59 protein-coding genes (1 of these 59 running past the window's edge) are annotated in these 57,671 nt (G+C 50.3%); 14 read left to right on the top strand and 45 right to left on the bottom strand.

Translation table 11 applies throughout. The features are described from left to right. Positions 1–198, bottom strand: the 5' end (the start) of a protein-coding gene (locus B4923_RS14500; RefSeq protein ID WP_109055076.1) for a phosphotransferase. 861 nt of this gene lie to the left of the window's left edge; 198 of the gene's 1,059 nt are visible here — the first part of the coding sequence; the start codon lies at positions 196–198; its stop codon lies beyond the left edge, outside the window. Between the two features lie 274 nt (positions 199–472). Here B4923_RS14500 and B4923_RS14495 point away from each other — a divergent pair, with 274 nt between their 5' ends. Beyond that, complete coding sequence (locus B4923_RS14495) at positions 473–1,219, top strand: GntR family transcriptional regulator (protein WP_109055075.1); 747 nt, start codon at positions 473–475, stop codon at positions 1,217–1,219. A gap of 18 nt (positions 1,220–1,237) precedes the next feature. Here the strand turns inward: B4923_RS14495 and B4923_RS14490 are convergent, their stop codons facing one another. From B4923_RS14490 to B4923_RS14475, 4 genes are read right to left on the bottom strand one after another with little or no spacing between them, the layout of a single operon-like run. After that, positions 1,238–1,993: an amino acid ABC transporter ATP-binding protein gene (locus B4923_RS14490; protein ID WP_109055074.1), complete on the bottom strand. Its 756-nt coding sequence runs from the start codon at positions 1,991–1,993 to the stop codon at positions 1,238–1,240. Between the two features lie 19 nt (positions 1,994–2,012). Beyond that, positions 2,013–2,696, bottom strand: coding sequence for an ABC transporter permease (locus B4923_RS14485; RefSeq protein WP_109055073.1), 684 nt, complete (start codon positions 2,694–2,696; stop codon positions 2,013–2,015). Between the two features lie 3 nt (positions 2,697–2,699). Then, the gene (locus B4923_RS14480) at positions 2,700–3,410 is read right to left on the bottom strand and encodes an ABC transporter permease (protein ID WP_109055072.1); all 711 of its coding nucleotides are present in this window, start codon (positions 3,408–3,410) and stop codon (positions 2,700–2,702) included. Positions 3,411–3,445: 35 nt separating this feature from the next. After that, on the bottom strand, positions 3,446–4,219 hold the full coding sequence (locus tag B4923_RS14475) for a lysine/arginine/ornithine ABC transporter substrate-binding protein (protein WP_109055071.1): 774 nt from the start codon (positions 4,217–4,219) through the stop codon (positions 3,446–3,448). A 39-nt stretch (positions 4,220–4,258) separates the two neighbouring features. On the opposite strand from B4923_RS14475, the gene B4923_RS21220 reads away from it, so the two are divergent. After that, positions 4,259–4,390, top strand: coding sequence for a hypothetical protein (locus tag B4923_RS21220; RefSeq protein ID WP_281261842.1), 132 nt, complete (start codon positions 4,259–4,261; stop codon positions 4,388–4,390). 124 nt (positions 4,391–4,514) lie between these two features. On the opposite strand, the gene B4923_RS14470 is transcribed toward B4923_RS21220, so the two are convergent. The 5 genes from B4923_RS14470 to hxlA form a co-directional block, all read right to left on the bottom strand. Further along, positions 4,515–5,036: a 5' nucleotidase, NT5C type gene (locus B4923_RS14470; protein WP_109055070.1), complete on the bottom strand. Its 522-nt coding sequence runs from the start codon at positions 5,034–5,036 to the stop codon at positions 4,515–4,517. 23 nt (positions 5,037–5,059) lie between these two features. Next, positions 5,060–6,214 (bottom strand): mannitol-1-phosphate 5-dehydrogenase, encoded by a 1,155-nt coding sequence (locus tag B4923_RS14465; RefSeq protein ID WP_109055069.1) that lies wholly within the window; start codon positions 6,212–6,214, stop codon positions 5,060–5,062. A gap of 59 nt (positions 6,215–6,273) precedes the next feature. Further along, a complete protein-coding gene (locus tag B4923_RS14460) occupies positions 6,274–8,202 on the bottom strand; it encodes a PTS mannitol transporter subunit IICBA (protein ID WP_281261841.1) in 1,929 nt (642 codons plus the stop codon). An 82-nt stretch (positions 8,203–8,284) separates the two neighbouring features. Beyond that, positions 8,285–8,845 carry a 6-phospho-3-hexuloisomerase gene (gene hxlB, locus B4923_RS14455; protein WP_109055155.1) on the bottom strand — a complete coding sequence of 187 codons (561 nt, stop codon included), beginning with the start codon at positions 8,843–8,845 and terminating at the stop codon, positions 8,285–8,287. An 18-nt stretch (positions 8,846–8,863) separates the two neighbouring features. Beyond that, a complete protein-coding gene (gene hxlA, locus B4923_RS14450; protein WP_109055154.1) occupies positions 8,864–9,493 on the bottom strand; it encodes a 3-hexulose-6-phosphate synthase in 630 nt (209 codons plus the stop codon). 284 nt (positions 9,494–9,777) lie between these two features. On the opposite strand from hxlA, the gene B4923_RS14445 reads away from it, so the two are divergent. Together B4923_RS14445 and B4923_RS14440 are read left to right on the top strand one after the other, a co-directional pair. Further along, entirely contained in the window at positions 9,778–10,551 is a 774-nt protein-coding gene (locus tag B4923_RS14445) for a DeoR/GlpR family DNA-binding transcription regulator (protein ID WP_170116066.1), read from the top strand. 769 nt (positions 10,552–11,320) lie between these two features. Next, the gene (locus tag B4923_RS14440; RefSeq protein ID WP_109055067.1) at positions 11,321–12,451 is read left to right on the top strand and encodes an aminotransferase class V-fold PLP-dependent enzyme; all 1,131 of its coding nucleotides are present in this window, start codon (positions 11,321–11,323) and stop codon (positions 12,449–12,451) included. A gap of 508 nt (positions 12,452–12,959) precedes the next feature. Here B4923_RS14440 and B4923_RS14435 read toward each other — a convergent pair. Genes B4923_RS14435 through B4923_RS14420 form a run of 4 tightly spaced genes read right to left on the bottom strand, consistent with a single transcriptional unit; the run spans position 12,960 to position 16,137 of the window. Continuing rightward, the gene (locus tag B4923_RS14435) at positions 12,960–13,709 is read right to left on the bottom strand and encodes an amino acid ABC transporter ATP-binding protein (protein WP_109055066.1); all 750 of its coding nucleotides are present in this window, start codon (positions 13,707–13,709) and stop codon (positions 12,960–12,962) included. Between the two features lie 19 nt (positions 13,710–13,728). Further along, positions 13,729–14,430 (bottom strand): amino acid ABC transporter permease, encoded by a 702-nt coding sequence (locus tag B4923_RS14430; protein ID WP_109055065.1) that lies wholly within the window; start codon positions 14,428–14,430, stop codon positions 13,729–13,731. Continuing rightward, the gene (locus B4923_RS14425) at positions 14,420–15,187 is read right to left on the bottom strand and encodes an amino acid ABC transporter permease (RefSeq protein WP_109055064.1); all 768 of its coding nucleotides are present in this window, start codon (positions 15,185–15,187) and stop codon (positions 14,420–14,422) included. The genes B4923_RS14430 and B4923_RS14425 overlap by 11 nt, the downstream gene beginning before the upstream one ends. 53 nt (positions 15,188–15,240) lie before the next feature. After that, entirely contained in the window at positions 15,241–16,137 is an 897-nt protein-coding gene (locus tag B4923_RS14420; protein WP_211313960.1) for an amino acid ABC transporter substrate-binding protein, read from the bottom strand. A 479-nt stretch (positions 16,138–16,616) separates the two neighbouring features. Here B4923_RS14420 and B4923_RS14415 point away from each other — a divergent pair, with 479 nt between their 5' ends. Both B4923_RS14415 and B4923_RS14410 read left to right on the top strand, forming a co-directional pair. After that, positions 16,617–17,402 (top strand): IclR family transcriptional regulator, encoded by a 786-nt coding sequence (locus B4923_RS14415; RefSeq protein ID WP_109055063.1) that lies wholly within the window; start codon positions 16,617–16,619, stop codon positions 17,400–17,402. A gap of 361 nt (positions 17,403–17,763) precedes the next feature. Beyond that, complete coding sequence (locus tag B4923_RS14410) at positions 17,764–18,396, top strand: hypothetical protein (protein ID WP_109055062.1); 633 nt, start codon at positions 17,764–17,766, stop codon at positions 18,394–18,396. 169 nt (positions 18,397–18,565) lie between these two features. Here the strand turns inward: B4923_RS14410 and B4923_RS14405 are convergent, their stop codons facing one another. Then, positions 18,566–19,549 carry an alpha/beta hydrolase gene (locus tag B4923_RS14405; protein WP_109055061.1) on the bottom strand — a complete coding sequence of 328 codons (984 nt, stop codon included), beginning with the start codon at positions 19,547–19,549 and terminating at the stop codon, positions 18,566–18,568. 332 nt (positions 19,550–19,881) lie between these two features. Next, positions 19,882–20,421 (bottom strand): DUF2058 domain-containing protein, encoded by a 540-nt coding sequence (locus B4923_RS14400; RefSeq protein WP_109055060.1) that lies wholly within the window; start codon positions 20,419–20,421, stop codon positions 19,882–19,884. Positions 20,422–20,610: 189 nt separating this feature from the next. Here B4923_RS14400 and B4923_RS14395 point away from each other — a divergent pair, with 189 nt between their 5' ends. Then, positions 20,611–20,946, top strand: a complete 336-nt coding sequence (locus B4923_RS14395; RefSeq protein ID WP_109055059.1) for a gamma-glutamylcyclotransferase family protein — start codon at positions 20,611–20,613, stop codon at positions 20,944–20,946. 75 nt (positions 20,947–21,021) lie between these two features. On the opposite strand, the gene B4923_RS14390 is transcribed toward B4923_RS14395, so the two are convergent. The 3 genes from B4923_RS14390 to guaB all read right to left on the bottom strand — a co-directional run bounded on the left by B4923_RS14390 (position 21,022) and on the right by guaB (position 25,591). Continuing rightward, entirely contained in the window at positions 21,022–22,050 is a 1,029-nt protein-coding gene (locus B4923_RS14390) for an LLM class flavin-dependent oxidoreductase (RefSeq protein ID WP_109055058.1), read from the bottom strand. A gap of 384 nt (positions 22,051–22,434) precedes the next feature. Beyond that, complete coding sequence (guaA, locus tag B4923_RS14385; RefSeq protein WP_109055057.1) at positions 22,435–24,012, bottom strand: glutamine-hydrolyzing GMP synthase; 1,578 nt, start codon at positions 24,010–24,012, stop codon at positions 22,435–22,437. Positions 24,013–24,124: 112 nt separating this feature from the next. Continuing rightward, positions 24,125–25,591 (bottom strand): IMP dehydrogenase, encoded by a 1,467-nt coding sequence (gene guaB, locus B4923_RS14380; RefSeq protein ID WP_146187261.1) that lies wholly within the window; start codon positions 25,589–25,591, stop codon positions 24,125–24,127. A 171-nt stretch (positions 25,592–25,762) separates the two neighbouring features. Between guaB and xseA the strand changes: the two genes are divergently transcribed. The 3 genes from xseA to B4923_RS14365 all read left to right on the top strand — a co-directional run bounded on the left by xseA (position 25,763) and on the right by B4923_RS14365 (position 28,707). Next, entirely contained in the window at positions 25,763–27,154 is a 1,392-nt protein-coding gene (xseA, locus tag B4923_RS14375) for an exodeoxyribonuclease VII large subunit (protein ID WP_109055055.1), read from the top strand. 168 nt (positions 27,155–27,322) lie between these two features. Then, a complete protein-coding gene (locus tag B4923_RS14370) occupies positions 27,323–28,366 on the top strand; it encodes a M4 family metallopeptidase (protein WP_109055054.1) in 1,044 nt (347 codons plus the stop codon). Next, the gene (locus B4923_RS14365; protein ID WP_109055053.1) at positions 28,363–28,707 is read left to right on the top strand and encodes a protealysin inhibitor emfourin; all 345 of its coding nucleotides are present in this window, start codon (positions 28,363–28,365) and stop codon (positions 28,705–28,707) included. The genes B4923_RS14370 and B4923_RS14365 overlap by 4 nt, the downstream gene beginning before the upstream one ends. Here B4923_RS14365 and B4923_RS14360 read toward each other — a convergent pair. From B4923_RS14360 to ndk, 11 genes are all read right to left on the bottom strand, one after another. Then, the gene (locus B4923_RS14360) at positions 28,702–28,938 is read right to left on the bottom strand and encodes a zinc ribbon domain-containing protein (RefSeq protein ID WP_109055052.1); all 237 of its coding nucleotides are present in this window, start codon (positions 28,936–28,938) and stop codon (positions 28,702–28,704) included. The two genes, B4923_RS14365 and B4923_RS14360, sit on opposite strands and share 6 nt — an antisense overlap. 42 nt (positions 28,939–28,980) lie before the next feature. Then, on the bottom strand, positions 28,981–29,940 hold the full coding sequence (locus B4923_RS14355) for an AEC family transporter (protein ID WP_109055051.1): 960 nt from the start codon (positions 29,938–29,940) through the stop codon (positions 28,981–28,983). Positions 29,941–30,016: 76 nt separating this feature from the next. Then, entirely contained in the window at positions 30,017–31,510 is a 1,494-nt protein-coding gene (gene der / locus B4923_RS14350) for a ribosome biogenesis GTPase Der (protein ID WP_109055050.1), read from the bottom strand. A gap of 147 nt (positions 31,511–31,657) precedes the next feature. Next, positions 31,658–32,839: an outer membrane protein assembly factor BamB gene (gene bamB / locus B4923_RS14345; RefSeq protein ID WP_109055049.1), complete on the bottom strand. Its 1,182-nt coding sequence runs from the start codon at positions 32,837–32,839 to the stop codon at positions 31,658–31,660. A 10-nt stretch (positions 32,840–32,849) separates the two neighbouring features. After that, positions 32,850–33,470, bottom strand: coding sequence for a YfgM family protein (locus B4923_RS14340; protein WP_109055152.1), 621 nt, complete (start codon positions 33,468–33,470; stop codon positions 32,850–32,852). A 13-nt stretch (positions 33,471–33,483) separates the two neighbouring features. Then, the gene (hisS, locus tag B4923_RS14335) at positions 33,484–34,758 is read right to left on the bottom strand and encodes a histidine--tRNA ligase (protein WP_109055048.1); all 1,275 of its coding nucleotides are present in this window, start codon (positions 34,756–34,758) and stop codon (positions 33,484–33,486) included. 139 nt (positions 34,759–34,897) lie between these two features. Beyond that, positions 34,898–36,019 carry a flavodoxin-dependent (E)-4-hydroxy-3-methylbut-2-enyl-diphosphate synthase gene (ispG, locus tag B4923_RS14330; RefSeq protein WP_109055047.1) on the bottom strand — a complete coding sequence of 374 codons (1,122 nt, stop codon included), beginning with the start codon at positions 36,017–36,019 and terminating at the stop codon, positions 34,898–34,900. A gap of 40 nt (positions 36,020–36,059) precedes the next feature. Beyond that, positions 36,060–37,073: a cytoskeleton protein RodZ gene (rodZ, locus tag B4923_RS14325; protein WP_109055046.1), complete on the bottom strand. Its 1,014-nt coding sequence runs from the start codon at positions 37,071–37,073 to the stop codon at positions 36,060–36,062. Next, positions 37,063–37,824: a type IV pilus biogenesis/stability protein PilW gene (gene pilW, locus B4923_RS14320; protein WP_109055045.1), complete on the bottom strand. Its 762-nt coding sequence runs from the start codon at positions 37,822–37,824 to the stop codon at positions 37,063–37,065. Before pilW ends, rodZ begins: the two co-directional genes overlap by 11 nt. Before the next feature lie 137 nt (positions 37,825–37,961). Next, on the bottom strand, positions 37,962–39,158 hold the full coding sequence (rlmN, locus tag B4923_RS14315; RefSeq protein WP_109055044.1) for a dual-specificity RNA methyltransferase RlmN: 1,197 nt from the start codon (positions 39,156–39,158) through the stop codon (positions 37,962–37,964). Positions 39,159–39,432: 274 nt separating this feature from the next. Further along, positions 39,433–39,861 carry a nucleoside-diphosphate kinase gene (gene ndk, locus B4923_RS14310; RefSeq protein ID WP_109055043.1) on the bottom strand — a complete coding sequence of 143 codons (429 nt, stop codon included), beginning with the start codon at positions 39,859–39,861 and terminating at the stop codon, positions 39,433–39,435. 373 nt (positions 39,862–40,234) lie between these two features. On the opposite strand from ndk, the gene sseA reads away from it, so the two are divergent. Beyond that, entirely contained in the window at positions 40,235–41,104 is an 870-nt protein-coding gene (sseA, locus tag B4923_RS14305; RefSeq protein WP_109055042.1) for a 3-mercaptopyruvate sulfurtransferase, read from the top strand. Positions 41,105–41,197: 93 nt separating this feature from the next. Here the strand turns inward: sseA and sseB are convergent, their stop codons facing one another. The 11 genes from sseB to trmJ form a co-directional block, all read right to left on the bottom strand. Continuing rightward, the gene (gene sseB, locus B4923_RS14300; protein WP_109055041.1) at positions 41,198–41,992 is read right to left on the bottom strand and encodes an enhanced serine sensitivity protein SseB; all 795 of its coding nucleotides are present in this window, start codon (positions 41,990–41,992) and stop codon (positions 41,198–41,200) included. A 94-nt stretch (positions 41,993–42,086) separates the two neighbouring features. After that, positions 42,087–43,382 carry an aminopeptidase PepB gene (gene pepB / locus B4923_RS14295; RefSeq protein WP_109055040.1) on the bottom strand — a complete coding sequence of 432 codons (1,296 nt, stop codon included), beginning with the start codon at positions 43,380–43,382 and terminating at the stop codon, positions 42,087–42,089. A gap of 103 nt (positions 43,383–43,485) precedes the next feature. After that, positions 43,486–43,686 carry a Fe-S cluster assembly protein IscX gene (iscX, locus tag B4923_RS14290; RefSeq protein ID WP_109055039.1) on the bottom strand — a complete coding sequence of 67 codons (201 nt, stop codon included), beginning with the start codon at positions 43,684–43,686 and terminating at the stop codon, positions 43,486–43,488. A 16-nt stretch (positions 43,687–43,702) separates the two neighbouring features. Further along, positions 43,703–44,038, bottom strand: a complete 336-nt coding sequence (gene fdx, locus B4923_RS14285; protein ID WP_109055038.1) for an ISC system 2Fe-2S type ferredoxin — start codon at positions 44,036–44,038, stop codon at positions 43,703–43,705. Positions 44,039–44,040: 2 nt separating this feature from the next. After that, positions 44,041–45,891, bottom strand: coding sequence for a Fe-S protein assembly chaperone HscA (gene hscA / locus B4923_RS14280; RefSeq protein WP_109055037.1), 1,851 nt, complete (start codon positions 45,889–45,891; stop codon positions 44,041–44,043). A 74-nt stretch (positions 45,892–45,965) separates the two neighbouring features. Beyond that, complete coding sequence (gene hscB, locus B4923_RS14275) at positions 45,966–46,484, bottom strand: co-chaperone HscB (protein ID WP_109055036.1); 519 nt, start codon at positions 46,482–46,484, stop codon at positions 45,966–45,968. A 99-nt stretch (positions 46,485–46,583) separates the two neighbouring features. Next, positions 46,584–46,907, bottom strand: a complete 324-nt coding sequence (gene iscA / locus B4923_RS14270) for an iron-sulfur cluster assembly protein IscA (protein WP_109055035.1) — start codon at positions 46,905–46,907, stop codon at positions 46,584–46,586. A 17-nt stretch (positions 46,908–46,924) separates the two neighbouring features. Continuing rightward, positions 46,925–47,311: a Fe-S cluster assembly scaffold IscU gene (gene iscU, locus B4923_RS14265; protein ID WP_109055034.1), complete on the bottom strand. Its 387-nt coding sequence runs from the start codon at positions 47,309–47,311 to the stop codon at positions 46,925–46,927. 24 nt (positions 47,312–47,335) lie between these two features. Beyond that, positions 47,336–48,550 carry a cysteine desulfurase gene (gene iscS, locus B4923_RS14260; RefSeq protein WP_109055033.1) on the bottom strand — a complete coding sequence of 405 codons (1,215 nt, stop codon included), beginning with the start codon at positions 48,548–48,550 and terminating at the stop codon, positions 47,336–47,338. A gap of 259 nt (positions 48,551–48,809) precedes the next feature. Next, positions 48,810–49,304 carry a Fe-S cluster assembly transcriptional regulator IscR gene (iscR, locus tag B4923_RS14250; RefSeq protein WP_109055032.1) on the bottom strand — a complete coding sequence of 165 codons (495 nt, stop codon included), beginning with the start codon at positions 49,302–49,304 and terminating at the stop codon, positions 48,810–48,812. 131 nt (positions 49,305–49,435) lie between these two features. Continuing rightward, positions 49,436–50,161, bottom strand: coding sequence for a tRNA (cytosine(32)/uridine(32)-2'-O)-methyltransferase TrmJ (gene trmJ, locus B4923_RS14245; protein ID WP_109055031.1), 726 nt, complete (start codon positions 50,159–50,161; stop codon positions 49,436–49,438). A gap of 119 nt (positions 50,162–50,280) precedes the next feature. Here trmJ and suhB point away from each other — a divergent pair, with 119 nt between their 5' ends. The 3 genes from suhB to B4923_RS14225 all read left to right on the top strand — a co-directional run bounded on the left by suhB (position 50,281) and on the right by B4923_RS14225 (position 53,251). Beyond that, complete coding sequence (gene suhB / locus B4923_RS14240; RefSeq protein ID WP_109055030.1) at positions 50,281–51,084, top strand: inositol-1-monophosphatase; 804 nt, start codon at positions 50,281–50,283, stop codon at positions 51,082–51,084. 284 nt (positions 51,085–51,368) lie between these two features. Then, positions 51,369–52,454: a FecCD family ABC transporter permease gene (locus B4923_RS14230; protein WP_109055029.1), complete on the top strand. Its 1,086-nt coding sequence runs from the start codon at positions 51,369–51,371 to the stop codon at positions 52,452–52,454. After that, complete coding sequence (locus B4923_RS14225; RefSeq protein WP_109055028.1) at positions 52,451–53,251, top strand: ABC transporter ATP-binding protein; 801 nt, start codon at positions 52,451–52,453, stop codon at positions 53,249–53,251. Before B4923_RS14230 ends, B4923_RS14225 begins: the two co-directional genes overlap by 4 nt. A gap of 61 nt (positions 53,252–53,312) precedes the next feature. On the opposite strand, the gene B4923_RS14220 is transcribed toward B4923_RS14225, so the two are convergent. From B4923_RS14220 to B4923_RS14205, 4 genes are all read right to left on the bottom strand, one after another. Beyond that, complete coding sequence (locus B4923_RS14220; RefSeq protein WP_109055027.1) at positions 53,313–54,440, bottom strand: ABC transporter substrate-binding protein; 1,128 nt, start codon at positions 54,438–54,440, stop codon at positions 53,313–53,315. Positions 54,441–54,556: 116 nt separating this feature from the next. Further along, positions 54,557–55,627 (bottom strand): nickel/cobalt transporter, encoded by a 1,071-nt coding sequence (locus B4923_RS14215; RefSeq protein WP_109055026.1) that lies wholly within the window; start codon positions 55,625–55,627, stop codon positions 54,557–54,559. Further along, positions 55,618–56,277 (bottom strand): DUF1007 family protein, encoded by a 660-nt coding sequence (locus B4923_RS14210; protein WP_109055150.1) that lies wholly within the window; start codon positions 56,275–56,277, stop codon positions 55,618–55,620. The genes B4923_RS14215 and B4923_RS14210 overlap by 10 nt, the downstream gene beginning before the upstream one ends. 55 nt (positions 56,278–56,332) lie before the next feature. Then, positions 56,333–57,481 (bottom strand): 3-phenylpropionate MFS transporter, encoded by a 1,149-nt coding sequence (locus B4923_RS14205; RefSeq protein ID WP_109055025.1) that lies wholly within the window; start codon positions 57,479–57,481, stop codon positions 56,333–56,335. Between the last annotated feature and the right edge of the window lie 190 nt (positions 57,482–57,671).

Raw genomic sequence — 57,671 nt, 5'->3', positions numbered from 1 at the left:
GAATTTGATTATGTACTTATCAGCATACTCGGTACCCACCAGAAAGGTCTGATCGCGCTCACTGTGCAGTTTTTTCACTTCCTTGTGGATTGCATAATGCCGTTTCAGGACTAATTCGGCAAAGCAGAGATCGATATCACTCTGCTTTGCGGTTAATGCTTCTGAAGCATTCTTTTCGGATATCATATTCTCTGACATGAGTAAGCACCGTTGATTATTGTTCAGTGATATATTGGCATATCAGGCATCTCAAATAAAGCCATTAATGGCTTAAATTGCGAGTTAAAAGCCAACCATAAGAAAAAAGAATAATAAGCTTTGCCGGATTTATCGGCTTGATCATCAGGCTGTTGCCTTTTCAGTTGAAAACAAAAAGAGGATGACCTTTTTCCATCTGTTTCCGACCACCATTCGTGATATATTGGTATGCATTAATTTTTGCACTATAGCCCGGCTTTCATGAGGTGTATCAATGAGTTTCCTTTTCTCCACAGATATGCTCGACCATCGTTTACCAAAGACCATGCAGGTCTTCACCCTGATGCGCGATGCCATCATAGCGATGCGTCTTCCGCCTGGTGAAATCATTCAGGAAAAGGAAATTGCCGCACAGCTTGGTCTGTCCCGGACTCCCGTGCGCGAGGCTCTACTCTCCCTGGCGGCCCAAAACCTCATCATTGTCAGGCCCAATCAGGGAACCTTCGTTAGTCCCATCGACATTAAAATGGTGCTTGACGGTCAATTTTTACGTGAATCCCTTGAGCCGCGGATTGCCCGTCTGGCCGCCCGCGTCTTCAATGAAGAAATGGCGATTGAATTTGAAGAGATAATCAACCGCCAAAAATTTGCAGCCTCTGGCGAAAATACCAACTACTTCTTCGCGCTTGATGATGCGTTTCACAAGCTCATTGCCAAGTGCGCTAATAAGTCGGAAATCTGGCTGACGCTTCACGGCGGCACCGGGCATCTGGACCGTGTCCGCCGTCTGGCCTTCTCTGTAGAACAGCATTACGAATCGGTTATCAAAGAACACAGCGCCCTTTATCAGGCCATACGCGATCGTAATGAAGATAGCGCACATAAACTCATGACAATCAATCTCGAAATTTACGATAGCCTGATGATATTGTTGGAAAAACACCGTCACTACTTTGAAAAAAACGATGCGCTTCTGGCCCAGCTGGAAACAAAATCAGGGCTGCAACAGCTGCTGGGGTAAACATATTGCCTGCATAACTTAGTGCGAAATCTGTCCAATAAACTGACGAGCCCGCTCTGATTGCGGATTGGTGAAAAAGACGTTCGGGGTACTGATTTCTATAATCTGCCCCTGATCCATAAAAATCACTCTATCCGCAGCCTTACGGGCAAAATCCATTTCATGCGTTACACACATCATGGTAATTCCACTTTCAGCAAGTGACAGAATGACATCAAGCACTTCTTTCACCATTTCAGGATCCAAAGCAGAAGTCGGCTCGTCCAAAAGTAATACCTGGGGCGACATGCAAAGAGCTCGAGCGATAGCCACGCGTTGCTGCTGGCCACCTGATAACTGACTGGGATACTGATCTATTTTATGATCCATCCCCACCTTGGTCAGATGTTTGACCGCGCTTTCATGAGCTTCCGTTTTTGACAATTTCAACACCGACTGCGGCGCAAGCATGCAGTTTTCCAACGCCGTCAGGTGCGGGAACAAGTTGAAACTCTGAAATACCATCCCCGTCTCGCAACGCACTTTATCATCTCCGGTACGGGTGACGCCCAGATCGGTGCCATTAACCACCAGCCTGCCTTCCTGATATTTCTCAAGACCGTTCACACAACGGATCAGTGTGGATTTTCCACTACCGGAAGGTCCGCAGACGACAATTCTTTCGCCTTTAGTGATGTTGAGGTCGATATTATTCAAGGCGTGATAATCCCCATACCACTTATTCACACTAAGAAATTGAACAATGATTTTATTGTCTGAAGATTTTGAGTTCATTATCACACCTACGCTATTTTCAGGCTTTAGTTAAATGTTTAGATAAACGCTGACTTATCAATAAAATTATCCGGCGTATTATTTCCACCATCACCAGATAAATAACCGCAGCCCATAAATAAACCTGGAAATCAAACGTTCTGGAGAATGCCAGCGCAGTGGTTCCCATCACTTCCATAACCGTGATGGTACTGGCAATAGCTGAAGATTTGAGCATCAGGATAAGTTCATTACCCAATGGCCGCAGCGCAATAATTGCAGACTGGGGTAAAATGACCTTCAGAAAACCGTCGATTCTACTCATTCCGAGGGCATAAATCGCTTCCTGCTGTCCAGCAGGTACAGACTGTATTGCGCCACGCCATATTTCCGTCTGATAAGCGGCGGTATTCAGGCTAAAGGTGAATATCGTGCACCAGTACGCTTCACGGAAAAACCACCATAGTTCGATATGCTGAAGTTCATGCCGGAATTGTCCGGCGCCATAATAGACAAGGAATGTTTGCGCCAGGAGCGGCGTACCGCGGAAGAAATAAATATAGACATATGCCATCTTGCGTAAAAAGCCAAGAGAAGATAGCCGCATAGCCAAAATTAAAACAGAAATAATTGCCCCGATAAAAACAGAGATCAGGACGATATTTAACGTTAATCCCAGCCCCGCCAACATTCGGGGTCCATATTGTTCCAGAAGCTCTAACATGGTTTAACCCCGTACATAGAATCTGTTCGTGCGGCGCTCAAGAAAGCTGAGTATTACTCCCGAAACCGCCGAAAACACCAGATAAATGGCACAAGCCAGCGCATAAAAGAAGAAAGGCTCTTTGGTTGAATTTACCGCGACATAGGTTTGCCGCATCAGGTCCGATAATGCAATCACCGATACCAGTGAAGTATCCTTCAACAACACCAGCCAGACATTCCCCAATCCTGGCAAAGCAATTCGCCAAATTTGCGGCAGGGTGACGCGGAAATAGCTGCTCTTCGTTGATAACCCCAGGGCATAAGCCGCTTCATACTGTCCTTTTGGAATAGTCCGTAAGGCGGTGTAAAAAATTTCACAGGAAAAAGCGGAAAACACGACGCCCAATGCAATCAGCCCGGCAATAAAACCATTTATCTGCGGCGTTTCCCACCCCATGGTATCGCTGAAGCTTTTGATCGCCAGTTGAGAACCATAATAAATAATAAAAATAGTCAGCAACTCAGGAAGCGCCCTGAATATCGTGCCGTAAATGACGCACAGTTTCTGTAACCATAATTTCTGGCTATTCATCCCATTTGCCAGAAGCAAGCCGGCAACAAGACCAAACGGCAATGTTGCCAACGCCAACTCGATCGTAAGTAATGCCCCGGAAAGGATGGGCTTAGCCCATCCTTCACTTCCAAAAGACAAATAGTTTAAGTAATCAACCATAGCGTTACCTACGTTTGTGCACCAATCAAATCATATTACTTGATTGAGAAATCGAAATATTTCTGGTTGATTTTGTCGAATGTGCCATCCGCGATAATTTCTTTGATTGCGGTATTGAATTGATCCCGCAGATCGGCGTCCGACTTACGAATACCAACCCCTTTTCCTTCTCCCAAATACTTCTCATCGCGTACATCTTCTCCAACAAATTTACAGCAGCTGCCATCCTTTGATTTCATCCAGTCGGAAAGAATCGCGGCGTCGGAAAACACTAAATCAATGCGTCCGTTCGCCAGATCCATATTGGCATCATCAACCGTTTTATACAGTTTTACGTCAGTGTCTTTATATTTGTCTTCGAGATAGGAAGCCTGGGTCGTCGATCCCTGAGCGCCAACGGTCACGTCTTTAAGAGCCTCCGGAGAGGTAGTCGTGATCTCACTGTCTTTGGCTGCGATGAAACGAGCCGGGGTGGCATAATATTTATCGGTGAAATCGATCCTTTTCATACGCTCGGCGGTAATAGACATGCTTGCGACGATCGCATCATATTTACCAGACATCAGTCCGGGGATCATCCCGTCCCATTCCTGAGAAACGATGCTGCATTTTGCTTGCATCTTCTCGCAAAGCGCATTCGCTATATCAACGTCAAAACCGGTAAGTTTTCCGTTTTCAATATAGCTGAAAGGCTTGTAGGTGCCTTCCGTCGCAATGCGAATTTCCTTCCACTCTTTCGCGCCTGCCTGGAATGATACAAGACCCGCGGCAACCAGAACACCAACAGCCAGCTTGCTTAATGTAGTCATAATAGCCCCCACCTTGTTTTGATATACTGATATATTGTTATGCAAGAAGAAGGCCAAAATAAAAACAGTGCATTTCCGCCAGATTATGGTTTATTTCCGCAAAAAATCATGACTGATTTGCCCAGCGGTGGTGCAATCGCACCATTCCGAAACATTCATTCACGCGCTTAAAAGGTAATATGTTTTGGAGATAACCCGATTTACAATCATCAAACTCACAGCCTTAACTGATTACGATCCCTCTTTGGCGACCGGGTCCCCACGCCCCCCCATTGCCACAACGGATTAATTGGCATTACAAAAACAGTTCAGCAACATCATTCCAGTTATTCACGCGCCGACATCCCGTTACATAAATATTGTGCGGGGCGGAAAATAAAATACCTTCCCCGGTAAAATCCACGAAATGTCGGGCGTTATCGTCGATCAGATAATCCGCTTGTAAAATCCCCTTGTAGCCACAAAAAACAATGTGTAAAGGATCAACAAAAGGAAAGTGCTCTCTGAGCCAGTGGAATTTCGCATTAAATGACCAGGGAAACTCCATCGCTGCCGTTGTGATGAAAACATCATATTTCAGAATCAGTAGCCTAAGCGTTTCCTGACTACCTTGTATTACCGGCAAATCGCCGAAGAAATCGGGCTCTCCGATCATCTGGTTAATTTCTTCGCGCAGATCCGGACGTAGTTGCTGAATCGTATGACCCTTCAGTTGCTCCAGCGTTAATGTTTCACCGAAACGACGATTAAAAGCCGCCACCATCTTCACATTGAAGTCTGCGATGACTTCATCCATATCGACCGCGATCCGCGCCATTTTTCCTCCTGGGGTAAACGCCATCAGGCATCACTTTTGAGTTCGGCATAACTACATTCGATCAACTTCAGTAACGGGTGCGCAGCAGACAGACCGGTGTGGAACTGTAAAGTCTCGCTGAGACCGTCCCGAGTAATTTGTTCCTGAAGCGTCTTTGCTTCAGCATCTCCCGCGTCATGGTACAGACAGGCGGCGGCTATTGCCGTGGCAAGTCCCTTCGGCTCTATCCCTTGCTCATAAGCGCCCAGCATCGGCACCATGAGCCGTTCGCCATGGCTGATTTTACGTACTGGCGCACGGCCGACACGCGCCACGGCATCGTCTATCCACGGGTTGGCAAAACGAACCAGCGTCGTTTCCAGATATTGCTGATGCTTTATCGGGTCAAGCCCGTGTTTGGCAATCAGAAAGGCGGCGGTTTCAGCCAATACCTGCCTGGCCAGGGATAAAACACGTTCATCTTTGAGAGCTTCGCGAACCAGAGGATAGCCGTACAGCGCGCCCAGCCAGGCAATCGCTATATGCGTGGTATTAATGGTATACAGTTTGCGCTCAATATAAGGGGTGAGATCGTCCACCCATGACAGCCCCGCAATCTCCGGTATTTCACCTTTATACTGGGAACGATTTACATCCCATTCCTGATAGAGTTCCGTGTTCACCAGCAATTTATCCGCGTTATGTTGCACTGGAACGATGCGATCCACCGCGGCATCCGGGAAACCGGTAAGCATGCCCACCTTTTCCCTAACGTCCTTATCCAGACAATCGATAACATATTTCCTTAATGCCGAACTTCCACCGACCATATTTTCACAAGCAATAATATTGACTGGCGTATGATTAATTTCCACCCGCTTAGCCAACCCTTTCGCAATGGATGGCGCGATGACCGGCAGTACATGCGGGCCAATAGCGGTGGTAATCAGATCGGCTTCGCTTATTAATTGGCTAAGAGTTGATTCATCGGCAATATTTATTGCCGACACCCCCGTCACCGGTTCACTACTTTGCTGATCCCCGACAAAATTGACCATATAAGTTTTACGATGATTAATCTCGTCAATAATTTCATTATTGATATCGACAAAGACCACTTCGTAGCCAGATTTCGTCAGATTCAATGCAATGAATCCCCGGCCTATATTTCCCGCACCAAAGTGAATGGCTTTCTTCATTTTTCGGTTCCTCGCAGAGCATGCATATTCGTACTCCGGAATTAACACCAGACTGGGTTTTACTCTTTTTTACCAGGATTAAGTATGTCCATAACGTCCCATTTATTTTTGGCTCCAATCAGCCGCGCAATCATCTCTTCATGCTCAAGAGCATTAGTCAGTTGCGTGATGACCTGAATATGTTCATTATTTTTTGCGGCTATCCCAATTATCAGGCGGGCGATGTCCTCTTCGTTTTCACCGAATTTCACACCGTCCGGGTACTGGCAGAAGACAATACCGGTTTTCAGCACCCGATCCTTCGCAGAATCGGTGCCGTGGGGAACCGCAATGGAGTAGCCCAGGTAAGTCGGCGTCAGCTTTTCTCTCTCCAGCATGGCCTCAACATATTCGGATTCAACATATCCGCCCTTGACCAGTTGCTCTCCCGCGAACCGTATGGCTTCCTCTTTGTTTGTCGCGTGAAGATTGAGAAAAATATGTTCTGCGGTCAGAGAAAATAATGCAGGATCTTCCGCCGCAGCCGTTGGTCCCCCCTTGTCCAGGGAATCGGCCTGGCTGTGCGCCGCTCGCAGTTTTGTCACCAGTTCGGAATAGAAATGTCCGTCCAGAAAATTGGTCAACGACAGATGCTGAGCGCCGGGCGAAACGCGGCGGGCATTGTCTGTCAAATCCCGGTGCGTAATCACCAGATCCTCATCTCCCGCCAGGCTATTCACCGCGCTATACGTCACTGCAAGGTTCGACAGGCCGGCTTCGCTAACTTTCTTGCGCAACATGCCGGCCCCCATCGCACTCGACCCCATCCCTGCGTCGCAGGCCACCACGATTTTCCGAATCGCCGACACCTCCCGCAGGGTGGCTATGGTCTGCACCGCAGCAGCGCGGCCCGCACCAAACGCTTCCTTACCCTTGAGTTTCATTTCCTGGACTTTCGTTCGGGAGCTGGCAAAATCGTCTTCCCTACTGCGGCTTAGTTTCAGCAGTACAGAACCGATGACAAAAGACACCACGGTTCCGGCAAGAACCCCGGCGATTGTTCCGGTAAATCCTCCTCTGGGCGTCATGGCCAAATAGGAAAAAATACTGCCAGGGGAAGGAAACGCAACCAGACCGGCGTTGAAGAACATGAAGGTGATTACACCGGCCATTCCCCCGATGATCATCGGGATAATCATGATCGGTTTCATCAGCACATACGGGAAATAGATTTCATGAATCCCGCCGAGGAAATGGATAATAACCGCCGTTGGGGCGGATTCTTTGCTGGCGCCTTTACCGAACAGCCAGAATGCCAGTAAAATGCCCAGCCCTGGCCCCGGGCTGGTTTCGAGCATAAAGAAAATGGATTTTCCGCCATTCGCCAGCGAGTCCTGAAGACCCAGAGGCGCATAAATTCCTTGTTCGATAGCGTTATTCAGGAACAAGACTTTTGCGGGTTCATTCACAATCGACAAGAGGGGGAGATATCCTGTTTTGACCATGAACTGGATGCCATCCATTAGCAACGTATTAGCCTCAAGAATGACTGGACCGATACCTTTGTAAGCCAGCAGGGCCAACAGCATGCCGATAATGCCGAGAGAAAAATTATTGACCAGCATTTCAAACCCGGCGGGGACTTTGCCTTCCATCAGTTTGTCGAATTTTCTGATGATGTAGCCCGACAGTGGCCCCAGCACCATCGCGCCCAGAAACATGGGGATATCCGCACCAACAATCACGCCCATCGTGGTAATCGTACCGATGACGCCACCGCGTTCACCTGCGATCGCCTTACCGCCGGTATAACCAATCAGCAACGGCAGGAGATACTTAATCATCGGTCCCACCAATTGAGCCAAATGGGCATTGGGAATCCACCCGGTGGGAATGAACAACGCAGTAATCAAACCCCAGGCGATAAAAGCACCAATGTTGGGTAATACCATCCCGGAAAGAAATCCGCCGATGGCCTGTATACGCTCTCTTTTTCCGGACATTTTCATAATTATTAGTCTCTTAGGGTACGGTAAGAACGATAATAAAAAGCCAGATCAGTCCGGCTTCTTCATTTGCCTGATTATTGAATTATTCGAGGTTGGCATGCCGTTTGAACATGGTGTCGGAGTCTTTGCTTTTCTTTTCCATCAGCTTAAGGATGAGAGTGTCAAGGAATAGAAACAGACTCTGTTCAAACAAAGAGCCCATCGGTTGAATGGACGTCAGGCCGTTATCGGCTTTGGCTTTCGGCGTCGGCGCCGGAATTCGCACCGTAATATCCGCCAGTTTGCCAATACTGGACTCAGGGAAAATAGTGACCAGGGCGAGTTTGCCGTGCAGCGCTTTCGCTTTGGTTGCCATCGTCACCAGGCTGCCTGTCTCTCCGGAGCCGGATCCAATCAGAAGCAGATCTTCCGGCTCAAGGTTAGGCGTTACCGTCTCTCCAACCACATAAGCATCAAAGCCCATGTGCATCAGGCGCATAGCAAATGCCTTCACGGCGAAACCGGAACGACCTGCGCCGGCAACCAGGATTTTCCCAGATGCGAGGATACGCTCGGCCAGATTTTCCGCCTGAGTATCGTCAATCTGGGATAAAGTCCCCTGCAATTCCCTGAGGATTTTTTCTGAATACTTGGAGCCATTCATAATATTCACTTCTTTCAATCAGTTGTGAATCTTTTCGGCAATCGCGCGAGCCTCTCCGACGGGGTCCGTCGCCTTACAAATGCCGCTGCCAATAATGGCGACATCCGCACCGGCCTGGTGATACTGTTCGATAGTCGTCAGACCAATCCCACCGGCTACATAAATCACGGACTGTTTGCTACAGGCTTTAATCACTTTCAGGTCGTCCATAGGTGTACGCCCGGCTGCCTGCTGATCAACACCGGTATGCACGGCCAGCGCGTTAACGCCAGCATCTTCCAGTTGCGCCACTCGCGCTTCGAGCTCAGGCACGCAGATCATGTCGATGACCACGGTGCCGCCAAAAGGCTCGGCGGCTTTCAGGCAGGCTTTTACGGTAAGCATATCGGTAACGCCCAATACAGTGATGGAATCAGCTCCCGCCGCAAAGGCCAGGTGCGCCTCATAATCTCCCGCATCCATGATTTTGGTATCCGCCAGAACATGAAGTTGCGGGAAGCGTTTCTTGATGGCGCTCACAGGAACCATCCCATCCTGAATAATGAAAGGGGTCCCCACCTCAACGATATCGATGTACGGATGAACGTTATCCAGCAACGCCAGCGCATCACTCAGTGAAATATCATCCAATGCCAGTTGTAATTTCATTTTCCCAAACCTTATTTGCGATATTTGGATATTTACAATATAATTAATTGCGATAAATAGCATAATCACAACATATTTATTGCGATTATGGTTGTCAAATCCAAAAATACAAAATGCAAACAGGATCACAAACCTGGGGTGAACGCGAATGATTACCTGATGACGGGTAGCGGCGGAACGGTATGGTTGATTATTATGGTGGACGGAAAGGCAAATTCGGGCCGAAACCCGGAGATCTGTATGCCATCGAGTATTTGCAGAGAACAGGAATAAGGAATATCGGCATGTCGCTAAGTTCTGCCCAGGAAAGACGTAATCATCTGGCTGAAGTGCTGATCACGGAAGGCAGTGTCCGCGTCGGCATTCTGGCCGAGCGCTTTAACGTGTCAACAGAAACCATCCGAAAGGATCTGATCGAGCTGGAGAAGCAAGGGATTGTCAAAAAAAATCATGGACGGGCGGTTCCCATCAGCAATTTTCTGGAGATAGAACGACCATTTGATAAAAAAAGCAATGAAAACACGGAAATAAAGAACAAGCTGGCCCAGGCTGCACTGGAACTTGTTCCCGACGGCGGCGTGGTGGTGTTGGACACTGGCAGTACCGTATACAGCCTTGCCAGACTACTTGCGCTGAAGAAAAATCTGAAGATTTTCACCAATTCGTTGACCAGCGCACAGGTTTTGGCTTCCAGCAGCAACGACGTCTATCTGCTGGGCGGCAAATTAAGAAGCACCAGTATGGGGGCGGTAGGAACCTGGGGAGTCAGCGGAATCAACAGCATACGAGCAGACGTTGCTTTTCTGGGAACGGACGGATTCTCCGGCACGACAGGCCCTTGTACCGTATCCTACGAAGAAGCCGAACTGAAAAAGGCAATGGTTGACTGCGCCAAAGTCAGAGTGGTTGTCAGCGACAGTACCAAATTTGATATTGCGGGCCTGTTTAAATTCAGCGAATGGAGCGAACTGGATCATCTGGTGACCGATAACAGAGCCCCTGCCCCCGCGCTACGGCGGCTTGAAGAATTTCTGAACATCATACAGGTTGTGGTGTAACCCTCCCCCATTAAGCGGTAAGACTAAATGCAGGGGGACTACAACAGATCAAACGATGCTATCCGCGCCGCAATCAGCGGCTCTTTATCCGCCCGTCTCAGTACGCGTTTAACCTGCCAGGCTGCCCCTCACAAACAGTCGGATTTCGACCTCAGGCTCTTCCTGGCGACAGAATGCCACTCGGTAATCAACTCCATTTCACACGCCTAAGATTTATTGCTTTACTTTCAATAAGTTAAAACACAAGGCATAAAAACGGGGGAAATAAAAAAATTATACGGAACATTTTTGTTGATATTTTGGAACAAAATCATATTAAGTTCGAAAAACCTGCCATTCAATCTGAACACAAAAAACGAAACGGTTAACTGTCAGGAACAACTTGATAAAACACATTTGAAAATTTCATACTATTTGAATATTTTCATATAGTTAAACAAAAAAACAAAAATGAGGAAGTTGCCCACAACATGGGCACAGTTTAGGTGCATACATGCAAGGTAGTTTAGTTTCTGAATCGAAATGCATTTAAAAAATCATTTAAGCTCATAAAACTAAAATAAAAACCCTTATATCCCACAAAATAATCATTAATTTTTATTGGAACTAATAGTTCCAATTATTGATTTAAACTAATATTACCTTTATGCTCAGTCCATAGGAAAGGGCAACAATCATCATATGAATCCGATGCGGCGGCATACCGCCATTCAACTGAACAGATGCCCTGCATGGTCAGCCATTTTGCTTTGTAATACGAGGTACAGTTATGAGCTACGACGTTAATGCCGTTCGTGCAAAATTCCCGGTAACGGAAAATTATCTCTATCTGGATTCGGCGCATCAGTCGCCGTTATCACTTGATGTGAAGGACGGTGTTGAAACCTTTCTGGCTGAAAGTCTGCACAGCGGCGGACCGAAGGCAGTATGGCTGGAGCGACTGGAGAATGTGCGCTCTCAGGTTGCTCGTTTCTTTGATGTGAAAGCCTCTGAAATTGCTTTCACCAAAAACACGTCTGAAGGCATTAACATGGTAGCCAACGCGTACCCATTCCGCGAAGGCGACAACGTACTGATGGTTGAGGGCGATCATCCCAATAATACTTATGCCTTTCTCAATATAGAGAAAAAAGGGGTTGAGGTGCGTTTCATCCCCATGACAGAAATGGTGAACGCCGACTCATTCCGTCATGTCACCGATGAACGTACCCGCCTCATCTCCCTTTCCCACATCACATTTCATGCCGGCCATAAATTTGATATCGAAAGCATTGCCGAGTTCTGTCAGGAGAAAGGGATCTTATTGCTGGTTGATGCCATGCAGAGTGTAGGGATCACGCCTATTTCCCTGAAAAAAATGGGTATATCGGTGATGGCCTGTGGTTCCCACAAAGGGCTTCTGGTTCCGCAGGGGCTGGGGATCCTTTACATAAACGAAAATGTGAAGGGCCTGGCGCCAACATTTATGGCTGCGGCAAGTCTGGAAAATCCACCGGCAGATTTCGTCGCATCCCGCAACAATATGACTTTGAAGTCGACGGCCAGTCGTTTTGAAGTCGGTAACTATAACTTACCGACTATCACTGCGTTAGGCCGTGCGATTGACCTGATAGAAAGCATCGGTGTTGCAAACATTGAATCACATTTATATGCCCTGGGCGATCGTCTGTTAGCGCATATGGATCGCTTGGGGGTAGCTCTGGTAGGACCGAGAGAAAAGCATCTGCGCGCACCTCATATTTATGTTTTCCGACTGGATGCGGACAAATGGTTCCCCTATTTCACGGCAAACAAGGTTCGTGTCTCTCCTGAACGGGATGGTATTCGCGTGTCCTTCGCCATGTTCAATGACGAAAATGATGTGGATTCGTTTTCCGCCATCGTTGAGAAAAACCTCTGAGCATGTCTCATAAATTGAGGATGAGGAGAGTCCGTGATCATCGATGATAAATGTGAAAAGCAACCGGGTTTGCCAGCTGGGCTAAATATGCCTATGCAGCTTATGCTCGGGACCTGATGGTAATAAATTGGCTGTTTACTGCTTCAATACCGATGAGTACATCTTACGTAGATTAATATTAGACCAAGCTGTAATTTTTCTGCTACAACACCAGGATTTTTTCAGAACACCATCATTTATTTCAAATGATGGTGTTTATTTTTGATATAGAAAAATCAATCCATTTATTTATAACAGCCGCCACCTTATTTAATCATCAAACAGGCTTCCTTTTTATGAAATGGATTTCCAGAACTTCAATAAGAACCACTCAACACATTTAATCGGTAATACATATGGCATGGATAGTTTACTAACCAACAATGACTTTAGTTCATAAAAATAGAAAACCGGCACCTTTTCCCTAAAGCATTGAAAGTGGCGGTGTGGTGGGAGTAATTAAATTAACCTAAGCCATAACTTGTCCAAGAAACTCTTTTATTCTCAGGTGCGCATCAGGACCGAAGAATTCCTCAGGAGGCTCATCCGCCAGAATATTTCCTCCATCCAGGAAGATAATACGATCGGCAACACGTCGGGCAAATCCCATTTCATGGGTCACACACAACATCGTCATACCGTCTTCCGCCAGTGTCACCATGATGTCCAGCACTTCCTTGACAACTTCTGGATCCAGAGCAGATGTGGGTTCATCAAACAGCATCACATCCGGAGCCATACATAATGCCCGGGCAATTGCAACACGCTGCTGCTGACCACCTGATAATTGTCCAGGATATTTATGCGCATGCGGAAGGATTTTAACACGCTTGAGAAAGTTCTCCGCCCGGGCTTCCGCTTCATCGCGAGAAATCCCCAATACTTTTACTGGCCCGATAATACAGTTTTTCAAAACAGTCAAATGAGGGAAAAGATTAAAACTCTGGAAAACCATTCCGACTTTTTTTCGTATTTCACGGATATCTATTATAGTTTTCCCTGTCAGAGAGTCCGATACCACCACCTGCCCCCCTTGATACTTTTCAAGACCATTAATGCAACGTATAAATGTCGATTTACCCGATCCTGATGGACCGCAAATAACAATTTTTTCGCCACGACGGACAGTAAGGTCAATGCCTTTCAAAACCCGCTGCTCATTGTAAAATTTCTCAAGGCCACTAACACGCAGAATAACATCAGAACCAGATGTAAACATAGATAACTCCACTATTAAATCATTGTGCATCTTTCATTAAGGGCAAGGCTCTTCTTCTCTGTGCATACCAGGTAACCAGTTCCGATGCCAATGAACTGATAATGAAATAGATGGCCGCAACAATAATATAATATTCGGTCAACTTCGAATCACGTTGTCCCAGTTTGGTCGCTGCGCCCAAAAGATCCGTCAGCGACAAAACATAAACCAGAGAGGTATCCTGAAAGAGAATAATCAGCTGTGTCAATATTATCGGCGTAGATGTTTTAATGACCTGCGGTAAGATGATCCATGTATACACCTGGAATGAACTCATCGCCAATGCATCTGCCGCCTCATATTGCCCTTTTGGCACGGAATTAAGTCCGGCACGAATAATTTCACAGAAATAGGCTGCCTCAAACAGGGTAAAAGTGATAAACGCGGTGTAAACCGGTCCTATGGGTACCGGGCGATTATCCGGACTGAAAAATTGCAGGAAGAGTGGCAACAGAAAAAACAGCCAGAACAGAACCATAATAAGCGGAATTGAACGCATTACGGTAACGTAGGCGACTGAAAAACCGCTTAGAAAGGGAACATTCAGATGCCGGAAAAGTGCAAGCGCCGTCCCCAGAATCAGCCCCCCGATGAATGCTGCTGCCGTCAATTCCAGAGTGAATTTCAGACCAGTCAACAGAAAAGGTATTGATGCTGCGACAGTTGAAAAATCAAGCTGCATTTTTATTGCCCCTTTTGCTAAACAGGCCGGCGCCTTTTCCCGGGCGATCGTACGAAAACCCTGGGACATAAATTCGGCGCTCAACGTACGTCATGACCGTCCAGATAATTAAAGCCAGTACGCCATAACAAACTGTGGCAGCAAAAAATGCCTCGAAGGTTTCATAGGTGAATTCGCTAATTTGCTGTGCCTGAGCAGTGAGCTCAAGTAACCCGATGGTCAGCGCCACGGAAGTATTTTTGAATACTCCCATAGCCTCACTGGTAAGCGTTGGAACGATAATTCTCAGCGCCTGTGGCAGCAGGATCAGCATATATTTCTGTACAGTATTGAGTCCGATGGCTTCAGAGGCTTCCTTCTGCCCTCGTGGCAAGGAGAGTAAACCCGCTTTCACCTGTTCCGCGATACGGGCTCCTGTATAAAGGCTTAGACAAATCAGCGCAGGAATAAAACTTCCCCAGGGAGCCCCAAGCTGTTTTATCGGGTCCCCCAGCGATGACGGCAGCATATCCGGCAAGACGAAGTAAGCCAGGAACATCTGTACGATAAGAGGAATATTCCTGAATATCTGCACATAAATGCGCCCAATGATGTTCAGTATCAAGCTGTCCGCACTTCTGCAAATCCCTACCAATACCCCCATGCAGAAAGCCAGCATTGCAGAAAAGATGGCCAGAGCCAGTGTCCAGCACAGACCTGACAATAACCAGCTTATGTAAAGTTCTCCGTCAGGGGCTGTCTGAAAAAGGATGTCCATGTTAACTCCTTGATTGTCCGGTACCCCTTGTTTTGGACAAGGGGCTTCTTCGGTTACTGCACTTCATCGCTAGGATGGGCAACACGGGCCCGCAACTGTTCGCTCATAGGAACATTGAGATTGATATTGTTAGGGGGGATCGCGCTTTCAAACCATTTTTTGTAAATGGCTTCAAACTCTCCGGAGGCCATCAAATTGCCGAGTTCATCGTCAACAACCTTTTTAAATGGAGAGTCGTCTTTCGGCAACATGATGCCGTAATACGTCACTGTATAACCGCCGGTAAGCATAGTGTAGTCAGAAGGATTTGGCGCATCGGCCTTCTTCGCCGCGAGAAGAATATCATCTTCCAGGAAAGCACTGGCCCTACCCTGGGACAGCATCATCATGGATTCAGCATGATCCTTCGCCTGCTGGATACGAAGATTCTGGTTATCCTTTTTACTAATTTCAACGGCCAGGGGAACAGCATTGGAGCCCTGAGTAACAACAACATTTTTGCCCTTGAGGTCATCAACCGATTGGATTCCTTCACTGGTTTTAACCAACCAGCGAGGACGACTGGCAAAGGTCGCAACCGAAAAAGAAACCTGTTTCAGCCGCTCTACACTGCTGGATGTCCCGCCACATTCCATATCGATAGTGCCATTTTTCAGCAGCGGAATACGATTTGCCGAGTTAACCGGAATGTATTTCACATTCAGTGAGGGTTGAGCTACAGACTTGGCCAGCGCATTGACGACATGCTTGCACAGATCAATGGTATATCCAATGGGCTGTTGATCGTTACCAAGATAGGAGAAAGGTACAGAGGATTCCCGGTAACCTATGGTAATGGTTTTTGTATCTTTGATCTTGTCCAGCACACCAGCGGCATTGACCTGGCCCTGAACACCAAATGACAACAAACCTACAAATGCTGTGAATGTCAGTGAACTTTTGTGCATCATACCCGCCCTCTATTTTTGATTTTTCGGAACAAAACAAACAATAAATTGGAACAAGCATGATTCATGCCAATGATTGCAACTCTGTATTTGTATGATTTTTATGATTTCTTTCCATTTTTCCTTGTGGTGATGACCACGAGACATGTTTTTATGCATCATTTTGGGGAGTGCTCAAATAACATTCTGTAAAATAATAGAAAAAAAATCTTGTTATTCATCTAGTTCAGACATATGACCCAACTAAAACGCACGCACCACAATGAAGCATGAATGCAGGAAGGTTTCTTTGTTATTGTTTTTTATATATTTTATGCTCATAATATTTTTTTAATTTTCTGGTCCTTAACTTTCAATTTATTAGAACTACTATCTTGGTTGAAAGTACGTTATTGTTTCATCGAAAATAGCCATAGTGACTAGAGCTTAAGTCAAAAAATTTTAACAAATGGCTGCAATCCATTTATTAAACGGCGAACATCATGAGCGAAGCAGATATCTTTCAGGACAATTTCAAAACCAAAGAGTCATCACCGACAGAACGTGCTCTGGAAACACTTGAATTACTCTCCCGGCGCCACAATTTCGCTGTCTCGGATGTGATGATAGAATTGGGATTGCCGAAAACCTCTGCTCATAGATTAGTCAATAATCTTGAAGCATTTGGTTATCTTGAAGAATCCTTAGAATCGGGAAAATACCAGGCTGGACCGCGCCTGCTTGAGCTTGCGCTGGGCGCTTTATCCACCTCTGTTTCACAAAGCCCTATACATACATTATTGATGGAACTCGCCCGGAAAACGGATGAAACATGTAGCTTAGGGGTGATTCGTGGTTCGGATGTCATTTACGTGGATAGTGCTATAAGCAAATCTCCTCTTACGTTGTATTTCGAAAGAGGGCACAAAGCACCGCTACATTGCACCTCCAGCGGCCGGGTATTCCTTGCCAATATGTCTGATAAGCTTCTGGACGCCTACCTACTGAGCGGCCCATGGGAGCAGGTTACGCCGAACACCATTATTGACCCCGACTACCTGAAGCGCGAGGTACTTAAGACCCGGGAACTAGGCTATGCCGTGAATGATTCAGAGTTTGTGATCGGAGTGGTGGGATCTGCCGTACCTGTCTTTGATCCGGCAGGAAAAGTGATCGCCTGTCTGAGTATATCAGCGCCGCATGTGAGGAAAAGTCTCTCTGATATGGTGGACCTTATCACGCTGCTTCAAGCAACAGCGGATAAGATAACAAAAGTCCTTTATATATAATGAGATGATTTACCGGATAAAGCACAGTATTTCAGCTGGAAAGACGGGGAATTAAATTCAACGTTTTTTCAGCATAAAGGTTAACTTCATATTGTTGTGAGCGACAACATTACGCGCAGCAATTATTTTCTTAAATTGATTTATCTCCGAGCTATAGTGATTCGGGAGATTTTATTATAGTGGTCTCATTTTAGCGAGGAACGGACTTACCAACTTTGTGCTGTGCAAAGTTCAAGAATTAGCTGATATCTTTTGGTATTTATTACATTTTTAATATACAAGCATCTTACGATAGTCTTTATAATTAAATAATAGTATATTGTCTATATTAGCAATCATAAAGCACATGGAGTAACATCATATGGAAGACCTGTTTAAAATATGGGATAAGATTCAAAGCATAAACATTGATTTCGTTATTTTTATATTTGTGGTAATTTTCATTTTAAAGTTTAAAGATATATTTGAGTTGATATTTAGATACTCTACACATAGAACTGAACAGCTAAATGCCGCAAAGAAATTGCTCGAAGACTCTGGATATGCAAATTCTAAAGAAATGGCAATGATTAAAGTCATGATGAAATATCACGCAATAAAAATTGCAACTAGCTTGATAAACGAAAAACATGGGAATCTGTATTGTTATTTATTTTCAAAATGCACAGAAGATGAGATGCATGGGTTACACAAAGTAGTTCCTTTCATCGAAATTAAAGATAATCAGTTTTATTTTAATGATAATGCGTTAATGAAAAAAAAGCTTGCAGGCGGGATTATAATCTTTGTTATTATATGTATAAATATTTACATAAGTACAATGTTTAAAGGGGAACTAGATATAAATTTAAGCTGGCTATTCTATTCACTTATAATTATTGAGGCAATTTTTGCTTTCTACTGGTGGGCAAAGATAATGCCTGATGATATTGAAGTGAAAAATACCAAACAATTATTAGAAAAAACTGATATTGACGAGTTTAATAAATATTAGCTACTAAGCATGCATAACTACGGACGTCCGCTACTGACACGAAGCGTCCACACTGGAGGGTCATCAGGTCTGCTATAAGCGAAGTGCGGAAGTTATGCCCACTGAGATGCAGAAAGGCCTCTTATAGTGAATGGCTCGTTTGGCCGGGATACTTACACCAGGGAAACTGTTATTTTTCGGAAAAAGGTGAGTTGTGGATCAGGAAATGCCCAATAGAGTCGATTAAACCGGGAGCTAAGGGGAGTGCGGGTTCCGCGTATGAAGTGATATTTGCCTTGAGATCGTCCGAAGTCACCTCTTTCATAACATGGTTCATATTGGGCAGTATAACCAGGGACGCTTGAGGATTTGCGGTTTTAAGCTGTCTTGCATCCGTTTCTTCCACCTGGAGGTCGCGTTGCCCTTGTAGCACTAACACGGGTTTGGAAATGGTTGAAATGAGCTGACTCGGATTATATGAAAACGCATTGATCAAAAATCCCTGAACAGCAGGATTAAAGAGATTTGGCAGTGCTGGATGTATATTCGTTGTATCGACCCGCCGCCGATGCTCCAGAGAATCAATTATCGGCAATGCCTCCTTTAATAACAGTGCGTTTGCCGGATTAGCTTTAAGTTGTCCCCTCAACACCTCGCCCATCGGCCTCCCGGGCGTTGCGATAAGAACCACTCCGCGCACATCCTCTTCTTGAGCCGAGGCAAGTGCTACAACACCCCCTTCGCTGTGCCCCAAAACCCAAATACAGGGAGTTTGCATTTCACGTCTAAGCACTTTTACCCAGGCTCGAACGTCGTCAACATAGTCAGTAATCGTCACCGCATTGGCATCCTCTACAGCCATTGCGCTAGCGAACATTCCACGTTTGTCGATACGAAGCGTTGCAAAGCCTTTTGAAGCCAGGCCTTCAGCAAGAAGTCGGTAAGCCGATGCATTCACACCAAGCGGATTGTTCCCGTCCCTGTCGGTAGGCCCGGAGCCAGGAACTATAAGAACAACTGCGGTTGGTTTTGAATTTGGGGTGAGTAACGTGCCTTTCAAAGGGCCTTTTGGCCCAGGAGCATCGAGGAAAGTTTCGGAAAAGGTCACCGGCACTGACGCCAGACTCACAAATGGGCATGCGCTCAAAAGAACAATGAAGGCTGTAATATTCACCGATTATGCTCCTGTAAAACTAAGCGTACCTATCAATTTATATTATAAATATGACTTGCTTTCCATTGATTAATACATCAGTGATGTTAGTCAAGTCTGCTCCTGGCACCAAGTTGACGGTCATACCCTTAACACCCAGAACAGCAAAAAGACACTAGCGTAGATACGATAAAAAGCTGGGAAGCCAAAAGACGTAATCCAGTCGGGCTGGCCGCAAAGGTGTTGGCAGCTATCCGGAATAACACGGCGTTTTTCCATGAACTGGCTGAACATAAAATCTTAATGAAAAGCCCTGAGGGACTTTTCATATATAAGCATCTGTAAAACGTTAATTACCACATCAAATCATCAGGCACTTTAAAATCGGCATACGGATCTTCTTCATCTTGCTCTTCCTGACTAAGCGCACTATTTAATACAATACTGTCTGCATCCCGCTGCGCAATTTTATCGGCTACGCTCGCGGGGATAATAGCGTATTCACTCTCGCCACTGTTACCAACAACCAAACGAGCAATGGCGAGACGACCACTGATCAGCTGAGCTTGAGTAAGCTTATCCACAACTATTTTTTTAATTAAATTATTATCTGTGAAGTTAAAACCAATATCACCTTTTGAAAGGTCGATTCTGTTCATTTCAATGAGCTGCTTCACCTGAGCTTTATACTCTTTAGATAAAGCAGCTTGTTTTTGTTGTTCGCTTAGCTGTTTATCACGCTCAAGTTGTGCTTTTTTATTTTCTTCCACAGCCGCTCTTGCCTCACGAGCCTGAACGCGTGATTTTTTAGCCGTTCTTTGGACTTTAGCCATTTTTTTGCTGGTCACTAATCCAGCTTTTAGCATCTGCTCTTGTAAGGTGAGTTTTGTCATTTTCGTTTCTAAACCAGTTGAATAATTTGTGGGATTATACCTGTAATTTTTGAGGCTGTACCAGGTTGCAGAACTTGATCACTGTGTGGTTTGCGTTTTGAGGGGGCTATCGAATCTCATCATTACCCCGTATTTTGAGCATTTTCCTCTGCCCATTGGGGTATTCATTGTTTTGGCTAACGAGGGATGATGGAACGCTTGTTTGTCTACGGTACGCTACGTCCGGGCCACGCTAATGCCCATATTCTGGAAAACATCGGTGGAGAATGGCTGCCGGGTTATGTGACCGGCACGTTTTATGAGCGTGGCTGGGGAGCGGCTGCGGATTTTCCGGGGATCGTCCTGGATAAGAATGGACCACTCGTCCACGGTTACGTGTTTTTATCCGATAAACTTGAGGCACACTGGCCAATGTTGGATGAATTTGAAGATGGCTATGATCGTGTTGAAGTTGAAGTGACCACGGCTGATGGTCGGCACCTTACTGCATGGATCTATCAGTTACAGCCGCAGACTAACCCGTAAGACAATCCTGCTCAGCGCATCCAGATTTAATGCCTCGCATGTCGTAAAACATGCGGGGCGTTTTTCATTGCAAACTTATTTGTCGCGCCAGCCCATTGCCGGAGCAACATGCTTCAGAATGGACTCGATAACGTGCACGTTGTAATCCACGCCCAGCTGATTCGGCACGGTCAGCAATAAAGTATCCGCTTCGGCAATCGCTTCATCCTGTTTCAGCTGTTCGATCAGCTTGTCCGGTTCTGCGGCATAGCCGCGCCCGAAAATCGCGCGGGTTTTCTCGTCAAGGAAACCGACCTTATCGCTGTCGTCACGGCTTGAACCGAAATACATCCGGTCACGATCGTCCATTAGGGCAAAAATGCTGCGGCTGACCGAGACACGTGGCGTACGTGTATGGCCTGCTTCCGCCCAGGCCTCGCGATACGCACGGATCTGTTTTGCCTGCTGAATGTGGAAAGGTTCGCCTGTTTCATCGTCTTTCAGCGTGGAACTTTGCAGGTTCATCCCCAGTTTCGCGGCCCACACCGCTGTCGCATTCGAACCAGCGCCCCACCAGATACGGTCGCGCAAACCTTCGGAATGAGGCTCAAGCCGCAACAGGCCTGGCGGGTTCGGGAACATCGGCTGTGGATTGGGTTGCGCAAAGCCTTCGCCACGTAACACATCCAACAGCACTTCGGTGTGACGGCGCGCCATATCAGACTCGTTTTCCCCTTCGGAAGGGACATAGCCAAAATAGCGCCAGCCATCAATCACCTGCTCCGGGGAGCCACGGCTGATACCAAGCTGTAAACGCCCGCCGGAGATCAAATCCGCCGCACCCGCATCCTCCACCATATACATCGGGTTTTCATAGCGCATGTCGATAACACCAGTGCCGATTTCAATACTCCGGGTTTTCGCTCCTATCGCTGCCAGCAGAGGAAACGGCGAGCTGAGCTGGCGGGCAAAGTGATGCACCCTGAAATAGGCTCCGTTCGCACCCAGTTCTTCGGCGGCGACAGCCAGATCGATGGATTGCAGCAGCGCGTCAGCGGCCGAACGGGTTCCGGACTGCGGCGACGGCGTCCAGTGACCAAATGACAAAAATCCAATCTTTTTCATGACGTGTTTATCCTGTTTTCAAGGAAATTATCAGCAGGCGGGACATCGTTCATGATGAAGCAAGCCTGTTCCAGCTTTGAGTTATCTCTACTTTACGCATTACCAGATGAGAATAAATATCGTTTGTTTAACATAATGCATCAAATAAATTGATTGAGTAGAGCGAGAAACAGACGTCAACGCTATCCGTAATCGGCGTATTTATTGCGGACATGGGGTCAGTCCACTCTATCGGCCTGTTCTGTTTTTACCGTAAACACTCACGGTAAAAATGACCGGAACAGGATGGGATTCGATAACCGTCAGAAAACAAAAATCGCCAGTAAACCCTATGATTTTACTGGCGATTTTAGACGTTAACGGAACTCAATGGATGCTAAAGACTCACTCCCACTCAATCGTCGCCGGCGGCTTGCCGGATACGTCATACACTACGCGGGAGATGCCGTCCACTTCGTTGATGATGCGGTTGGAGACGCGGCCAAGGAATTCATACGGCAGATGCGCCCAATGTGCGGTCATGAAGTCGATGGTTTCGACCGCGCGCAGGGCAACAACCCAATCGTACTTGCGGCCATCGCCCATCACGCCCACAGAACGCACCGGCAGGAAGACGGTAAATGCCTGGCTGACCTTGTTATACAGGTCGGCTTTGTGCAACTCTTCAATGAAGATCGCGTCGGCACGACGCAGCAGGTCGCAATACTCTTTCTTCACTTCGCCCAGCACACGCACGCCAAGGCCCGGCCCCGGGAACGGATGGCGGTAAAGCATGTTGTACGGCAAGCCCAGCTCCAGGCCGATCCTGCGGACTTCATCTTTGAACAACTCTTTCAGCGGTTCAACCAGACCCAGCTTCATCTCTTTCGGCAAACCACCGACGTTGTGGTGAGATTTAATGACGTGAGCCTTACCCGTTGCGGAGGCCGCAGATTCAATAACGTCAGGGTAAATGGTTCCCTGCGCCAGCCATTTCACTTCAGACTGTTTGCTGGCTTCTTCGTCGAAGACTTCAACAAAAACCCGGCCGATGATTTTACGTTTCGCTTCCGGCTCATCCACACCCGCCAGCGCACTCAGGAAACGCTCTTCCGCCGGAACGTGGACAATGTTCAAACCAAAGTGGTCGCCAAACATTTCCAGTACCTGATCGGCTTCGTTCAAACGCAGTAAACCGTTATCCACAAATACGCAGGTCAGCCGTTTGCCAATCGCACGGTGCAACAGCATTGCGGTTACGGATGAGTCCACACCGCCGGACAGGCCGAGAATAACCTGATCGTCACCCACCTGCTGACGGATGCGGGCAACCGCATCATCAATAATCTTGGCCGGCGTCCACAGAGCTTCACACTGGCAGATATCACGAACAAAACGCTCTAACATGCGCTGTCCCTGACGGGTATGGGTGACTTCCGGATGGAACTGTACGCCGTAAAAGCGTTTTTCTTCGTTAGCCATAATGGCGAACGGGCAGGTATCCGTACTGGCAACGGTCACAAATCCTTCAGGGATCGCCGTGACTTTATCGCCGTGACTCATCCACACATCCAGCAACGGCGAGCCTGTTGCGCTCAACGCATCCTGAATATCACGCACCAGCAAGCTGTCCGTTTTCACTTCCACCTGCGCATAGCCAAACTCGCGCTCGTTGGAGCCTTCAACGTGGCCGCCCAATTGCATCGCCATGGTCTGCATACCGTAGCAAACACCAAGAACCGGTACACCGGCCTGGAAAACGTACTCAGGCGCGCGCGGGCTACCAAACTCAGTGGTACTTTCCGGGCCGCCGGAAAGGATAATTCCGTTTGGATTGAATCCGCGGATCTGCGCTTCTGTGACATCCCATGCCCAAAGTTCACAATAAACGCCCAGTTCACGAACGCGTCGAGCTACCAGTTGCGTGTACTGCGAGCCGAAATCCAGAATGAGAATGCGATGTTGATGAATGTTTTCTGTCATTAGAGGCGTGTTCCAAAATACGAAAAAGCAAAAATGATTAAACCCGGCGAACAGTTTGAGCTGTTCAAAAAGAGTACCGGGTTTAACTAATTAAATCAGCCTGCAAATCACCTTATGAACCCATACGGTAGTTCGGTGACTCTTTGGTGATGGTGACATCGTGAACGTGGCTTTCCTGGATACCGGCGCCGCTGATGCGCACGAATTCGGCTTTAGTGCGCAGCTCGTCGATGGTTCCGCATCCGGTCAGCCCCATGCAGGAACGCAGGCCGCCCATTTGCTGGTGAACAATTTCTTTCAGGCGGCCTTTATAGGCTACGCGGCCTTCGATACCTTCCGGCACCAGCTTGTCCGCGGCGTTATCGCTTTGGAAATAACGGTCAGAAGAGCCTTTGGACATCGCGCCCAGTGACCCCATACCGCGGTAAGATTTGAAAGAGCGGCCCTGATACAGTTCGATTTCACCTGGAGATTCCTCCGTCCCCGCCAGCATGGAACCGACCATCACGCAGGCAGCGCCTGCTGCAATTGCCTTGGCGATATCGCCGGAGAAGCGAATACCGCCGTCGGCGATAACCGGTACCCCCATGCCTTCCAATGCTTCGACAGCATCAGAAATGGCCGTAATCTGCGGCACACCCACACCGGTCACGATACGGGTTGTACAAATGGAGCCAGGGCCAATACCGACTTTCACTGCGCTGACGCCGGCTTCCACCAGTGCTCTGGCGCCCGCACCGGTTGCTACGTTGCCGCCAATGATCTGTAGATCAGGGTACTTGTTACGCGTTTCACGGATGCGCTGTAACACGCCTTCGGAATGGCCGTGTGAGGAATCAATCAGCAGCACATCAACACCCGCTGCGACCAGCGCATCAATGCGCTCTTCGTTGCCGGCGCCCGCGCCAACCGCCGCACCGACGCGCAGACGACCGTGCTCATCTTTACAGGCGTTAGGTTTACGTTCCGCTTTCTGGAAATCTTTTACGGTAATCATGCCGAGCAGCCGGAAATGACTATCCACCACCAGCGCTTTTTCCACGCGTTTTTCATGCATTTTCTGCAAAACAACTTCGCGCGCTTCGCCTTCTTTCACCGTGACCAGACGTTCTTTCGGCGTCATAACCGCGCTGACGGGCAGTTCCAGATCGGTCACAAAGCGGACATCACGACCGGTAATAATGCCGACCAACTCATTACCTTCGGCAACAACAGGGTAACCTGCGAAACCATTACGTTCGGTCAATTCTTTTACCTGACGCAATGTGGTATTTGGCGTAACGGTTTGTGGGTCAACGACCACGCCGCTTTCATGCTTTTTCACGCGGCTGACTTCTTCAGCCTGACGTTCAATAGACATATTTTTATGAATAAAGCCCAGGCCCCCTTCCTGAGCCAGCGCAATCGCCAGACCAGATTCGGTTACCGTATCCATCGCAGCCGACAGCATAGGAATATTCAGACGAATGGTTTTCGTCAGTTGGGTGGTTAAATCAGCCGTGTTAGGCAGGACAGTGGAGTGTGCGGGAACAAGGAGGACGTCATCAAACGTCAGTGCTTCTTTAGCGATACGTAGCATGGGCAATATCTCACCAAGGTGGATGTAAGAATAGATAAAATATTGCCGTGGCATTATACAGAGCGTAATCGGTTGCCTCCAGCATTTTTTTACTAAAATACTTGATTACCTTTCACAGGCAGGTAGTATCAATCGATTAAGTCACTGTTTTGAAATTTGATCTGGCTCACAATGTCTCAATTTCCTACGTCTGCAATATTTACCGTTAGCCGCCTGAATCAGACGGTTAGACAGCTGTTGGAAATGGAAATGGGGCAGATATGGCTTTCCGGTGAAATTTCCAACTTCTCTCAGCCATCTTCCGGTCATTGGTATTTCACGCTGAAAGATGAGCGGGCTCAGGTGCGCTGCGCCATGTTCCGCACCACCAACCGTCGGGTTACCTTTCGTCCGCAAAACGGGCAGCAGGTCCTGATACGCGCCACCATTACCCTGTATGAACCCCGCGGTGATTACCAACTGCTGGCCGAAAGTATGCAACCTGCCGGAGATGGTCTGTTGCAGCAGCAGTTTGAACAGTTGAAGCAGCGCCTCGCGGCTGAAGGTTTGTTCGATCAGCAGTTCAAACAGGTTCTGCCCTCCCCGGCCCGACAGGTCGGCGTGATTACCTCCGCCAGCGGCGCTGCTCTGCATGATATTTTGCAGGTATTGCAACGCCGCGATCCATCGCTGCCCGTCGTGGTATATCCCACCGCCGTACAGGGTAGCGAAGCGCCATTGCAGATTGTTCGCGCCATTGAACTGGCTAACCTGCGTAATGAGTGTGATGTCCTGATCGTCGGTCGCGGAGGCGGATCGCTGGAAGATTTGTGGAGCTTCAACGATGAGCGTGTCGCACGGGCTATTTTTGCCAGCCGGATCCCCATCGTCAGTGCGGTTGGTCATGAAACTGATGTGACCATCGCCGATTTCGTCGGCGATCTGCGCGCGCCGACCCCTTCTGCCGCGGCAGAGCTGGTGAGCCGGAATCAACTGGAATTGCTTCGCCAGATACAATCCCAGCGTCAGCGTCTGGAAATGGCAATGGATTACTATCTTGCTCAACGCCATCGCGAATTCACTCGTTTGCATCATCGCTTGCAGCAACAGCATCCACAGTTACGACTGGCGCGCCAACAGGCCCAATTAGTCAAACTCCGCCAGCGTCTGGATGACGCCATGCAGCTACAGCTGCGACAAACGTTGCGCCGCCACGAACGCATGGAACAGCGGCTGTTTCAACAGCAGCCCTTGCCAAAAATTCATCGTGCTCAACAGCGTTTACAACAATTACGCTATCAGATGCAGAATGCCGTTGAACGTAATCTGAACAGACATCAGCAACGGCTGGGCGTCGCCTGTTCACGTCTGGAAGGCGTGAGTCCGCTGGCCACGCTGGCACGCGGTTATAACGTTACAACCGCGCCGGATGGTAAAGTGCTGAAAAACGTCAGGCAAGTCACCCCAGGCGAGACGTTGCAAACCCGGTTACAGGATGGTTGGGTAGAAAGTCAGGTTACGGCCCTCGTCCCACAAACCCCGGCCGCCGCGACTCCCGGGAAGAAACGACGTAAAACGTCATAATCGCCGTATAGGGATTTATCCTAAAACGGAGAACACCCCCCAATATTCCCCTCAACTTCTGAACTATACTGATTCTCAGCCCACCCATTCCGGCCGTGAGAGTAAGATGCGTGAGCCTTGCTGACTCGTCTGCGTTACCCGATGAGCGCTTTTTCAAGGAGATAAGGTATGAAGTCCAGACCGATTTATGGCGTGATCCCCCCTTATATTCTGCATCGTATTATTTCTAATGGCTCGGAAGAACAGCGCCATTGCGCCCAGCAAACCCTGATGCACGTTCAGTCATTAATGGTTAGCCATCATCCCCGGCCGGAGCCCCATACAAAGCAGCCCGCCGGACAGGTACAGCGCGAAATTTACGATGCCGAAAATCAGCAGCAGTTACCCGGCAAACGGGTGCGCGCAGAAGGACGGGCCAGTAATGGCGATATCGCCACCGATGAAGCTTATAACTACCTGGGCGTAACCTACGATTTCTTCTGGCAGATTTTCCAGCGCAACTCGCTTGATGCCGAGGGGTTAACGTTGGCGGGTACCGTGCATTACGGTCAGGATTATCAGAATGCGTTCTGGAATGGGCAGCAAATGGTGTTCGGCGACGGCGATGGCAAAATATTCAATCGTTTCACTATTGCTATTGATGTGGTCGCGCATGAATTGGCGCATGGTATTACCGAAAACGAAGCAGGATTGATTTATTTCCGTCAGTCCGGAGCATTGAACGAATCCATGTCCGATGTCTTTGGCGCAATGGTGAAGCAGTTTCATCTGGGGCAAACCGCCGAGCAGGCAGACTGGATTATCGGCGCTGGCCTGCTGGCCGAAGGCATTCACGGTATGGGGCTGCGCTCCATGTCGCATCCGGGTACGGCCTATGATGATCTGTTGCTGGGCGTCGATCCCCAGCCTTACCACATGAATGAATATGTCAACACGCGTGAAGACAACGGCGGCGTGCATCTGAATTCCGGCATTCCCAACCGCGCCTTCTATCTGGCCGCCATTGCGCTGGGCGGTCATTCATGGGAAAAAGCCGGCAGGATCTGGTATGACACATTGTGCGATGAATCGCTGCCGCAAAATGCGGATTTTGAAATTTTCGCCCGCTACACGATCCAACATGCGGCAAAACGATTCAACCAAACCGTTGCCGATATCATCCAGCAGTCATGGGAAACGGTCGGCGTTGAGGTAAAACAAGAATACTTATGAAAACATTGCCGGAGCTTAACGACGATGCGGTTATAGAATTAGCCCGCGAGGGAGGGATTGCCTGGATGCCAAAACTGGCGGGACTACGCCGTTTCGCACTCGCCAGTGTGCCGATCTCCGAACGAGAGCGAATTTGCAGTGCGATCCGTAATGCGCTTCCACAGGCACGTGAACCCGGTGAGCCTGACGGCCCCGGGCGCGGCGATCAGTTTTATTACCGGATTCACATCAGCTACAGCCACCCGCAGCGCAATCAGTATGCCGAAGTGATTCTGTTGATTCCGGAAGACCGCGCCCCGCCAGAACTGACGGAGCTATGGCGCAACGGCGTCCCGTCATAAAGATGCGGGATCGACAGGAAGATAGCTGAACAGCACGCGTTTTTTCGAAATAAGCCCGTGCTGCTGACACAGATAATCCACCGCGCCGCAGGCCTTTAATACCTGAAGCGAGTGCTTACATTCAGGGCAATTGGCCTCGCGAAGATAACGCTGCTGGCAGGCGCTACACTGAAACGTATCGCCGTTTTGCCAGTTCATAATACTGTTGCAGTGTGGACACATCGCCTCCATGTTATCTCCTTTCGACGAATGCTCATCTTTTGATCTCTGCCGTTAAATCACACCCAGCGAACGCAAGCAATACAAACCGAACGCGGTCACAAAAAACGAGCCGACGGTAGTCATGGCGATAATATTCGCTGCCAGCGTGGCGTTTCCCCCCATCGCGCGCGTCATGGCATAGCTCCCGGCGGCGGTTGGCGTCGCTGAAAACAGGAAAATGATGCCAAGCGATACGCCGCGAAATCCGACAATCCAGCCGCCCAACGTCAGCACACCGGGTACCAGGAATAATTTGGCGATGGAAGAAAGGGCCGCTACGTTGGACGTCCGCAACATGGTTCGTAGATCCAGACTGGCTCCCGCACACAGCAACGCCAGCGGTAATGCCAACGACGACACCAGATTCCCGGTCTGCTTGATGACATCCGGCATCGGCAGCGAGCTGCGCGAATAAAGCAGCCCCAGGACCAGGCCGATAATCAGCGGATTGGTCACAATACTGACCAACAGATCTTTCTTGCTGATCCTCCCTCCCTGCTCGTTACGACGCAAGCTGCGGGTCAGCGTAATCACCGACAAAACATTGAAGAGAATAACCGTTACCGTCAGATAGAGAGAGCCTACCGCAACGCCTTCGTGACCGTAGGCGCTCATCGCAAATGCCAGCCCCATAATACCGGTATTGGAGCGGAATCCCCCCTGAACGAAGATCCCCCGCTCTCTCGGGTCTTTCACCAGATATACGGCCATGAATTCCAATAACAGGAATGTGGCAATGGTTCCCAGCGTGCCGTAGATCATCATCGGCAGATGTTCGGTTATCGACTGATGGTTGGTTGCTATGCTGAAAAAAAGCAGGCAGGGCAAAGCCAGATTAAATACCAGCTTCATCGCCGAATCACAGAACACGTCATCCAACAGACTAAGCCGGCGCAACCCCATACCTATCAACAGCAGCAACAAATTGGGCATGGTGACGTGAAACGCAAAACTCCAGGTTTCCCAGGACATGACTTTCCTTTATGGCTGAATGCCTTTCGCTATCTGACAAAACGGGGCGAAGATTCCCCTTCGCCCCGCTAATAAATTATTTACTCTTTTTAAGGTGCTGCATCAAACGCTTACGCTTGCGTAGCTGGTTCGGCGTCAGCGTGTTGCGCTTATCGGCAAAGGGGTTTTCACCTTCTTTAAACTGGATACGAATCGGCGTCCCCATGACATTCAATGAACGACGATAGTAATTCATCAGATAGCGCTTATAAGAGTCAGGCAAATCTTTTACCTGATTACCGTGGATCACCACAATCGGCGGGTTATAACCGCCGGCATGCGCATATTTCAGCTTCACGCGGCGGCCGCGCACCAACGGTGGCTGATGGTCATCCGCCGCCATTTGCATGATACGGGTCAGCATGGACGTGCCCACGCGACGGGTGGCACAGGTGTAGGCCTCTGTCACTGACTCAAACAAGTTGCCCACGCCGCTGCCATGCAGCGCAGAGATAAAGTGAATACGGGCAAAATCGATAAAGCCAAGACGCAAATCCAGCGTTTCTTTCACTTCATCACGCACTTCCTGCGACAGGCCGTCCCACTTGTTCACCACAATCACCAGTGAGCGCCCACTATTGAGGATAAAGCCTAACAGTGAGAGATCCTGATCGGAGATACCTTCACGGGCATCAATCACCAACAGTACGACGTTGGCATCTTCGATGGCTTGCAGCGTCTTGATAACGGAGAATTTTTCAACCGTATCGGTAACTTTGCCGCGCTTACGCACGCCAGCCGTATCGATCAGAATGTATTCGCGTTCGTCACGTACCATCGGGATGTAAATGCTGTCGCGGGTGGTGCCCGGCATATCGTAAACCACCACACGGTCCTCACCCAGAATCCGGTTAGTCAGTGTGGACTTACCTACGTTAGGGCGCCCGACTATCGCCAGTTTTATCGGCAGATCTTCCGGATTGAAGTCGTCTTCCTCGGCTATTTCACCTTCGGCAGACTGTTTATCACCCAGTTGCTCTGCCCAGTAAGCGGCATTTTCTTCTTCCTCGGTTAACTCAACCGGCTCAATCACTTCATCCTGCACGAATGGCAGCAAGACTTTCTCAAGCAGAGACGTCACGCCGCGTCCGTGAGATGCCGCAATCGGATAAACCTCCCCCATACCGAGCGAGTAAAAATCCGCGGTCACCATATCCGGGTCAAGACCGTCGGTTTTGTTAGCCACCAAAACAGTGGTCTTTTGACGGCTACGCAAATGCTGCGCAATACCTTCATCAGCAGGCATCAATCCAGCGCGGGCATCCACCATGAACAGAACGATATCCGCTTCTTCAATCGCCACCAGCGACTGCCCGGCCATGCGCGTCTCAACGCCGTCCTCGGTACCATCGATACCGCCGGTATCAACGATAATAAACTCATGACCTTCCACTTCCGCACGACCATACTTGCGGTCACGTGTCAGCCCTGGAAAATCCGCCACCAATGCATCACGAGTGCGCGTTAAGCGGTTAAAGAGCGTGGACTTTCCCACATTCGGACGTCCGACCAGCGCGACGACAGGTATCATTGTTACAACCTCATTACTTATATTTCAATACGTTACAGCGAGAGTACTCGCTGACGATAAAAAGACGAAACGGCCCCTGATACTGTCAGGAGCCGTTTTCGGGATCGCTTCTGCCAACGGCAGGGATCCAAACATGCAGTGCGTTAACTAGCGGGTAAAGGCGTACACTTCGCCATTTTTCGCCTGAATGAGCAGCTTGTCGCTGGCAATCACCGGCTTGCTCAGGAAGCCTGAACTATCCACTTTCTGCTGAACCACAAAGCGGCCATCCGCCGTATTCAGCCAGTGCAAATACCCTTCCGAATCACCCACCACCAGATAGCCATTGAACAGCACAGGTGCGGTCAGATTACGGTGCAGCAGATCGCTCTGGCGCCACAGATTAACACCGCCATTGGTATTCAGCGCCACAATGCGATCATCCTGATCGACCAGATAGATACGGTCGCCATCCACGATGAAATCGTGTACCGAACCCAGTTCGCGTCTCCACAGAATTTGACCTGAACGCAGATCCAGCGCGGTCAGGTTGCCATTATAGCCCAATGCGTATACCACCTCACCCACAACAACCGGCGTGGTATCAACATCATTCAGGCGATCAATTTCCGTCGCCCCGCTTGGCTGGGAAATACGCTGTTGCCAGATAAGCTGTCCCTGATTAATCAGTACCGCATTCACCCGGCCGTTATCCCCACCGACAATAGCCGCGCCGAACGCAGTCGTCGGCGCAGATTCACCACGCAGGGAAAGCGTCGGCATATCCAGGTTGACGGTCCATTTAATCGCGCCATCGGCTTCGTCCAACGCCTGCAACATACCATTGCTGGTATGAATCAGTACCACATCATCACTGACAACCGGGCGGGAAATGGCTTCGCCCGCAACGTCGGCCTGCCAAACCACGGCTCCATCATCGGCATTCAGCGCAAAAACCTGTGCCCGTTCGCTGCCGACGTAGACATGGTTGCCAGAAACAGAAACGCCGCCGGACAACAGCGCAGGATTATTACGGGAGAAAAATCCGGTTTTTTCAGACAGATCGGCCTGCCAGATTTCTTTACCGTCGTTCAAATCCAACGCCTTGACAGTTCCCCTGCGGTCAGCGGCGAATACGCGATTATCCTGCCATGCCGGATGAAGGTTAGAGTAAAACTCGCCAATACCGCTGCCTACTGAACGACTCCACACTTTGGTGGGCGTGAACTGATTCTCGACCGTCGGCAGTGGAGACATCGTGACAACATCTTCTTCGCCGTTAAACAGCGAACATCCGCTCAGCAGGGCAACTGAAACCAGTCCTACTAAAAGTGTTTTACGCAATTGCATGGAATTCCTCTTAGCTGGACAGGTTGTTCAGTTTCATAGTCAGCAATGCCTTCAATGCCTGCGGAGGGTTAGCAGACAAACCGTTGTTATATGCATCACGCGCTGCCTGGTTATCCCCTTTGCTGACCAGCACATCGCCACGGACTTCTGCGGCCAGAGCAACCCAGCCATCAAGTTTAATGGCATCCAGCGTTTTAAGCGCATCATCCGCTTTCTTCTCTTGCAGTTGAATCCGCGCCAGACGCAGATTCACCAGAGAAAGCAGGTCGGCATCTTTGGCGTGGGACTTCGCCACAACCAGTTGTTGTTCGGCTTTGGCAAAATCTTGCTGATCGACATAATGACGAGCCAACTCCAGCGAAGTCAGTACGCCGTAGCTGTTTTGATTCTCAGCACTGAATTTCTCGGCCGCCGCAACGCCATCCGCGTTACCATCGGCCAGTTGATCGGTGATTTGCTGATATGACGTCGAAGCCGCCATCACACTGTTGCTTTGGTGATTTTGCCAGAAACGCCAGCCAACCAGCGCACCGACACCGAGCACCACGCCCACCACCAGCGCCTTTCCATTTTCCGCGAAGAAACGGCGTAGTGCATCAACCTGTTCATTCTCTGTGGTATAGACTTCCACGGTGTCTTTCTCCTCAATCCAGCAACGTTGCCAGGCGCGCGGCAACGTCGGCCTGCGCCAATGTATCCTGCTCGCCATTATTCAGGTTTTTAACAACCACCTGACCTGCTGCAACTTCGTTTTCACCTAAAACCAGCGCGACGCGCGCGCCCCATTTGTCGGCTCTGGCGAATTGCTTTTTAAAATTGCCGCCGCCATAGTTGGTCATGAGTTTCAACTGCGGCAACGTATCACGTAATTTTTCAGCCAGTTGCATCGCTGCCACCTGCGTTCCCGCACCGGAGGAAATCAGGTAAACATCCACACCCGGATGCGCCTTAAACTCGGGATTGACCGACTGCACCAGTAGCACCAGACGCTCCAATCCCATCGCAAAACCCACTGCCGGCGTCGCGTGACCGCCCAACTGCTCAACCATTCCGTCATATCGTCCGCCAGCACAGACTGTCCCCTGCGCCCCCAGACTGGTGGTGACCCACTCGAACACGGTACGGTTGTAATAATCCAGGCCGCGAACCAGACGCGGGTTAACGGTATATGGGATGCCAGACTGCGTTAAAAGTTCACCCAACGCCGCAAAGTGGATACGAGATTCTTCATCAAGATAATCCGTCAGAACCGGCGCATCGTTAAGTAAGGTCTGTATTTGTGGATTTTTTGAATCCAGAACGCGCAGCGGATTGGTATACATGCGACGCAGACAGTCTTCGTCCAGCTTATCCTTATGCTGCTCAAGAAACGCGATCAGCGCCTCACGGTAAGACGCACGGGCTTCCAGCGATCCAATCGAATTCAGCTCCAGCTTAACATGTTCGGCGATGCCCAACACACGCCACCAGCGGGCGGTAAGCAAAATCAATTCGGCATCAATATCCGGCCCTTGCAGACCAAAGACTTCACAACCCAACTGATGAAACTGACGGTAGCGCCCCTTTTGCGGACGTTCGTGGCGGAACATCGGCCCGAGATACCACAGACGCTGTTCCTGGTTATAGAGGATACCGTGCTCAATACCGGCACGAACGCATGAAGCCGTATTTTCAGGACGCAACGTCAGGCTATCGCCATTGCGATCCTCAAAAGTATACATTTCTTTTTCAACGACATCGGTGACTTCACCAATGGCGCGTTGAAACAGCGATGTTTGCTCAACAATCGGTGTACGGATTTCACTGTAGCCGTAGCTGCCGAGCACCTGTTTCAGGCTGGTTTCAATACGCTGCCACAATGCCGTTTCGGCCGGCAGGTAATCGTTCATGCCGCGAATGGCTTGAATATTTTTTGCCACGTCAGTTCTCTATGCGTTTTTCAAAAAATAAACCCGATTATAGGGGGATCCGCAACGCATCTTCAATGCGGGCCGATCCTTATCGGGTTAAGGAATGATAAATTATGCGAGTGATGACCGATGTCCGCACCAACGCCGTCTATTTATCGACCAGATTAACAGTGATACGCTGGCTTTCATCCATCATGGATGCTTTGGCCCGAATTTTGGCCTCCAGCTGATCGATCATCTGTTCGTTGTCAAAACGTTCTCTCTGGCGAACACCGTCTTCGTAAAAACCGCTTTTATTGTGACCGCCGGTGACGCCGATGGTGGAAACCAGCGCTTCTCCCGGTCCATTCACCACGCAACCAATGATCGACACATCCATCGGCGTGATAATATCTTCCAGCCGTTGCTCCAGTGCATTCACGGTCCCGATCACGTCAAACTCCTGACGGGAACAGGTCGGACAGGCAATAAAGTTGATGCCACGGGAACGAATACGCAGTGATTTCAGAATATCGAAACCCACCTTAACTTCTTCAACCGGATCGGCGGCCAGCGAGATTCGCAGGGTATCGCCAATACCTTCGGACAACAATAAACCGAGGCCGATGGCGGACTTGACCGCGCCACTGCGTGCGCCGCCCGCTTCCGTGATCCCCAGATGCAGCGGTTGATCGATACGCGCGGCCAGCAGGCGATAAGATTGTACCGCCAGGAAAACATCAGAGGCCTTCACGCTGACCTTGAACTGATCAAAGTTGAGACGATCCAGAATATCGACATGCCGCATAGCAGATTCAAGCAGGGCTTCCGGCGTCGGCTCGCCATATTTTTCCTGCAAATCTTTTTCCAGCGAACCGCCGTTCACGCCAATACGTATCGGAATATTTTTATCACGCGCGCAATCAACCACCGCGCGAATACGTTCTTCATTACCGATATTGCCAGGGTTGATTCGCAGACAATCGACGCCGTACTCCGCTACCTTCAAAGCAATGCGATAGTCAAAATGGATATCGGCGACGAGCGGTACATTTACGCGCTGTTTGATCAGTTTAAACGCTTCCGCCGCTTCCATCGTTGGAACGGATACACGCACAATATCAACGCCGACACGTTCCAGTGACTTGATTTGATTAACGGTAGCTTCAACATCGGTGGTTCGGGTGTTGGTCATGGACTGCACCGCGATCGGCGCGCCATCACCAATAGGCACCTTACCGACGTAAATCCGCTTTGATTTGCGACGGGTTATGGGTGCAGCGTTATGCATTACTTCTTCTCCAACATTGCAACATCACGTAAACGTTACGTTATTCCGCAGCCAGCGTAAGACGAGCAACCTGATTGCTTCTCACAAACCGGCTCAAATCGACTGGTTTACCCTGGAACTGAATCTGTACCGCGGCGGGGGCGCCAATTTTGAGTCTATACGGCGCCTGCCCATCCAGGTTCAATGAACCGCCATTGCGCTGCATACCGCTAAACAATTTTTTACCGCTGGCATCAAGCACTTCCAACCAGCAGTCCGCGTTAAAATTCATGACCAGCGCATGTTCGGCAGACGCAGGAGGAGTGATGTTATCAGGAGAAGTCGTGTCAGTTGTTGTTGCAGGGGTAAATGCGCCCGAATTCAATGGCGCATTGTCGGCTGTCGGCTGCTGGGAAGCGGTGGATTGCGGGGCAAAGGATGACGCCGCAGGCGGAGTATTCGCCGCAGAAGGCGCTGTATCAGGATTGACAGGCGTCTGAGACGAAGTATCCATAGGCAGCTCGACCGGCGTGGAAGCAGCCGAATCGGAAACCGCAGGCTCCTGCGGTTCACTATCATCCATCAACGGTATGCTCTGACCTTCATTCTGCGCCTGCATGGCGCTGGCATGGTCAACCATGCTGTTGATTTCCTGCTGCTGCGCCTGATGGTTCTGCCACCACCATGCGCCGGTCAATCCCAACACCACAATCACGACCAGCCAGGTGAACGTCATCAACCAACCGTCGCGTTTCTTGCGACTTTTCCCCAGAGAGAAGCTTTGCATGGGAGCGACATTCGATGCCCTTGGCACCACATGTTTATCCAGCATCGGCAACAGTTCATCTTCGGGCAAGTGAACCAGCTTTGCATAGGAACGGATATAGCCGCGTAAAAACGTCGGCGCCAAATCGACTGGCGTATTCCCTTCCTCTATCTCTCGAACGGTGGAAAGTTTAAGGCACAAACGTTCAGCAACCGTCTGCTGAGTCAACCCCAGACGTTCGCGCGCCTGACGTAAACGTTCGCCGGGAATTTTTGATTCTGTATTATCTTGAGTGGCTTCAGTATTCATTAGCTAAGAACTGCTGGTACTGTTTAGATTGTGGAAAACTTCGCGCCAACGATTTGCCATAACGTTCAATATCGCCATCATGGTCCGCTAACGCGGCGAAACGAATCTGTAACCATAAACTCTCGGCACTGGCCGGAAGAATATGCTGATAAATATCCAGGAGCAATTTGGCCTGCTCGTATTCTCCGTCAGAAAACTGTTTATCAGCCTCTGCCAACAGCATAACGCCTTTAGCAGGATCATACTTTAACGCCCGACTTAACAAACTGCGCGCATCATCATTCTGCCCGGCTTTGAAAAAGCAATATCCCGCATTTTCCAACGCATCGGCAACCTGACTGTAATCAGGGAGTTGGGCAGCCGCACTAAACTGTCGCTGCGCCGCTACATACTGCCCTAAACTACACAGAAACGCACCGTAATTATTCATGACGCTACCGTTTTCTGGCGCCAGCGTTAACGCACGCTGGTAACGTTGCTCGGCAGACTGATTTTCACCAATCCGCTGCTCATAAAGCGCCATTCCCAACTGGGTACGATAATCCCGCGGCGCGACATCCAGCGCTTTTTCAAGATTCTGACGCGCCGCATCCAGATTATTACGCGCCAGATATTCCAACCCCAGTTGCAAACGGGTCTGCGCAACGGCCGGATCGACAGACTCACGGGATGAACGGCCACCACATCCTGTCAACAGCACTGCCATGATTATCAGCAGCCAACCTTTTCCCTGTCTTAACTGTTTCGTCATTCCTGACTTCCTTTTATCGTCATCCCAGCCTGTCATATCAACGATATACTATCTTAGTCCCTTAGTGGTAATTGCTATCGTATGATTAACACTGTAAAAGTATCATCACTTCCCGATATGACAGGGACAATTAGATATCAGACCGTTTTAACCACAATAGGTTCACCCGCCATTTTTTTCTTCAACGTACGCTTGGTTCGGTCCACGACTTCACCGGCCAACTGACCACATGCTGCATCAATATCGTCACCGCGGGTTTTGCGTACAATCGTCGTAAACCCATATTCCATGAGCACTTTGGAGAAACGATCGACGCGGCTATTCGAACTGCGGCCATAAGGCGCGCCGGGGAACGGGTTCCACGGGATCAGGTTAATCTTGCACGGGGTATCTTTCAGACACGCCGCCAACTGATGGGCATGTTCGGTGCCGTCGTTAATGTGATCCAACATCACGTATTCAACCGTCACACGTCCCTGATTGGCATTGGATTTCTCCAGATAGCGGCGTACTGCGCTCAGAAACATTTCGATATCGTATTTCTTGTTAATCGGCATGATTTCGTTACGGATTTCATCGTTTGGCGCATGCAGGGAGATCGCCAGTGCGACGTCGATCATATCACCCAGCTTGTCCAGCGCAGGAACAACCCCTGACGTTGACAGCGTCACACGACGTTTTGACAGGCCAAACCCGAAATCATCCAGCATGATTTCCATTGCCGGGACAACGTTAGTCAGGTTAAGCAATGGCTCCCCCATGCCCATCATCACCACGTTGGTAATGGGACGCTGACCGGTAACTTTAAACGCACCGATAATTTTTGCCGCCCGCCATACCTGACCAATGATTTCAGATACCCGCAGGTTACGGTTAAATCCCTGCTGCGCGGTTGAACAGAATTTACACTCCAACGCACAACCAACCTGTGAAGATACGCACAGCGTTGCACGATCTTCTTCAGGAATATATACCGTCTCGACACGCTGATCGCCGACCAGGATCGCCCACTTGATGGTGCCATCAGACGAGCGCTGTTCGTCCACCACTTCAGGCGCACGAATTTCGGCGACTTCCTGTAATTTATTACGGAAGGCTTTGTTGATATCCGTCATCTGTGTGAAATCATCACAGCAATAGTGATAAATCCACTTCATCACCTGATCGGCACGGAAAGGTTTTTCTCCCAGAGAAGCGAAAAACTCCCGCATTTGCTGACGGTTAAGATCCAGCAGATTGATTTTTTCCGCACGGGTTTTCGCAGGTTGAGAAGCGGCGACAGACGCCGGTGAAAGTTCGGACACCGTTTGCTCAGACACAATTTGTTCAGACATATGTGGACTCTTGGCCTCGTTATTACACGTTATGGCGCTAAAGAAAGGATGATAAAAGAAACGCCCCGGGCAAGCGCAGGCTCATCCGGGGCGCAGCATTGTACAAAGTTTAAAACAGGTAAGCTACTATCGCCGCATTTTTTATGGCGGGCTATCCTTGCCCACCCCCCTTCGGGCCGTTGCTTCGCAACGTTGAAAATCGCTCCCGGCGATTTTTTATGGCGGGCCGTCGCAAGCGACGTTGAAAATCACGCCCGGTTATCAACGCACAAGATTAATTACGCGGGCAAATTTCGTCCGCGCTGAAGAAATAGGCGATTTCACGCTGGGCGGACTCAATGGAATCAGAACCATGTACGGCGTTTTCGGTGAAGCTGTCGGCATAATCGGCACGCAGCGTACCCGCCAGCGCATTCGCCGGGTTGGTCGCTCCCATAATATCACGGTTACGCTGAACGGCATTTTCACCTTCCAGTACCTGTACCATGATCGGGCCGGACATCATGAATTCGACCAAACCGTCAAAAAACGGTTTGCCCTGATGCTCGGCATAAAAGCCTTCGGCCTGTTCACGAGTCAGTCGCAGCATTTTGGCGGCAACAATTTTAAAGCCCGCGCTTTCAAAACGGGCATAAATGGCGCCAATAGCATTCTTGGCGACAGCATTGGGTTTTACGATGGAAAAGGTACGTTCTACCGTCATATTGACCTCATTAAACAACTATCAGATAGCAGCCGGATTGGGGGTATTATAATCCCAGCCAGTGAAAGTGGCGCAGATTATAGGGGGAGCAAACCCCGTTGCCTACCGGCGAAATAACATTTTATTAAAAAAATATTATCTTTTGACCTACCTTCTTTCCGATATTACCCGGATTGATAACAACCACGCAGTACGCGCAAGCGATGCCGAACAAGACAAGTAACCCGTGAATGCCGGCCGCAGCGGCGACAAGCCAGTAAGGACGATATCGGACAGCAGTAAGTGCATGCTTGTCGGAACAGCAGAAATCGCTGACAATAAATCCATTATTTCACCTTGGGGCTGAATCCGTCGGCCTCTGCGTGGGGGAGTTATGTCAGCATCTTCTTCTGAGTTGTTTGTTTCTAACGAATGGTTTGTTTCCTCAACCTGGCTTGCCGAGCACCTTAACGACAGCACGATTGCTCTCCTTGACGCCCGCATGCTGCCGCCGGGTGAAACAACCCGCGATATCAACGCCGAATATCGTGCCGGTCATTTACCCGGCGCGGTATTTTTTGATATTGAAGTCTTGTCCGATCACCGCACCGACCTGCCGCATATGATGCCCGACAGCGATGATTTTTCCCGCGCAATGAGTAAGCTGGGCGTCAGTCATCAGCAACACATTATTATCTACGATGAAGGCGACCTGTTTTCCGCACCGCGCGCCTGGTGGATGCTGCACACCTTTGGCGTCAAGCAGATCTCAATTCTCACCGGCGGATTGGCCGGCTGGAAAAGTCAACGCCGGCCTCTGGAGCAAGGCAATGTCGAGCGAGCGCCTGCCGTTTTCGAAGCAAAACTGAATGAAACGGCTATTCGTCAACGTGACGACGTGCTGGCAATCAGCCGTGATAAATCCGCGCAGATTGTCGATGCCCGCCCCGCAGCCCGTTTTAACGGTGAAGTGGACGAACCTCGCCCCGGCCTGCATCGTGGACATATCCCCGGCAGCCTGAATGTTCCCTGGAGCGATCTGGTCGCCAACGGTACGCTGAAACCGAACGCTGAGCTCGCGACAATTCTGCATAAGCACGGGGTGGATTTCAGCCGTCCTATCGTTGCCAGCTGTGGCTCCGGCGTCACGGCTTGCGTTGTCATTCTGGCGCTACACGTGCTGAATGTCCCCAATGTGACGCTTTACGACGGCGCATGGAGCGATTGGGGCAGCCGCAACGACGTGCCAATTACGCTTGATTGATCCCCCAACTGCCGTGATGGTTCACGGGCAGATCATGATAACCGACGGGCGGCAGCGGTGGATTCATAACCCACCGCTGCGCCGATGTCCTAATCAGGCATGACCGGTACTCTTGAAATCCCGCAGAAAACTGCCCCACTTACGTTCATAAAACGGCGTAGTGTGTTTGATCATATAGTGGCTGATGCCGGGTTCATTTTCCTTAACCACACAGAGATCGACTGGACGCTCATCCGGTAACGTATCGCTGGCGACGCTGCCGGCGGCGCGGATAATATCCTCCACATCCTGATCGGCTTCGATCCCGATGAGCAAATGCGGCTCTTTTTCATTTGGTTCGTGGATTTGGGCCAGAAACGCACGGCGCACGTGCCGATACTTGGTAAACAACTGAGTCAGAGAATCAATCATCTGCACCGGCATTTCTGCCGGCTGACCAATCACGACCTGCGTATCTTCTTCGATAACCCGCTGCTGAACAAATCCGTTTCCTTCACCGGACAACATGTGCTCCACTTCCTGCGGCAAAAACTCTTTTCCATACGGTAGCCTGGGATTAAGGAACAGCGTGGCGCCCAGCGTAATCTCGAATAGTGAACGAGCCGGTAGCGCCAGAAAAGACTGTTCTTCGGTAACCACCTGCTGCAATGCTTCCAGCGAAGAGAAAAAGGGAATGGCTGAAGAACCATCGGCCTTCTCCCAATGTTGAATCTGCACGTTACTGCCTGCATGCAGGATCTTTTCACCGGGCGCTTCGCTTTCATCGCTGCTGCCGAGTACAAATACCGTCGCTTCCATCAGTTCGCTGAAAAACTCAGGACGATGTGCGGGCTCGGTTGCGGCCAGAACCAGCACCTCTTCCAGTTTATTTTGTGGTGAAAAATCCATAACGCTCCTTAACTGCGTTAAAAACCGGGTATCTGACCCGGTTTCGCTTATCGGCACATTCTGTAAATCGAGAATATCGCTTACTGAAGCCTGACTATTCAGCCTTGCTCAGCAGCAGATTCGCCAGTGTACGAACGCCCAGTCCGGTCGCCCCCGTTGACCATTGTTCCACCGCCCCTTTACGATAGGTGGCGGAACAATCAATGTGCAACCAGCCTTGCTGATAATCCCTCACAAAATGCGACAGAAACGCCGCCGCCGTACTGGCGCCTGCGCTGTATGCCGCCCCAGCGATGTTATTCAAATCCGCAAAGCTGGAAGGAAGCTGGCTGCGGTGGAACTCCTCCAGCGGCAGACGCCAGAACGGTTCATCTTCCTGTTTCGCGCTGTCCTGCAATGCCGTCACTAGCCGATCATCAAAACTGAACACAGCATGATAATCATTACCCAACGCGGTTTTTGCCGCACCCGTCAACGTCGCGCAATCAATGATCCACTGCGGATTCTGTTCCGAGGCATCAATCAGGCCATCGGCCAGCACCAGACGCCCTTCCGCATCGGTATTCATCACTTCAACGCTCTTGCCGTTGCGATAGCGGATAATGTCTCCCAGCTTGAACGCATTACCGCTGACCATATTATCCGCACAACACAGGTACAGCTTCACCCGCTTGTTCAATCCACGGGAGGCCGCCAGCGCAAGAGCGCCCACCACGGTTGCCGCGCCACCCATATCCGATTTCATGGAATCCATGAAACCGCTGGATTTCAGGCTGTAGCCGCCGGTATCAAAGGTAATGCCTTTACCGACCAGGCAGGCAAATACCGGTGCGTCTGGATTACCCGTCGGGTTGTAATCCAGCGCCAGCAGTACCGGAGAACGATCGGACCCACGACCTACCGTATAAATACCGGCATAATTTTGCGTGCGCAGATCGTCACCCTTGGTGATCCGATAATTGATGGCGTCGCAGGCAACATCGCACAACAGATCAATCGCGCGCGTAGCCAGCTGCTCTGGCCCCAGATCTTCCGCCGGCAGGTTGATCGTATCCCGCACCCAGTCAACGATCTTGAGGCGATCGTCCAGTTCTTTCTTGTCAGCCGCATTCAGTTCAGGCCATTCCACCGTCCGCTGCCCTTTCGGCGCGCGATAGCCTTGCCAGAATGCCCAGCTGTTTTCCAAATCCCAGCCAACGCCGGCCAGTTTGACGTGCTTGATGCCCTGACCGTCAATTTTACGCGCCGCACGTTGAATCGTCGCCAACGGAGACGTCCCATTCAGGTGAATAGTAAAACCGAGCTCATTCACGCTTAATGGCGCTTTCTCTCCCCAGCGCGCATCAGCAGGTTGGTTGGAGAGTGAAATCAGCATAGCTTCGCTTGTCATAATTCTGCTCCAGATGCTTTTCATATTTGCCACGCGCGCCGATGCGCGCCATGGCGCTAAAAATAAAGCGGGCCGCCAAAAAGGCAGCCCGTGATATCAATGACTATTCTGCTTCATCTAACCAGACCAGCAGGATCGCTTCCAGAATTTTTTCATTGGATGCATCCGGAGCGTCATCAAACTCCGCCAGACCGCAGATCCACTGATGCATATCAGTAAAACGCACCGTTTTTGGATCAAGATCGGGAAATGTATCGTAAAGCGCTTCGCCGATCGCACGGCTGTCCGTCCATTTCAATCCCATAACAAGGCTCCAGGAATTAATGTTCGCGAGCGTGGTTAATCGTATAACGCGGGATCTCTACCACCAGATCTTCATTGGCGATACGAGCCTGACACCCTAACCGGCTCTCCGGTTCCAGTCCCCAGGCTTTATCCAGCATGTCGTCTTCATCTTCCGTACTCTCCACCAGAGAATCGAATCCTTCACGAACGATGCAATGACAGGTCGTACAAGCACAGGATTTCTCGCAGGCATGTTCAATTTCAATACCGTTGCGCAGTGCGACATTCAGAATGCTTTCTCCACGCTCTGCTTCCAAAACTGCTCCTTCAGGACACAGATCCTGATGAGGCAGAAAGACAATCTTAGGCATGTTTACACCTCGTCCACGGAATGTCCCGCCAGCGCGCGACGAATAGAGGCATCCATCCGGCGGGCGGCAAATTCCTGGGTTTGTTGATCTAATATTTTTATTGCGGCTTCAATCGCCGATGCCTCTGTTCCCTGAGCGGCCCGCCGCAGGTGTTCGGATGCTTCGGTAATTGCCGCCTTTTCATTATCGGTCAGCAAATCTGCATCCGCTGCCAGCGCGCTCTGCAAACTTTCCAGCACGCGTGCAGCCTCTACTTTCTGTTCCGCCAGCATTCTGGCGCCCACATCTTCCTGTGCATTCAGCATGGAGTCTTTAATCATGGACGCAATTTCAGTATCACTCAGCCCATAGGACGGCTTGACCTGTATGGAGGCTTCGACGCCGGTCGATTTCTCCATCGCGGTAACACTGAGCAGACCATCGGCATCCACCTGAAAGGTCACCCGAATATGTGCGCCGCCGGCGGGCAACGGAGGAAGGCCGCGTAATGTAAAACGGCCAAGTGAACGACAATCCTGTACCAGTTCGCGTTCACCTTGCAGAACGTGGATCATCATCCCGCTCTGGCCGTCTTTAAAGGTGGTGAATTCCTGAGCTCTGGCGACCGGGATGGTGGTGTTGCGCGGTATGATTTTCTCAACCAGTCCCCCCATGGTTTCCAGCCCCAGGGAAAGCGGAATAACATCCAGCAGCAACATTTCACTGTCCGGCTTATTGCCGACCAGAATGTCCGCCTGGATAGCCGCGCCAACCGCCACCACCTTGTCTGGATCGATGGAGGTCAGCGGCACTCTGCTAAAAAATTCGCCAACCTGCTCGCGAATCAGCGGAACACGCGTCGAACCGCCGACCATGACGACTTCCTGCACCTCATCCGGCGTAACGCCCGCATCTTTCAGCGTACGACGACACGCCAGCAGCGTACGTTTCACCAGTGAGGCAATCAGCGCATTGAACTGGCTCCGGGTAATCACCCCTTGCCAGCCAGCAACATCAATATGGGCGGAATCCGCCGTACTTAACGCGATCTTGGTTTGTATCGCGGCTTCGCGTAACGCATGCTGTAACTGATGATCGTCGCGTGCGGTAATACCGGCCTGCTCACGCAGCCACTCTACCAACAGATGATCGAAATCATCGCCGCCCAGCGCGGAATCACCGCCCGTCGCCAGCACTTCAAACACGCCACGACTCAGACGCAGAACAGAAATATCAAAGGTTCCGCCGCCCAGATCGTAAACGGCGATAACCCCTTCCCGACCGGAGTCCAGACCATAGGCAATCGCCGCGGCGGTCGGCTCATTGAGCAGGCGCAGTACATGCAGCCCGGCCAATCGAGCAGCATCTTTGGTACCCTGACGCTGCGCATCGTCGAAATAGGCCGGGACCGTAATCACCGCGCCATCAGGCATGCCGCCCAGCGCTTCCTGCGCACGCTGTGCCAGCGCCGACAGAATATCGGCGGACACTTGCACCGGATTCAACTCGCCGGCATTCGTCTGAATCAACGGCAAACCGTTATCGCTGGCGCGGTATTGGTAGGGTAAATGTGGGTAGCGCTGCTGAATATCCGCCAGCGAACGTCCCATCATACGTTTGACGGAACTGACGGTGTTGGCAGGGTCGAGAGCGGCGTTTTCACGCGCGTCCCAGCCCACCACATGCCCTTCGGCACGGTAATGGACAACGGACGGCAGTAGATCGCGGCCAGCGCGATCGGCCAGCGTTTGCGCTTCACCGCTGCGTACGGTAGCAACCAGAGAATGCGTAGTGCCTAAATCGATGCCTATCGCCAGACGCCGCTGATGCGGCGCCGCGCTGAGGCCCGGCTCGCTAATTTGTAATAAGGCCATATTGAGCTTCCATCAATTGGCTGGCGGAAAAACAGAGGCATATTGCACTCGCTTGTTCCCAACCGAATTAAACCCTATCTGTCCAGCAATTGTTCTTCGAGTTGTTCAACCTGCTGCCGGAGCTTGTCTAAAAAACGCAGCTTACGCGCGGTATCCGCTGCATCACCCCACGTTTCGTTATCCAGTTCGCTACGCAGTTGTTCACTACGTTTAACCAGCATAGCCTGCAACCGCTCGGCAAACTCAGCCAGCGCCGCTTCGGCATCAGAACGGTTCGCAATGACATCCAGCTCTTCACGCAGCTCAAGCTGCTCCATCAGAAAAGCGGTGTCCTGTAACGTATGTTGTTCGTTACTTAAATCGAAACCGTGCAAAGATAACATATACTCCGCACGTTTCAGCGGATGTTTCAGCGCCTGATAGGCACTATTGATGGTTGCGGCCTGCTGTAATGCCAGCATGCGCTCCCTTTCGGGCTGGTTTGCAAAGCGATCCGGATGGAACTGTCGTTGCAGCTCCTGAAAGCGGGAAACAAGCAGGCTGCCATCCACATCATAGCGAATCGGCAGCCCGAACAAAGTAAAGTAATCCATAGCGCACTCTGAGGTTTACGGGTCTTGGCGAGTATTGGCCGCTGTTTCTCCCGGCAATTAGCCGGAAGAAACAGGACAAAGAAATATCCTGGGAAGTGGTCAAACGTTAAAACTTTCGCCGCAACCGCATTCGCTTGAAACGTTAGGGTTATTGAATTTGAAGCCTTCGTTTAGCCCTTCCCTGACGAAATCAAGTTCGGTGCCGTCCAGGTAGACCAGGCTCTTACCATCAATAATGACCTTAACGCCTTTGTCTTCAAATACCACGTCATCAGCATTTACGTCATCAACAAATTCCAGCACATACGCCATACCGGAACAACCGGATGTTCGCACGCCGAGGCGCAGGCCAATGCCTTTGCCCCGGTTAGTCAGAAAAGCGTTTACTCGTTGCGCAGCGCTGTCGCTCAAGGAAATCGACATACAACAACCTCAGTAAGCTACTTGGCTTCACGTTTACTTTTGTAATCTGCAATCGCGGCTTTAATGGCATCTTCCGCCAGAATAGAGCAGTGGATTTTTACCGGCGGCAGTTCAAGTTCTTCAGCAATCTGCGTATTTTTGATCGCTTCTGCCTCATTGAGCGACTTGCCTTTTACCCACTCGGTCACCAGTGAACTGGAAGCAATGGCGGAACCACAGCCGTAAGTCTTGAAACGGGCGTCCTCAATGATACCTTCATTGTTGACTTTGATCTGTAGCTTCATGACATCGCCGCAGGCAGGCGCGCCCACCATGCCGCTACCGATACTTGGATCGGCGTTGTCAAATGAACCAACGTTGCGTGGATTTTCGTAGTGATCAATTACTTTTTCGCTGTAAGCCATAATCGTCGTCCCCAGTCTGATGAATTAATGATGCGCCCATTCGATACTGCTGATATCCACGCCTTGCTTGAACATTTCCCACAGAGGAGAAAGATCGCGCAAACGGCCGATGGATTTACGAACCAGCTCGATGGCGTAGTCGATTTCTTCTTCAGTGGTAAAACGCCCCAGAGAGAAGCGAATCGAACTATGTGCCAGCTCATCGTTCATTCCCAACGCACGTAATACGTAGGAAGGTTCAAGACTGGCTGACGTACAGGCGGAACCGGACGAAACGGCCAGATCCTTCAGCGCCATAATCAGCGATTCACCTTCAACATAGTTGAAGCTGACGTTCAGGATGTTCGGCGCACCCTGCTCAATATCACCATTCAGATAGACTTCTTCGATGTCATTAATTCCGTTCCAGAGACGGTCGCGCAGCGCACGCAGACGTACGGCCTCAGCGCCCATTTCTTCTTTCGCGATACGGTAGGCTTCGCCCATGCCGACGATTTGATGGACAGGTAAGGTGCCGGAACGCATACCGCGTTCATGCCCTCCGCCATGCATCTGTGCTTCGATACGAATACGGGGTTTACGGCGAACATACAGCGCACCGATGCCTTTCGGTCCATAAATTTTATGACCGGAGAAAGACATCAGGTCGACTTTTAACTGGCTCAGGTCGATGGGCAGTTTACCCACACTCTGAGTCGCATCGACGTGGAAAATAATCCCGCGGCTACGGCACATGTCACCGATGGTCGCGATGTCCTGAACCACACCGATTTCATTGTTCACGTGCATGATGGAAACCAGAATAGTGTCATCACGCATGGCTGATTCTAATTCTTTCAGATCGATAATGCCGTTGCGCTGCGGAGCCAGATAAGTGACCTCAAACCCTTCGCGCTCTAACTGGCGGCAGGTATCCAGCACGGCCTTATGCTCTGTTTTGCTGGTGATAATGTGTTTGCCTTTCTTCTGATAGAAGTTGGCGGCACCTTTAATTGCCAGGTTATCTGACTCTGTCGCGCCGGAAGTAAAGACGATCTCGCGCGGGTCAGCGCCTACCAATTCAGCAATCTGATTACGGGCGATATCGACGGCTTCTTCCGCCTGCCAGCCGAAACGGTGGGAACGGGATGCGGGGTTGCCGAAAGTGCCGTCCAAGGTCAAAAACTGCATCATTTTTTCAGCAACGCGCGGATCAACCGGCGTCGTCGCTGAATAGTCCAGATAAATCGGTAACTTCATTGCTCGTAAACTCCGTACATCACTTCAAAACGTGCAAAGCGTCTTGTTTATATGACGGGCTATATTGCCCTTACCCCGAGGGGCCAACGCTATACGTTGTTAAAAAATTGACGTGATTAAAAATTACTCCCGGAAATTTTGCTATACCCCGTAGGACCGTTGCGGCGCGACATTGAAAATCGCTCCCGCAGTTTTTTATGACGGACTCGATCAGCCCGCCGCCCTGTGGGGTTAAAAATGTTCCGGCGTCTTTATTATTTTAGGCGCGCAGGTTAACGTTGATCGTATCCTGAACACGACCATTGGCGGTACGACGTGTATCGGCATCCTGTCGATCCGCAACATCCAGCACTTCTTTATTATTGACCAGTTCATCCAACGTAATGTTGTTCAAAAAGTCAGTAATACGGTCGCTCAGATCGCGCCACAGGGTATGAGTCAGGCAGCGGTCGCCGCCCTGGCAGCTTTCACGTCCCTGACAACGCGTCGCGTCAACAGATTCGTCTACGGCTGAGATCACCATGCCAACCGCGATTTCATCGGCACCTTTACCCAGCAAATAACCACCACCCGGACCACGCACGCTGGCAACCAGGCCGTTTTTACGCAGGCGTGAAAACAGCTGCTCCAGATAGGAAAGTGAAATGCCCTGACGTTCGGAAATGTCAGCCAGCGGAACCGGGCCTTCCTGGGAATGCAGAGCCACATCAAGCATGGCGGTAACGGCATAACGGCCTTTAGATGTCAGTCTCATGATAGTGGTACCTGTAGATAAAACATGTATTATGAAAACATGTATTGGCAAATACGTAGACCGAGTCTGACATTCCCGAGTGTTCCAGTCAACTATTTAACCAAGTAATTTACTCAAGTATTATTCATCTATCACACATCGTTATTTTTCTGAATTGAACTCAATATGCCGCGCAGAATATTCAGTTCCTGGCTTTCCGGCCGGGCCCGGGTAAACAGCCGGCGCAGCTTGTTCATCACCTGTCCCTGATGCGCCTGCCGGATAAAACCGGTTTCCTGCAATGTCTGCTCAAGATGCAGATAAAAACGCTCCAGATCGTCCACCAGCGGATAAGGCGTTTCGCCATGGGCTGCTTTACCTGCCTGAAGGCGATCCAGATGTGCAACGCGCACTTCATAAGCCAGGATCTGCACGGCCATCGCCAGATTTAACGAGCTGTATTCAGGGTTGGCCGGAATAGCGACATGATAATGACATTTCTGCAATTCATCATTGGTCAGACCGACGCGCTCACGGCCGAAAACCAGCGCAATCGGCGCATGTTCCGCTTCCTGAGCGGCGCGAACGCCGCATTCGCGCGGTTCAAGCATCGGCCAAGGTAAGGTTCGTGAGCGGGCGCTGGTTCCCACGACCAGACTACACCCTTCAAGCGCCTGATCCAATGTCTCAACCAGGGTGGCGTTGCCAATGACATCACTGGCGCCAGCCGCCAGAGCAATTGCCTGAGAATCGGGTTTTACCAGCGGATTAACCAGATACAGCTTACTCAATCCCATGGTTTTCATTGCCCTGGCAACGGACCCCATATTGCCGGTATGGGATGTTTCAACCAGAACAACGCGAATATTGTGTAACATGCGGACTCTATCATGCGAAAAGGAAATCGGAATATCCTAACACAAACTTAGATATTTTCCTTTTCCCCTGCTATAATGCGCCCCGCTTTCTGTTCTTTAACATTCTAGTGGACGATACCATGCATCCGATGCTCAATATCGCTATACGCGCTGCGCGTAAAGGCGGTAATTTAATTGCTAAAAATTATGAAACGCCTGACGCCGTAGAAGCCAGTCAAAAAGGCAGCAACGATTTTGTCACCAACATCGATCGGGATGCAGAGCGTCTGATCATCGAGGTCATCCGTAAATCTTATCCGCAACATACCATTATTGGTGAAGAGTGCGGCGAGTTGGTTGGTGAAGATCAGGATGTGCAATGGGTTATCGATCCGCTGGATGGCACCACCAACTTTATCAAACGTCTCCCCCACTTCGCTGTTTCCATTGCCGTGCGCCTCAAAGGCCGTACAGAAGTTGCCGTGGTTTATGACCCTATGCGAAACGAACTGTTCACGGCGACCCGTGGTCAGGGCGCGCAGTTGAACGGTTATCGTCTGCGTAGCAGTAATGCGCGCGATCTGGATGGCACCGTTCTGGCAACGGGTTTCCCGTTCAAACTGAAGCAGCACGCCAAAAGCTATATCAATATTGTTGAAGCGTTGTTTACCCAGTGCGCGGATTTCCGTCGTACCGGTTCTGCTGCGCTCGATCTGGCGTATGTCGCTGCCGGTCGTGTCGACGGATTCTTTGAAATCGGTTTGAAACCGTGGGATTTTGCCGGTGGCGAACTGCTGGTGCGTGAAGCTGGCGGCGTTGTGACCGACTTTGTCGGCGGCCATAACTACCTCTCTTCGGGCAATCTGGTTGCAGGTAACCCACGCGTGGTGAAATGTCTGCTCGCAACAATGCGCGACTCACTGAGTGACGCGCTGAAACGTTAATCGCCCGCCTCCCGGTCGTGTTCCGCGCGCTGCCGCACACGACCGCATTTGATATTTTTCTTTACATATGAATCCGGTATACGCACTATTGATCGCTATACGATAATAATTATCAAACTCATTACATCTGATAACCCAGCATGAAAGATCTGGCCAACGCCATTTATCCACAGAGGCTTATGTCACTGAATCCTGATGACACCTATCACAACATCATTAAAAACTTTACGTCGTTGCCTGACGGTGATTTTATTTTCGCCTGGAAACAAGGTGAGTAATTTTTTATGAGCGTAACCACTGAACCGAATAAGATCCGCGATGCCGTTCAGGATAACAGCACCGTTATGGACAGCTATCACGGCATTATCCGGCGCCGCGTGGCGATCATCGCGATATTGCTGTTGATTATTCTCGGCTCTCTGCTGCTGGATTTTACCATGGGCCCCTCCGGGTTGACGCTGGACGTGCTATGGCAGACGCTGACCGATCCCGCCAGCGCTGACGCAGGAACGCGCGTTATCGTGTGGGATATCCGCCTGCCTTATGCGCTGATGGCGATTGTCGTCGGGCTTGCCCTCGGTCTGGCGGGAGCAGAGATGCAAACCATCCTGAATAACCCGTTAGCCAGTCCGTTTACGCTGGGCGTCTCATCGGCTGCCGCATTTGGCGCGGCACTGGCTATCGTGTTGGGGATCGGTATTCCCGGCATTCCGGCTCAGTGGTTTATTTCCGCCAATGCTTTTTTGTTTGCCCTGCTGGCCGCGCTACTGCTTGACGGCATTACCCGCTGGACTCAGGTCGCAACCTCCGGGGTCGTTTTATTTGGTATCGCGCTGGTGTTTACCTTTAACGCGCTGGTTTCCATGTTGCAGTTTATCGCCAACGAAGACACGTTGCAGGGTCTGGTGTTCTGGACCATGGGCAGTCTGGCGCGCGCGTCCTGGGAGAAACTGGGGATACTACTGCTGGTACTCGTCCTCGTCATGCCTTTATCGCTGATGAATTCGTGGAAGCTTACCGCACTGCGGTTGGGTGAAGATCGTGCCGTCAGTTTCGGGATTAATGTGCGTCGGCTGCGTTTGGCTACCCTGTTACGCATCAGTATCTTATCTGCGCTGTCGGTAGCGTTTGTCGGACCGATCGGTTTTATCGGCCTGGTCGCACCGCACATCGCACGCATGATATTTGGTGAAGATCACCGATTTTATCTTCCCGCCAGCGCCCTCATTGGTGCGCTGGTGCTATCGCTGGCTTCCGTCGCTTCAAAAAACCTGATCCCCGGCGTGATCATTCCGGTCGGTATCGTTACCTCACTGGTTGGTGTGCCTTTCTTCCTGAGTATCATTTTGCGCCATAGGGGAAATGTATGAGCCAGTCACGCTTATCGGGCTTGCGCCTGTCCCATTTCCGCGCGGGCTACCCTAAACGTCAGGTGATCCGCGATCTCTGCGTTCCGTCGCTATCACGCGGAGAAATCACCGTTTTACTTGGCCCGAACGGCAGCGGTAAATCCACGCTGTTGCGAGCCATGGCAGGTCTGAATCCTTCTGAAGGTGAGCTGTGGCTGGATGACAGTAATCTGATGCAGCTTCCGTTTGCCCGACGTGCGGAAAAAGTGGTTTACCTGCCGCAGTCTTTGCCTGCGGGCGTGCACCTCCACGTTCTGGAATCGATTATTGTTGCCCAGCGAGCCTCCGGTGGATTGCACAATAGGGACAGTCAGGCCGAAGTCATGGCGTTGTTAAAACAGCTGGGTATTGAGCATCTGGCGCTAAGCTATCTCGATCAGCTGTCCGGTGGACAAAAACAGCTCGTTGGACTCGCACAGTCATTGATCCGCCAGCCGTCATTGTTATTGCTGGATGAACCTTTGAGCGCGCTGGATCTGAACTATCAATTTCACGTTATGGATTTGGTCCGGCGGGAAACCCGCAAACGCAATATCATCACCGTCGTGGTGGTACATGATATTAATATCGCGCTGCGCCATGGCGATCATGTTCTGATGCTGCAAAACGGCGATCTGATTGCAGATGGTAAGCCGGCGGACGTCATCAGCGCAGACAGTCTGGCCAGAGTCTATGGCGTTCGGGGGCGGATCGAGCGCTGCTCACAGGGCGTGCCGCAGGTCATCATCGACGGGTTGGTCGCCGAGCCTACCTTTTAAATTACTCCCCATTTCAGGCAAACAGGCACTGACGAGCGTTTTCGTCAGTGCCGTTTCATCATCAGGATCCCGCAGGCAGGGTTACCCAATAGCCGGGTTGATAAGGCAACGGTAAGAACTTCTCATGGAAAGTACGAAATGTCGCGTCCGGATCAATATCCTTGAACAGCTCCGGGTGCAACCATTTCGCCATCACCTGAATCGCCACAAACTGGTACGGGCTATCATAAAACTGATGCCAGATCGCATGCGCATTACCGTTAGTAGCGACAGGCAGCGTTTTAAAGGCCGGACGCGCCATCAGCTTCTGTAAACGCTGCAACGCGACTTTCTGATCGGCGCCGGGGCCAACGCCAACCCAGCCATTGGCCGTATTGTAGTTTTTCCAGTTCGCACCGCTCACTATCGCCACGTCAGGGCGAGCGCTGATGATTTGTTCCGGGTTTAGCGTACCAAACGTGCCGGGAATCAGATTCTTGGCAATATTTTCGCCCCCCGCCACTTCCACCATTCGGCCAAAGTTTTCGTTACCGAATGACATACAGCACTCGTCTTCATATCCCCCGGCCCGATCGATCATCACTTTCGGGCGAGGAGCCTGATAGTTTTTTAATCGCTCGGTCACAATGTCAATCTGCTGCTGACGAAACCGGATAATGTCATCTGCGCGCTGAGGCTTACCTAACAATTGCCCCATGATGTGAATGCTTTTCTCTGCATTTTCAAACGGTTTTTCACGAAAATCGATGAAGACGACCGGAATACCCAGTGAACCGAGTTTTTCAATCAATTTGCCTTCGTCGGTTGCGGCTTTCGACTCCAGATTCATCAATACCAGATCGGGTTTTAACGTCAGCGCCTGCTCAACGTTAAACGTACCGTCTTTGGCGCCGCCAAAAGTCGGCAATTTTTTGATTTCAGGGTATTTGTTTTCATAAGCCAGATAACCGTCATAATCGGCTTTCGGCAGGTCATCACGCCAGCCGACAACGCGCTGGAAAGGGGCGTCGGTATCAAACGCCGCCAGCAAATAAATTTGCCGACCTTCCCCCAGGATAATCCGTTTAACCTCTGATTTGATTTCTACCTGTCTGCCACTGACATCTTCAACCACAATCGGTGCGGCACTGACGGCAAAAACGGGGCTTAAACCCAATATCGCGACAACCGAAAACAGCCAATTCTTCATTATTCCCTGCTCCTGATAAGGTTATAAATGATAATCATTATCACTTAAGGAAATAATATAATGTGGGTGTTAAATGAAGCAACGTGTTTTTACAACCAGGTTAAGCAAAGGTGAAATCAGCCGGCGAAGGGGCGGATTCCTCCCATCATGGCGGGCTGCGCACTCAGGTAAAACAGTACGCCAGTACCGAATAAAATCAGTCCTCCGGTCAGCGACAACAGCGACCAGGCAACGCGCTGCCATGCCGGAGGCGTAGCGCTTTGGCTTAAACGTTCAATCAGACGACGGCAATAGAGCACCAACATCGCCAGCATGGAAATGGTTAACGCCGTTCCCAACGCCATCACCAGCGCTGAAGCGATCCCCCAGAAGAAAACGCCAATCACTTTGGAGAACAGCAATACCAATATGGCGCCAGAGCATGGCCGCATGCCCATCGCCAGCACAATCATCAGACGGGTACGCCAGTGACTATCGCGATTGAGCGCTTCATGGCTGGGAAGATGTTGATGACCACATCCGCAATTGGCATCGTGTTGATGATGATCGGATACCGATCTCGCACTCAGAGGGGGAATCCGATGTTCATCCGATGGATCAATCGGGGTTAAACGCAGAATAGTGGCAGGTTTCGGCTGCTGAAAGAGACTGATATATAACTGCTTTGCCGCACGGAAACAGAGCAGCGCGCCCAGCCCGGCCACCAAAATAAAGCTCCCCTTCTCCATCCAGAAACTGCTGCGATGCAGCGTGTGGCTTGAAAGCTGCAAAATACCCAGCACCACGGAAACCAACAGCACAGCCATAAACCCTTGCACCAGCGAAGCGGCAAAGGTCAATCGGAGACTGCTTTTTAGTTTGGAAGGATGCGTCGCCAGGTAGGTCATGATGACCACCTTGCCGTGCCCCGGCCCAACGGCGTGCAGCACGCCATATACCAGACTGAACGCCATCAGGCTTAATCCCGCCTGATGCGGTTGCGCCTCCACCATCTGCAAGAGCGTTGACATCTGCTGGTGCAGCGATTTTTGCCAGACGGCGCTTTGCAGCAATATTTGCGGCCAGTAACTCACCACACCGTGCAATATCAGCCCGAGCAGTAATAAAAACAACCACAGCGGCCACAGCCCCATCACCCGTTTTAAGGCGGATGGACGACGCAGTGGATCGCTCACATTCACTGACATTGCAGCGTCACCTGCTGGGCAAATTGCTTACCGAGTTCCATATCCTCTCCCGGTGAATCATTTTTATCCAGAGAGAGGGCGTATGACTGTAAATCTTCGCTGGGCTTTGGCGTTACCAGCGTGGTTTTACAGCGCGACGCCAACGCCGGCGCCAGCTTGACGGCCTTCTCGTTCTGATAGGACATATCGACAAAATAGGTGGGATCGTACGTGGATATCTGTAATGGTTTACCCGTCAGCGGTTGGGGATGCGCCAACGGCAATACAAATTCCAGCACCGCCTGATTTCCTTTGCGTGAAAGGTGATATTCGGTAGGGATAGCGGCGTATTTCACAGGCTGCTTATCGCGATAAATATCCGTGAAGTAATGCTGTCCCAGCACATTGGCCATCACCTCCGCCGCCAGTTTCTTCCATACCTCGGAACCTTTAGCGGCGTTTCCCGCATCGTAAAGCAGATCGGCGGAAGTGATGGGATCCATCGTCCACTGCATACGTAAACCGGTAATCTGTTCGTTCTGACTCTCTATGGTCGTTTGCATATCAATAAAGCTATGTGGGTGGGCGAAGACCGGCAGACTCATCGCCATGCCGAATACCGCTAACGCTAGCAGCCTGCCCCAATAGATCAAACTGTTATAATATAACATAAATTTCTCATAGCAAGACATCGTACCGATAAAACCGACGTTCGGACTCCTTCAGTCAGGTCGTATGATGGCCAACCGAAGGACGAATAAATAATGCAGGTACTGCCAATAGCGCCATAACCCAGAAGGTGCCGCTCCGCAGATGTTCAAACAGGAAGCCGGAAACCATCGTCATCAGCGCAATACTTCCGCCCATCGCCAATGCCGAATACACCGCCTGCAAGCGCAGCACATCTCCACCGGTACGCGCCGCAATAAACCGCATCGCCGCAAGGTGACAAACGGTGAACGTACCGCAGTGCAATATCTGTATCACAATCAGCCAGGGAAGCGCCACCGTTGACCCCATCAGCGTCCAACGCACAACGCCGCATACGGCGGAGAGCAGCAGCAGTTGCCTGGCGCTCCAGCGCCGAAACAGTCGTTGACTAAAGGTAAAAATGATAATTTCAGCGACAACGCCCAACGACCAGAGGTAACCGATAATCGATGCGGAATAACCGGAATCCTGCCAATAAATCACGCTGAAACCATAGTAGGCGGCGTGCGCGCCCTGCAAAAAAGAAACACAGAGCAGAAAACGCCATACCGTCGGTTCACTCAGCAGGACTTTCCACGGCGTCACCGTCGCAGACTGGGTTGAAGAGAGCGTCGCTTGCGGCATCACGCTGGGGCGAAGCAGCACTCCCAACAGCATGGCAATCAGCCCTGCACTCAGAATGGCCAGGATCGCAGTATGTCCCCAGACGGCCACCAGTTCCCCCGTGACGGCAGAACCAATGACAAAGGCAATCGATCCCCATACCCGTACTTTGCCATAATCCATAACAATTTGACGTTGCCAGGTGGCGGCCAGCGCATCGGTTAAAGGAACCAGCGGAGCAAAAAACAGATTAAAGCCGATCATCACAAACATCAGCCATAGCCAGGCGTTCCCCAGCCAGAAACCAACCGACACTCCCAGCGCCAACAGCGCCAGCGTTCGTAACACCACAATCAGTTTAGAAGGGTCCTTCACGCTGGGCGTAATGATCAGACTACCAACGAAACGGGCAACCAGGCCGGCTCCAAGCAACATCCCGATAGACTCGGCAGAGAGCCCTTCCCCTTTTAGCCAACCGCCCCAAAACGGCAGAAAAATGCCATAGCAAAAAAAGTAAGTGAAATAACTTAACGCCAGCCAACGCGTTGATTGCAGAACCATGACTCCCCCTTTTTTGGCGGGCTACCCTGCCGCCGCCCGATGGGCCGTCGCTACTCTGTCAGAGAGGAACCTCCGGCGCAATGCCCTATTCAGCCAGACGCATGTTTTAATGTTATACCGTGGGGACCGGCTGAACGGCCCGCGTAAAAAACCACCTGCATAGCAGGTGGCATTGATTTCGCCCCATAGG

Origin of the sequence: Brenneria roseae subsp. americana (genome assembly GCF_003115815.1) — a bacterium.
Classification (GTDB): domain Bacteria; phylum Pseudomonadota; class Gammaproteobacteria; order Enterobacterales; family Enterobacteriaceae; genus Brenneria; species Brenneria roseae.
This window is presented reverse-complemented; position numbering and strand designations above follow the sequence as displayed.

Coding starts and splice junctions, on each gene's coding strand:
- ispG (WP_109055047.1), bottom strand. CDS start 36,019: ATGCATAACGCTGCACCCATAACCCGTCGCAAATCAAAGCGGATTTAC.
- iscU (WP_109055034.1), bottom strand. CDS start 47,311: ATGGCTTACAGCGAAAAAGTAATTGATCACTACGAAAATCCACGCAAC.
- B4923_RS14370 (WP_109055054.1), top strand. CDS start 27,323: ATGAAGTCCAGACCGATTTATGGCGTGATCCCCCCTTATATTCTGCAT.
- B4923_RS14205 (WP_109055025.1), bottom strand. CDS start 57,481: ATGGTTCTGCAATCAACGCGTTGGCTGGCGTTAAGTTATTTCACTTAC.
- bamB (WP_109055049.1), bottom strand. CDS start 32,839: ATGCAATTGCGTAAAACACTTTTAGTAGGACTGGTTTCAGTTGCCCTG.
- B4923_RS14425 (WP_109055064.1), bottom strand. CDS start 15,187: ATGGACATCCTTTTTCAGACAGCCCCTGACGGAGAACTTTACATAAGC.
- B4923_RS14225 (WP_109055028.1), top strand. CDS start 52,451: ATGAGCCAGTCACGCTTATCGGGCTTGCGCCTGTCCCATTTCCGCGCG.
- der (WP_109055050.1), bottom strand. CDS start 31,510: ATGATACCTGTCGTCGCGCTGGTCGGACGTCCGAATGTGGGAAAGTCC.
- B4923_RS14220 (WP_109055027.1), bottom strand. CDS start 54,440: ATGAAGAATTGGCTGTTTTCGGTTGTCGCGATATTGGGTTTAAGCCCC.
- B4923_RS14470 (WP_109055070.1), bottom strand. CDS start 5,036: ATGGCGCGGATCGCGGTCGATATGGATGAAGTCATCGCAGACTTCAAT.
- B4923_RS21220 (WP_281261842.1), top strand. CDS start 4,259: ATGCAAGAAGAAGGCCAAAATAAAAACAGTGCATTTCCGCCAGATTAT.
- B4923_RS14430 (WP_109055065.1), bottom strand. CDS start 14,430: ATGCAGCTTGATTTTTCAACTGTCGCAGCATCAATACCTTTTCTGTTG.
- fdx (WP_109055038.1), bottom strand. CDS start 44,038: ATGCCTAAGATTGTCTTTCTGCCTCATCAGGATCTGTGTCCTGAAGGA.
- trmJ (WP_109055031.1), bottom strand. CDS start 50,161: ATGTTACACAATATTCGCGTTGTTCTGGTTGAAACATCCCATACCGGC.
- iscA (WP_109055035.1), bottom strand. CDS start 46,907: ATGTCGATTTCCTTGAGCGACAGCGCTGCGCAACGAGTAAACGCTTTT.
- B4923_RS14480 (WP_109055072.1), bottom strand. CDS start 3,410: ATGGTTGATTACTTAAACTATTTGTCTTTTGGAAGTGAAGGATGGGCT.
- iscX (WP_109055039.1), bottom strand. CDS start 43,686: ATGGGATTGAAATGGACGGACAGCCGTGCGATCGGCGAAGCGCTTTAC.
- B4923_RS14415 (WP_109055063.1), top strand. CDS start 16,617: ATGAGCGAAGCAGATATCTTTCAGGACAATTTCAAAACCAAAGAGTCA.
- B4923_RS14495 (WP_109055075.1), top strand. CDS start 473: ATGAGTTTCCTTTTCTCCACAGATATGCTCGACCATCGTTTACCAAAG.
- sseB (WP_109055041.1), bottom strand. CDS start 41,992: ATGGATTTTTCACCACAAAATAAACTGGAAGAGGTGCTGGTTCTGGCC.
- rodZ (WP_109055046.1), bottom strand. CDS start 37,073: ATGAATACTGAAGCCACTCAAGATAATACAGAATCAAAAATTCCCGGC.
- B4923_RS14460 (WP_281261841.1), bottom strand. CDS start 8,202: ATGAAAATGTCCGGAAAAAGAGAGCGTATACAGGCCATCGGCGGATTT.
- hxlB (WP_109055155.1), bottom strand. CDS start 8,845: ATGAATGGCTCCAAGTATTCAGAAAAAATCCTCAGGGAATTGCAGGGG.
- B4923_RS14365 (WP_109055053.1), top strand. CDS start 28,363: ATGAAAACATTGCCGGAGCTTAACGACGATGCGGTTATAGAATTAGCC.
- B4923_RS14410 (WP_109055062.1), top strand. CDS start 17,764: ATGGAAGACCTGTTTAAAATATGGGATAAGATTCAAAGCATAAACATT.
- B4923_RS14355 (WP_109055051.1), bottom strand. CDS start 29,940: ATGTCCTGGGAAACCTGGAGTTTTGCGTTTCACGTCACCATGCCCAAT.
- B4923_RS14215 (WP_109055026.1), bottom strand. CDS start 55,627: ATGTCAGTGAATGTGAGCGATCCACTGCGTCGTCCATCCGCCTTAAAA.
- guaA (WP_109055057.1), bottom strand. CDS start 24,012: ATGACAGAAAACATTCATCAACATCGCATTCTCATTCTGGATTTCGGC.
- rlmN (WP_109055044.1), bottom strand. CDS start 39,158: ATGTCTGAACAAATTGTGTCTGAGCAAACGGTGTCCGAACTTTCACCG.
- B4923_RS14210 (WP_109055150.1), bottom strand. CDS start 56,277: ATGTTATATTATAACAGTTTGATCTATTGGGGCAGGCTGCTAGCGTTA.
- B4923_RS14400 (WP_109055060.1), bottom strand. CDS start 20,421: ATGACAAAACTCACCTTACAAGAGCAGATGCTAAAAGCTGGATTAGTG.
- B4923_RS14475 (WP_109055071.1), bottom strand. CDS start 4,219: ATGACTACATTAAGCAAGCTGGCTGTTGGTGTTCTGGTTGCCGCGGGT.
- hscB (WP_109055036.1), bottom strand. CDS start 46,484: ATGGATTACTTTACTTTGTTCGGGCTGCCGATTCGCTATGATGTGGAT.
- B4923_RS14465 (WP_109055069.1), bottom strand. CDS start 6,214: ATGAAGAAAGCCATTCACTTTGGTGCGGGAAATATAGGCCGGGGATTC.
- ndk (WP_109055043.1), bottom strand. CDS start 39,861: ATGACGGTAGAACGTACCTTTTCCATCGTAAAACCCAATGCTGTCGCC.
- guaB (WP_146187261.1), bottom strand. CDS start 25,591: ATGCTACGTATCGCTAAAGAAGCACTGACGTTTGATGACGTCCTCCTT.
- hxlA (WP_109055154.1), bottom strand. CDS start 9,493: ATGAAATTACAACTGGCATTGGATGATATTTCACTGAGTGATGCGCTG.
- B4923_RS14360 (WP_109055052.1), bottom strand. CDS start 28,938: ATGGAGGCGATGTGTCCACACTGCAACAGTATTATGAACTGGCAAAAC.
- B4923_RS14485 (WP_109055073.1), bottom strand. CDS start 2,696: ATGTTAGAGCTTCTGGAACAATATGGACCCCGAATGTTGGCGGGGCTG.
- iscR (WP_109055032.1), bottom strand. CDS start 49,304: ATGAGACTGACATCTAAAGGCCGTTATGCCGTTACCGCCATGCTTGAT.
- pepB (WP_109055040.1), bottom strand. CDS start 43,382: ATGACAAGCGAAGCTATGCTGATTTCACTCTCCAACCAACCTGCTGAT.
- suhB (WP_109055030.1), top strand. CDS start 50,281: ATGCATCCGATGCTCAATATCGCTATACGCGCTGCGCGTAAAGGCGGT.
- B4923_RS14395 (WP_109055059.1), top strand. CDS start 20,611: ATGGAACGCTTGTTTGTCTACGGTACGCTACGTCCGGGCCACGCTAAT.
- iscS (WP_109055033.1), bottom strand. CDS start 48,550: ATGAAGTTACCGATTTATCTGGACTATTCAGCGACGACGCCGGTTGAT.
- B4923_RS14390 (WP_109055058.1), bottom strand. CDS start 22,050: ATGAAAAAGATTGGATTTTTGTCATTTGGTCACTGGACGCCGTCGCCG.
- B4923_RS14230 (WP_109055029.1), top strand. CDS start 51,369: ATGAGCGTAACCACTGAACCGAATAAGATCCGCGATGCCGTTCAGGAT.
- B4923_RS14440 (WP_109055067.1), top strand. CDS start 11,321: ATGAGCTACGACGTTAATGCCGTTCGTGCAAAATTCCCGGTAACGGAA.
- hscA (WP_109055037.1), bottom strand. CDS start 45,891: ATGGCCTTATTACAAATTAGCGAGCCGGGCCTCAGCGCGGCGCCGCAT.
- B4923_RS14490 (WP_109055074.1), bottom strand. CDS start 1,993: ATGAACTCAAAATCTTCAGACAATAAAATCATTGTTCAATTTCTTAGT.
- sseA (WP_109055042.1), top strand. CDS start 40,235: ATGTCAGCATCTTCTTCTGAGTTGTTTGTTTCTAACGAATGGTTTGTT.
- xseA (WP_109055055.1), top strand. CDS start 25,763: ATGTCTCAATTTCCTACGTCTGCAATATTTACCGTTAGCCGCCTGAAT.
- pilW (WP_109055045.1), bottom strand. CDS start 37,824: ATGACGAAACAGTTAAGACAGGGAAAAGGTTGGCTGCTGATAATCATG.
- B4923_RS14420 (WP_211313960.1), bottom strand. CDS start 16,137: ATGATGCACAAAAGTTCACTGACATTCACAGCATTTGTAGGTTTGTTG.
- B4923_RS14445 (WP_170116066.1), top strand. CDS start 9,778: ATGTCGCTAAGTTCTGCCCAGGAAAGACGTAATCATCTGGCTGAAGTG.
- B4923_RS14435 (WP_109055066.1), bottom strand. CDS start 13,709: ATGTTTACATCTGGTTCTGATGTTATTCTGCGTGTTAGTGGCCTTGAG.